This window comes from Propionivibrio dicarboxylicus, assembly GCF_900099695.1.
In the GTDB taxonomy this organism is placed as follows: Bacteria; Pseudomonadota; Gammaproteobacteria; order Burkholderiales; family Rhodocyclaceae; genus Propionivibrio; species Propionivibrio dicarboxylicus.
In genome coordinates, this window is the sequence record NZ_FNCY01000028.1 from 1 (window position 1) to 42,732 (window position 42,732).

37 protein-coding genes are annotated in these 42,732 nt (G+C 60.1%); 12 read left to right on the forward strand and 25 right to left on the reverse strand.

The features are described from left to right. Window positions 1–1,509, forward strand: a 1,509-nt coding sequence (locus BLR25_RS19940) for a tetratricopeptide repeat protein (protein ID WP_143009942.1), incomplete at its 5' end; no start/stop codon positions are given. Window positions 1,510–1,732: 223 nt separating this feature from the next. Here BLR25_RS19940 and BLR25_RS22015 read toward each other — a convergent pair. Further along, window positions 1,733–2,050: a DUF4062 domain-containing protein gene (locus tag BLR25_RS22015; protein ID WP_091940428.1), complete on the reverse strand. Its 318-nt coding sequence runs from the start codon at window positions 2,048–2,050 to the stop codon at window positions 1,733–1,735. Window positions 2,051–2,139: 89 nt separating this feature from the next. On the opposite strand from BLR25_RS22015, the gene BLR25_RS19950 reads away from it, so the two are divergent. Then, the gene (locus BLR25_RS19950; RefSeq protein ID WP_218122829.1) at window positions 2,140–4,146 is read left to right on the forward strand and encodes a PGDYG domain-containing protein; all 2,007 of its coding nucleotides are present in this window, start codon (window positions 2,140–2,142) and stop codon (window positions 4,144–4,146) included. A 22-nt stretch (window positions 4,147–4,168) separates the two neighbouring features. Here the strand turns inward: BLR25_RS19950 and BLR25_RS19955 are convergent, their stop codons facing one another. The 8 genes from BLR25_RS19955 to BLR25_RS19990 form a co-directional block, all read right to left on the reverse strand. Next, window positions 4,169–5,158: a hypothetical protein gene (locus BLR25_RS19955; protein WP_091940432.1), complete on the reverse strand. Its 990-nt coding sequence runs from the start codon at window positions 5,156–5,158 to the stop codon at window positions 4,169–4,171. Window positions 5,159–5,187: 29 nt separating this feature from the next. Beyond that, complete coding sequence (locus BLR25_RS19960) at window positions 5,188–5,703, reverse strand: hypothetical protein (RefSeq protein ID WP_143009943.1); 516 nt, start codon at window positions 5,701–5,703, stop codon at window positions 5,188–5,190. An 87-nt stretch (window positions 5,704–5,790) separates the two neighbouring features. Next, the gene (locus BLR25_RS19965; RefSeq protein ID WP_091940436.1) at window positions 5,791–6,495 is read right to left on the reverse strand and encodes a tetratricopeptide repeat protein; all 705 of its coding nucleotides are present in this window, start codon (window positions 6,493–6,495) and stop codon (window positions 5,791–5,793) included. A gap of 317 nt (window positions 6,496–6,812) precedes the next feature. Continuing rightward, window positions 6,813–7,652 (reverse strand): hypothetical protein, encoded by an 840-nt coding sequence (locus BLR25_RS19970; RefSeq protein ID WP_091940438.1) that lies wholly within the window; start codon window positions 7,650–7,652, stop codon window positions 6,813–6,815. Further along, window positions 7,631–8,683 (reverse strand): hypothetical protein, encoded by a 1,053-nt coding sequence (locus BLR25_RS19975; RefSeq protein ID WP_091940440.1) that lies wholly within the window; start codon window positions 8,681–8,683, stop codon window positions 7,631–7,633. The genes BLR25_RS19970 and BLR25_RS19975 overlap by 22 nt, the downstream gene beginning before the upstream one ends. Further along, complete coding sequence (locus tag BLR25_RS19980; RefSeq protein WP_091940442.1) at window positions 8,680–9,483, reverse strand: hypothetical protein; 804 nt, start codon at window positions 9,481–9,483, stop codon at window positions 8,680–8,682. The genes BLR25_RS19975 and BLR25_RS19980 overlap by 4 nt, the downstream gene beginning before the upstream one ends. Window positions 9,484–9,550: 67 nt before the next feature. Beyond that, entirely contained in the window at window positions 9,551–10,579 is a 1,029-nt protein-coding gene (locus tag BLR25_RS19985) for a hypothetical protein (RefSeq protein WP_091940444.1), read from the reverse strand. 81 nt (window positions 10,580–10,660) lie between these two features. Continuing rightward, on the reverse strand, window positions 10,661–11,743 hold the full coding sequence (locus BLR25_RS19990; RefSeq protein ID WP_176785995.1) for a Card1-like endonuclease domain-containing protein: 1,083 nt from the start codon (window positions 11,741–11,743) through the stop codon (window positions 10,661–10,663). A gap of 536 nt (window positions 11,744–12,279) precedes the next feature. Between BLR25_RS19990 and BLR25_RS21450 the strand changes: the two genes are divergently transcribed. Together BLR25_RS21450 and BLR25_RS20000 are read left to right on the forward strand one after the other, a co-directional pair. Next, complete coding sequence (locus BLR25_RS21450) at window positions 12,280–12,429, forward strand: hypothetical protein (RefSeq protein ID WP_176785996.1); 150 nt, start codon at window positions 12,280–12,282, stop codon at window positions 12,427–12,429. A gap of 1,512 nt (window positions 12,430–13,941) precedes the next feature. Further along, complete coding sequence (locus BLR25_RS20000) at window positions 13,942–15,093, forward strand: GGDEF domain-containing protein (protein ID WP_176785997.1); 1,152 nt, start codon at window positions 13,942–13,944, stop codon at window positions 15,091–15,093. A gap of 182 nt (window positions 15,094–15,275) precedes the next feature. Here BLR25_RS20000 and minE read toward each other — a convergent pair whose 3' ends face one another. From minE to ppc, 4 genes are all read right to left on the reverse strand, one after another. Beyond that, the gene (gene minE, locus BLR25_RS20005; RefSeq protein ID WP_091940452.1) at window positions 15,276–15,542 is read right to left on the reverse strand and encodes a cell division topological specificity factor MinE; all 267 of its coding nucleotides are present in this window, start codon (window positions 15,540–15,542) and stop codon (window positions 15,276–15,278) included. 2 nt (window positions 15,543–15,544) lie between these two features. After that, window positions 15,545–16,369 (reverse strand): septum site-determining protein MinD, encoded by an 825-nt coding sequence (gene minD, locus BLR25_RS20010; protein WP_091940454.1) that lies wholly within the window; start codon window positions 16,367–16,369, stop codon window positions 15,545–15,547. A gap of 79 nt (window positions 16,370–16,448) precedes the next feature. Beyond that, a complete protein-coding gene (gene minC, locus BLR25_RS20015) occupies window positions 16,449–17,252 on the reverse strand; it encodes a septum site-determining protein MinC (protein ID WP_091940456.1) in 804 nt (267 codons plus the stop codon). 160 nt (window positions 17,253–17,412) lie between these two features. Further along, on the reverse strand, window positions 17,413–20,184 hold the full coding sequence (ppc, locus tag BLR25_RS20020) for a phosphoenolpyruvate carboxylase (RefSeq protein ID WP_091940458.1): 2,772 nt from the start codon (window positions 20,182–20,184) through the stop codon (window positions 17,413–17,415). 383 nt (window positions 20,185–20,567) lie between these two features. On the opposite strand from ppc, the gene BLR25_RS20025 reads away from it, so the two are divergent. Together BLR25_RS20025 and BLR25_RS20030 are read left to right on the forward strand one after the other, a co-directional pair. Next, window positions 20,568–21,542, forward strand: a complete 975-nt coding sequence (locus BLR25_RS20025; RefSeq protein WP_091940460.1) for a TRAP transporter substrate-binding protein — start codon at window positions 20,568–20,570, stop codon at window positions 21,540–21,542. 191 nt (window positions 21,543–21,733) lie between these two features. Beyond that, the gene (locus BLR25_RS20030) at window positions 21,734–22,615 is read left to right on the forward strand and encodes a LysR family transcriptional regulator (protein WP_176785998.1); all 882 of its coding nucleotides are present in this window, start codon (window positions 21,734–21,736) and stop codon (window positions 22,613–22,615) included. Between the two features lie 32 nt (window positions 22,616–22,647). Here the strand turns inward: BLR25_RS20030 and BLR25_RS20035 are convergent, their stop codons facing one another. From BLR25_RS20035 to BLR25_RS20045, 3 genes are all read right to left on the reverse strand, one after another. Then, window positions 22,648–23,343: a ribulose-phosphate 3-epimerase gene (locus tag BLR25_RS20035; RefSeq protein ID WP_091940465.1), complete on the reverse strand. Its 696-nt coding sequence runs from the start codon at window positions 23,341–23,343 to the stop codon at window positions 22,648–22,650. Between the two features lie 3 nt (window positions 23,344–23,346). Beyond that, a complete protein-coding gene (locus BLR25_RS20040; protein WP_091940467.1) occupies window positions 23,347–24,099 on the reverse strand; it encodes a 5-deoxy-glucuronate isomerase in 753 nt (250 codons plus the stop codon). A 106-nt stretch (window positions 24,100–24,205) separates the two neighbouring features. Further along, window positions 24,206–24,541 (reverse strand): cupin domain-containing protein, encoded by a 336-nt coding sequence (locus BLR25_RS20045; RefSeq protein ID WP_176785999.1) that lies wholly within the window; start codon window positions 24,539–24,541, stop codon window positions 24,206–24,208. A gap of 199 nt (window positions 24,542–24,740) precedes the next feature. On the opposite strand from BLR25_RS20045, the gene BLR25_RS22020 reads away from it, so the two are divergent. After that, complete coding sequence (locus BLR25_RS22020) at window positions 24,741–24,929, forward strand: helix-turn-helix domain-containing protein (protein ID WP_425438702.1); 189 nt, start codon at window positions 24,741–24,743, stop codon at window positions 24,927–24,929. 69 nt (window positions 24,930–24,998) lie between these two features. On the opposite strand, the gene BLR25_RS20055 is transcribed toward BLR25_RS22020, so the two are convergent. The 3 genes from BLR25_RS20055 to BLR25_RS20065 all read right to left on the reverse strand — a co-directional run bounded on the left by BLR25_RS20055 (window position 24,999) and on the right by BLR25_RS20065 (window position 28,958). Beyond that, entirely contained in the window at window positions 24,999–26,003 is a 1,005-nt protein-coding gene (locus tag BLR25_RS20055; protein WP_176786000.1) for a substrate-binding domain-containing protein, read from the reverse strand. A gap of 496 nt (window positions 26,004–26,499) precedes the next feature. Next, the gene (locus BLR25_RS20060) at window positions 26,500–27,711 is read right to left on the reverse strand and encodes an alpha-hydroxy-acid oxidizing protein (RefSeq protein ID WP_091940475.1); all 1,212 of its coding nucleotides are present in this window, start codon (window positions 27,709–27,711) and stop codon (window positions 26,500–26,502) included. A gap of 584 nt (window positions 27,712–28,295) precedes the next feature. Beyond that, a complete protein-coding gene (locus BLR25_RS20065) occupies window positions 28,296–28,958 on the reverse strand; it encodes a GntR family transcriptional regulator (protein ID WP_218122831.1) in 663 nt (220 codons plus the stop codon). Between the two features lie 451 nt (window positions 28,959–29,409). Here BLR25_RS20065 and bioB point away from each other — a divergent pair, with 451 nt between their 5' ends. Continuing rightward, window positions 29,410–30,372, forward strand: coding sequence for a biotin synthase BioB (gene bioB / locus BLR25_RS20075; RefSeq protein WP_091940481.1), 963 nt, complete (start codon window positions 29,410–29,412; stop codon window positions 30,370–30,372). 480 nt (window positions 30,373–30,852) lie between these two features. Here bioB and BLR25_RS20080 read toward each other — a convergent pair whose 3' ends face one another. Both BLR25_RS20080 and BLR25_RS20085 read right to left on the reverse strand, forming a co-directional pair. Continuing rightward, window positions 30,853–31,452 (reverse strand): hypothetical protein, encoded by a 600-nt coding sequence (locus BLR25_RS20080; RefSeq protein ID WP_091940483.1) that lies wholly within the window; start codon window positions 31,450–31,452, stop codon window positions 30,853–30,855. Then, window positions 31,449–32,699, reverse strand: coding sequence for an MFS transporter (locus tag BLR25_RS20085; protein ID WP_091940484.1), 1,251 nt, complete (start codon window positions 32,697–32,699; stop codon window positions 31,449–31,451). The genes BLR25_RS20080 and BLR25_RS20085 overlap by 4 nt, the downstream gene beginning before the upstream one ends. Window positions 32,700–32,823: 124 nt before the next feature. On the opposite strand from BLR25_RS20085, the gene BLR25_RS20090 reads away from it, so the two are divergent. Beyond that, entirely contained in the window at window positions 32,824–33,342 is a 519-nt protein-coding gene (locus BLR25_RS20090) for an HD domain-containing protein (protein WP_091940486.1), read from the forward strand. A 69-nt stretch (window positions 33,343–33,411) separates the two neighbouring features. On the opposite strand, the gene BLR25_RS20095 is transcribed toward BLR25_RS20090, so the two are convergent. The 4 genes from BLR25_RS20095 to BLR25_RS20110 all read right to left on the reverse strand — a co-directional run bounded on the left by BLR25_RS20095 (window position 33,412) and on the right by BLR25_RS20110 (window position 39,630). Beyond that, window positions 33,412–34,878 (reverse strand): caspase family protein, encoded by a 1,467-nt coding sequence (locus tag BLR25_RS20095; RefSeq protein WP_091940488.1) that lies wholly within the window; start codon window positions 34,876–34,878, stop codon window positions 33,412–33,414. Then, window positions 34,875–37,577: a CHAT domain-containing protein gene (locus BLR25_RS20100; RefSeq protein ID WP_176786001.1), complete on the reverse strand. Its 2,703-nt coding sequence runs from the start codon at window positions 37,575–37,577 to the stop codon at window positions 34,875–34,877. The genes BLR25_RS20095 and BLR25_RS20100 overlap by 4 nt, the downstream gene beginning before the upstream one ends. A 4-nt stretch (window positions 37,578–37,581) precedes the next feature. After that, window positions 37,582–38,565 carry a hypothetical protein gene (locus BLR25_RS20105; RefSeq protein ID WP_091940492.1) on the reverse strand — a complete coding sequence of 328 codons (984 nt, stop codon included), beginning with the start codon at window positions 38,563–38,565 and terminating at the stop codon, window positions 37,582–37,584. Window positions 38,566–38,769: 204 nt separating this feature from the next. Further along, window positions 38,770–39,630: a DMT family transporter gene (locus tag BLR25_RS20110; protein ID WP_143009945.1), complete on the reverse strand. Its 861-nt coding sequence runs from the start codon at window positions 39,628–39,630 to the stop codon at window positions 38,770–38,772. A gap of 286 nt (window positions 39,631–39,916) precedes the next feature. On the opposite strand from BLR25_RS20110, the gene BLR25_RS20115 reads away from it, so the two are divergent. From BLR25_RS20115 to ttdB, 3 genes are all read left to right on the forward strand, one after another. Continuing rightward, entirely contained in the window at window positions 39,917–41,227 is a 1,311-nt protein-coding gene (locus tag BLR25_RS20115) for an MFS transporter (RefSeq protein WP_091940496.1), read from the forward strand. A 28-nt stretch (window positions 41,228–41,255) separates the two neighbouring features. Beyond that, entirely contained in the window at window positions 41,256–42,155 is a 900-nt protein-coding gene (gene ttdA / locus BLR25_RS20120) for a L(+)-tartrate dehydratase subunit alpha (RefSeq protein ID WP_091940500.1), read from the forward strand. Continuing rightward, window positions 42,152–42,732, forward strand: a 581-nt coding sequence (gene ttdB, locus BLR25_RS20125) for a L(+)-tartrate dehydratase subunit beta (RefSeq protein ID WP_091940498.1), incomplete at its 3' end; no start/stop codon positions are given. The genes ttdA and ttdB, both read left to right, overlap by 4 nt.

The following is a 42,732-nucleotide window of genomic DNA, read 5'->3' on the forward strand; positions in this document are numbered from 1 at the left end:
CTGGTCATGGCCAGCCGGCGGCCCTTGCCTGTGGCACTGGCCCGGCAAGCCTTCAAGGTTAGCCAGCCCGGCGCGGAAACCGAAGACTTCGTTAGTCAGGTACTGCTTCCATTGGGCAGCCTCTTCCCGAAAACAGGCACCGGCGAAGAACAAACGATTCGCCCCTTCCACAAGAGCCTGCGCGACTGGCTGACCAACCCGGACGCGGCCGGTCAATACTACATCGACCCCGTGGCCGGGCATGAAACGCTGGGACGGCTGCTGTGGCAAGAGTTCGTCGCGAAACAAGACGCGCCGGAGACGCTCACAGAGTACGCCGTCACCGAGTTGCCCTACCACCTATTGGCACTGTCTGAAGAGCAGGAACTCGCCTTGGGGATCGACCGCTTCGCGTGGGAGAGAATGCGTGAAGCGGCCGGTCACATCGCAGACAATCTGCAAGAAAAAGTATGCTGGCCAGCAGCAACGACTTGGTTGCGGTGGGGGCTTCGGAGCGACGAGCGCTGGTTTGGTGCCGAGCATCTCAAGACGGTGACGACCCTCAATAATTTGGCGATGCTGCTTAAGGATCAAGGAGAACTGTCTACTGCCCGGCCGTTCTTGGAACGTGCGCTGGCGATTTATGAAAAAGTGCTTGGAGCCGAGCATCCCGAGACAGCGCTGATCGTCAATAATCTAGCCTTGCTGCTTAAGGATCAAGGTGAACTGTCGGGCGCCCGGTCGTTCCTTGAACGTGCGCTGGCGATAAATGAAAGATACTATGGCGTCGAGCATCCTAATACGGCGAGGAGCTTAGCCAATTTGGCGGCGCTGCTTCACGGGCAAAGGGACTTCTCCGGGGCTCAGGCGCTCTGTGAGCGCGCGCTGGCGATCCGCGAAAAAGTGCTTGGCAGCGAGCATCCGGAGACGGCGATTAGCCTCAATAATCTGGCGATGCTGCTTCAGGATCAAGGTGACCTGTCGGGCGCTCGACGGCTTCATGAGCGTGCGCTGGCGATCCGTGAAAAAATGTTTGGCGCCGAGCATCCCGACATGGCGACGAGTCTGAACAATATGGCGATGTTGCTTCAGGCGCAAGGCGATCTGTCGGGCGCCCGGCCGTTCTATGAACGCGCCCTGGCAATCCGTGAAAAAGTGCTTGGCGCCGAGCATCCCGATACAGCGAAAAGCCTCAGCAATCTGGCCTGGCTGCTTCTGGCGCACGGTGATTTGTCTGGGGCGCGGCCGCTCCTGGATCGAGCGCTGGCTGTTCATGAAAAAAGTCTGGGCGCTGAGCATCCTGATACATTGACGAGCCTGGATAATCTGGCGGTTCTGCTTCAGAAACAAGGCGACCTATCAGGTGCCCGGCGGCTTATTGCCCGTGCTGAGAAAATTCGTGGAGTAGGGCTTGGTGCAGGGCTTCCGCTTACGTTGGCAAGCCTGAAACACCTGTTGAAGCAGAATAAACCGAAACTGAAGCGGCAACGAGGTGGTAAACCCTCTGGATCAAGGGGGCGCCATAAGTAGCGTTACGCTTCAGGGTAACTTTTTCGTGCAATAGGGATGCATGGCATTTGCCATGCATCCCTACTTTCTTTAAAACAGAATCGCGAAACTCTATCGGGCAGCTCGACAATAAATCGGACACGCCCCGTGGGAGAGAAGATTCTGCGCACCCACGCCGCGAATGCGTTCGGCCAATGCCATATACCATTGTCGTATGTTGTGATGGGCTGCCGCAGGATTTCGGTCAAACTGCTATCCGTGCCGGAATGGGTTGCCATCCAAACCGATCACCGAGCAACACGATGAAATTGGGCTTTGGGGGCAATCGCTGACAGCGTCGAATTTCTTCCAGACAAATATCGATCGTCCTGTGTTGACGTGCAGCCTCTTTACTGATGCCCCAACGTAAATCGACAGCCTGGAACTCAAAGCCGGCACTCTCGCAATGCTGCTTTAACCCGCGGAAAACCTCTCGATGGAGGGCTTCCCTCTCTGCGAGAAAATCGTTGAACGTCGATGAAACGAAGATACGTATCGTCCGGGTGAATTTCCTGCGACAGATGCCTCAGAAAACTTTGCTATAAATACTATCGTCATACACTGGACGGTTGATATCAAAAATATCCATTTTTGACCGCCCAAGAGGCTTTTTTGCAGAAAGTTGAGGCAGAATCCCATAACTTTTTCGTTACTGTTTTTGAGAGAGAAAAAATGAGCCGGGAGTATGTGGGGATTGATACGCTAGCGAGCAAGCGAGTGACATATCGTACGCGAGGGCTTGAAGTGAACGTGGAATTCGCTCGGCAAACACAAACCGTCGCTACGCTTGAGGGGCCTGTTCGGTGTGAGGTTGGGGACGCGATCGTGACAGGTGTGCAGGGAGAGCGTTGGCCGGTGCCGGCACTGAACTTTCAGGAAAAATACGTACCCGTTGAAGGACAAGCGTTGGGGAGCGACGGGAGATACCGGAAGAAAATATTGCGGGTCCAAGCCATTCAACTCGTGGCGCCTCTCGATATCGAACTTTCCGGGAATCGTGGGGTTTTGCACGGCGCCGAAGGTGATTGGTGTGTTTGGTATGGTTCCGATGACATGGCAATTGTGAACCGAGACGTTTTCCTCAAGTCCTATGAACTCGACTCGGTGCCGGTGTATGTGGCATTGGCCAAGGATCTCTCGCCGACGGAACGTGAAAAGGCTTCGGAAGCACTTAGGGTGCTATCCGACTCTTTCCCGAAAACCAGCATCGCTGTGCTTGACGAGCGCACCTCGTCGCAATCGGAGATTCCTGTGTGGTTTCGCATTGTGAGTAAGCCACATCAGAAACCGCTCGGGCTACTCAAGGTCATTGAACTTCCGGCTCAATGTTTCATGGAACCATCCGTTTTCAAAGACGCTCTGGCGCGGATTCAAAAAGCAAATGGGATGGGGGTCGGTAGCTATTTCTTTTCGCGGGTGCGTAACTTCTTCTCTGGGTTATGTAAAACGAATAGTGGGCACGACTCGCTGGTGGCAATTGTCGCGGAGCAACTTGTCGAGGTGGATCGTTTCAATTCCGATCTGGCAAGCGATTCAAAACCGACTATCAACGAGTACTTTCTTAACAAACGCGACGCCGAACTTGAACCGGTTGGGTTGGCCCGCATTCAAGGTATCGGGGCCGTGGCCGATTATTTCGCCACCGATTACCAAAGCAAATGGCAACGTCTGGTTTTGGCAACGACCAAAGAGATCGCTGATGTGGAAGCGAAGGGAGTGTGTTGTGCGATCATCGGTGTTGCGAAATATCTGTTTCTCCGCCGAACGTTGGTGTCCTTCGGAGTTTGGGCGGCCCTAAGCCTGGCAGCCTTTTCAGAATTCTCAGGAGGCTGTAAAGCGGATGACTACTTTGCATTTCTTGGTTGCGCCAGCAAACACTGGGAGCCCTGGTTTGAGTTGGTATCGGCTGCAATCTATTTTTCTTCCCTAGCCGTTGCTTGGAAAAAATACGCCGAAGCCAAGATCCAGAAATGGGAAGCGCGCCATCAGGATTATCGCTTGCTTGCTGAGTCGTTGCGTGTGCTCTACGTTCGTTCTCTTCTCGGCCAGACTGCTTGCGTCGCTCGTGATTTGCCCCGTGCGGAACCGACAGCATCCGGTTGGGTGAAATTGGCCTTGCGCTCGATATTTCATGCTCAGCCGACGATGAGTGTGTCAAACAACGAGGCAGCGCGTATCGCCGGCGCCAAGACATGCTTTATTGATGATCAGCTGGACTATCATCGGGTCAATCTCATCGACCGCAGAGAGTCGGCCATCGCACTCATTTCTTGCGTGGGGCGTTGGGCTTTTTTGTTGTTCGCGCTGGCTTTGATAGCACTTTTCTTCTCTGTTCTCTACAAGTTTTTCACCGATTCGCATTCCATGCCCATTCACTGGGTGCTGTTTCTCCAGTTAACAGGAATTGCTGTTTGGGGAGCAATGCGCAAGGTGATTGATACATTTGCCTGGGAACAGGAAGTTCAGCGTGGCGAACTGGTTCGTGATGTTCTGTTAGATGCCAGCCAGGGAAACGATCCGGTAATGATCCGCTCTGCTGCGGATTTTTTCCTGAAGGATCTGGCTGCCTGGCATGCGCTGCATCGTAGCCGACCGATTGAAGCCGCGATCGGAGGGTGATTCGCCGTCAATTTCACCGCTATCAAAGATATAGCCCGAATGCGTTCTCTGCTGCCTGCGTATTGTCGCCAATGATCCTGGTAAAGCGGCCTACTTGCCCCCCGATGGCGTAGTAAAGCCGCGAAGGGCGTGTCACGCAGGCGGCAGGGGCTTCACCGGTGACGACCTGAATTCCGTAACGTTCGTAGAGGTGTCTGGCATAACGACAGCTTTCGTCGGAATTCTCGTCTGCGCATGCCATGCGCAACAGATCCCGGATTGTTCGTCCCCCATAGTCCCGATGCTGCAAGATTAAATTATGAGCGCTGGCACGCGCCGCATTGAGGGCTGCCGGATCCATTTTCTCAGGGTCGTAGGGCCGAGCAGTCCGGATGTCACGCAGTCGCTGACGCTCGTTCGCCCGCAGCGGCTGGTAATCAGCGAGTACTCTGGCCAGACTGAGCTGATGCTCGGCGCCCGGCGCGTACAGCGGTAACTCGTTGTAGACGTCGGCATAATCGACCAAGGGCTTGAGCACCGGATCGGCGCAACGACCGTGACGCCCGGTCCATCGCATATAGGCCAAGGGATGGGAAGAAAGGCCAACGATACGGATACGCTGATTTCTCTCTGCCTGCTCGCACTCCTGTTGCGCCTGGGCTTCGGCAAGTTCATAAAGATCAATCCTCCAGTTCTCGTCCGCGCCGGCCGGTTTGGGATATTGCCCCATGATTTGGCGAATCAGCGTATAGCGATCCGGCATGAAGCGGATACCGAGGCAACGCAACCAGAAGGCATGCGGATACTTGGCGGATTCGTTTAGCATCGGGAACGCCAACAGCGCGTCTCGCACAGGCATGCCGAGACGCGGTACCTGGACGGCCATGATCGCATCGTGGGCAGCGCGCACAAAGTCAGCCTGCGCCTCGGGCGACAGGTTGGTAAGGACTGTAATCGTCGGGAGGCGTCGTGCAGAACGCCTGCCGATCTCCGACGCGGGAATGGATTGCTTAGGGGGAACGATCGTCAGCATGACTCGAAATAGTGAGATCAGATGTATCGCTACGGCACGGGCGCCCAGAACAACAGTGTCGGCGCGGCCAGCACGAGTGCAGCGAGGCAGTACGGTCGGATAGACCAGGCGGCAATGCGAAAATCGGAGGTCGATGGCAAACCGGAAAATATGCAGATCGCGCTCAGCCAACCGACCAGCGCCCAGCGCAGATACGCGCCGCCGGAAAACGCCGGCAGCATCAGATGCAGAAAACACCAGACGCCGGCGGCCATGAGCAGGAGCGGCGCAAGCGCCACCGGTGCAGCATTCCACTTGCTCAGACGGGCAAAACGCACATAACCCAGAATGTTCTGATGCGGCTGTATTCGCATTGATTCGGGCTGCGCACCGAGCACATAGCCGATACCGGCGTGCAAGGTCTCGTGCGCGACGGTACCGATCGCAGCGAACCACGCCAAACGGCTGTGCGAACGGCGCAGGCGACGGACCAGATATTCCCAGGCCAGTATCAGCGCGATGGACGAGAAGTGGTCGAGGCGATACGCAAGGTAGTCTATCAGCATGATATTCGTTGAGTTGATTGGCGTTTCCGGATCATCATGAGCGCGATAATTGTGGCCAGAGCGCATGGCGCCCTGGCCGCAGAAGTCTCAGCGATTTGGCCAGTTTTCGGCCAGCGCAAACATCTCGGCGTAGCCCAGGAGCATGTTCCGGAAAGCTTCCCGGTTGCCGCGATCACGAGCGATACGGAACCAGTGATCGGCTTCCGAAAGGTCCTTGCGAACGCCAAGCCCATCACGGAATATCAAGCCGAGATTGTTGGCCGCCGAAGCGCTGCCACGCTCCGCCGCCGCACGGAACCAGCGCATTGCTTCGGCATAGTCGCGGGCGACGCCCAGTCCGTCGCGATACATCACGCCGATATTTCCAGCGGCCAGCGCGCTGCCATGCTCGTTGGCGACACGGTATAAGCGCAACGCCTCGGTATAGTCACGGTCTACGCCCAATCCTTCCTGATAGCAGATGCCGAGATTGTTGGTGGCGAGCACATTGCCACGATCCGTCGCTGCCTTGTACCAGGCGAAGGCCTCGGAAAATCGCGCGCTGCTCCTTTCAATGTCGCTTGCCAATTCCTGCGGCAGGGCGTTCGGTATGCTGTTGTCACCGGTGACGATCATGGCGAGTCGCCGGATGTTTTCCGAGCCGCGGTTTTCCGGTGCTGAGATGCCGTATTCGCCGGGAATGATTCGGCAAGCCGATGCATGCACGATCGTCCAGATACCGATGGCGGCGCTAATGAACATGAAAATCGACAAAGACATGCACGTGCGGTTCTTCAGAAAGTCGACCAGCATTAATAGTTCTCCTCTGTTGTTGTGATGAAAATGCCCGGGTGGTGCTTCTTTGTTTTGTCGGGCAATAAGGACACAACGGGGAGAGCCGCGTCATTTTTCAACAGAATCGATAAATTTTTTCTGCGTGCGCTTGCAGCTCGCTGGCCTACGTATGGCAAGGGGCTCGGCGATCTTGCAGTTACGCGGATTCCGCTGGCACTTCCTTCGACGTGGGTACGGTATGGTTTTCTCCGATTCAGCCATGCCGAGCGGGACCCGACACTATAGGGCTGGCATCGGACGGCCGCGCCAGTCCATGGCAGCGCGATGACGAAATCTCAGACGGGAAAGACGCTCGGAACGCCGTCGCCCGGCAGACATCCGTGGATGACGAGCGCATCGGCGCAGCCGAGATGCGAATCCTGTTGCTGCTGGCCGAAAAGCCAATCCGCCAGCGAAGTCGGCGCCGCGCCGAGCCAGTGCGCCATCAGCGGCGCCATGTGGGCGGCAGACAGAGGGCCGCTGGCGGATACGACGCAGCACGCACCTCTCGAGAGACAGGCGTCGACCAATCCGTCGAGCCCCCCGGCCAGTGCCTCACAGGCCAGGAGCCAGACCAAGGCCGGCAATTTTTCCGGAGGCTCCCATCCCCATGGCGTCCCGGTTTCGGTGAGCAAGGTCGAGGGGGCGGCAGCACCGTGCGCGACAATAAACAATTCCCGGTAAGCGCTAAGATCGGGCGTGCCTGCGAGCCAGTCATCGACCGTATCGCCGCGGCGGGCATCGACACGCGATGCGGCTATCAACGGTTGCACCGAGGCGATGAAGCGGTTGTCTGGCCAGCGATCGAGCAGCAGGCTGCGTCCATGACGAAGCGATAACGGAGCGGCGACGTAGCGGCGAATGATTTGAGCATGTTTGCCGAGCTCGCTCCCGTTACAGGCCATGCGCTCCCAATTCAATTTTTGCCATTCGGGTGGCAGGCAATCGTCGAGAAGAATGCGCGCACCGACACCGCTACTGACGATTTCGAGCATCTCGTCGGCAAGCCACGCAGGCAGGACCCCATCGGGCAATTCGCTGACGGTAACGCGTCGCCCGTTCAGGCGCATCGCTTGCTCGCCGTCCCGATCGATGTGCAGTGTCCGCAAGGATTTCAGCGACGTCTGATGTGCCATATCAGCGGCGCGTGATAGCCGATAGCGATGGTCACTGCCATCGTTTCGTCATCCGTCAGGGTAAGCGCAGCCTCATCCTCCGGACCGGAGAGTTTCTCGGTTTCCAGCAAAAGATCCTGCTGATAGAGAGCAATCATGGCCGTGTCGTTGCGGAGAAGCCGCACACGCAATTCCACCGCCTTATCGGCGACCGGTAGCAATGCAACTTCGAAGAGTTCGTCAATGCGCCAGGCGCGCATTTCGCTCTCGTCGCCCATGGCGTCGGGCAACCAGCGGACCGGCTCCAGCGACTTCCCGAGTTCATGCACGAAGCGTTCGATTGAAGCGACCAAGCCGGCTAACAAGGGTTGCTGCCGCGCGCTTTGTGCTTCACGCGAGAGCGCCGTAATCATCTTGCGATACATCGCCCGATAGACAGTGCGCGGATCCTTCGCTGCGACCGGCGTCCCGGTCAGTGCCCAGCAGTGGTCTCCGACCGGGCGCAACGCGATGTGCCCAGGCCTCGGCGACGCGGTTGCCGGGCACCGCTCGACGGCATCGGCAGCGAGAAGACGTGCGGCGCTAAGGCTTTCGATCGACAAGCGCCCCATCGGGATGGCTTCGACGGGTATTCTGAGTTCGATCGCATTCCATGCTTGTATCATCGCCGCAGCGGGGTCGAGGCCCTCTTCGGCCGGCACGACGAGATCATGCCATCCGGCATAATCGGCTTCTCCCGCCACCACCCATGCATGCCATGTGCCGTGCCGGTAGTCTTCCCTGTCCAGTGCCAACAAGACGGGAACCGCCGGACGCCTGTCCGGTGGAAAAGCAGACGGCGGTACTGAAACGAGTTGCCCAGGCTGCAACGCATTGCCTTGGGGACGTTGTTGGCTGGCGACACGTTGCTCGATCAGTGCGGCAATATGCGGCGGAAGGTCGATGTCATCGAACGGGAGCAATTCGACGAAGGGCGTGTCGTCGATAACGTCGTCGCTGGCGTGCAGTTGCCGTGCTATCGACGCCAGGGAAGGCCACACGTTGCGCGTCATGCCGCGTTCTCCTCGGTAGCGACGGCCAGGCAGAGGACTTTCAGCGCTGCCGCGTACAGTGCAAGGTGCGCGGGATCGAAATGCCCTTCCGTCAGCGACGAGAGCCAGTTGCCCAGCATTGTCTCTGAATATGTCGCGGGCACATCCTTCTTTTTCCGCGTAATGCCAAGCTGCGCTGCCCGCGGATGATAGGAGGCGATGCGATGCCGTTTTGCCAGGTGACACAACGGTTCCGACTCTTCGTCGTCCGGGCAGAAATTATGCGTCAGGTACAGGTCAACCCATTGCTCCTGCCGTTTCAGGAAAGTCAGCGCTGAGGCAAACACATCCTCAATTGTCAGATGAAATTCGCGAAGGACCTTCTCCGGCGTATCGGCGCTGGCTTCGTCCAATTTATCCTTGTCCGCATACGCCTCGACAAATGCGTCGGGATCGATGTCTTCGTTGCCACCGGTCAGTTCGGATACCGGTATTTCGTGAAGGCGCGTCTTGCGCGCACGAAGTTCATCCGTGACGTAGTTGCGAAAGAAAGCGATCAATGCACCGGCATGATGACATGGCGCTGTGCTGCCATTGATTGCCCGCTGCATGACGACTTGGGTAAAGAAGCCCTGAATCAGATCGTCTTTCTCGTCGGCAAGCGGAATCAGTTCCTTGAAACTGGCCGAGCGAAGGATACATACCGTCAAGCGATACAACTCCTCCCATTCGGTGCGGGAGAGCGTTTGACGATGCCGCCAAAGCTCCGTCAGGCGTTCGTCGTATCGTCTGAGAGGTGGCTGCACTTCAATGGAGGTCATGTCTTTGTGCAAGATATTGAATCCGGATTGAGCCGGTTTCCCGGACGGCGTCGTCAGCGTCGCTCCATCAATAGTCCGACGTGCCGAAGGTATTGCCGGCGACATCGAAGCAGCTATTGTCGATCATCGGATAGCCGTTGGCCGGGTTGACACTGGGATGCGTGTCGAAATCATCAGAATCGTAGGACTGGGATGTTCCATAGGCATTTCCGCCAACGTCGATGTTCGTGTCGGCAATCATCGGGTAACCGTTGGCTGGATTGATTTGCGGTAGCGGTGCGGAATACTGGAAGGACGTGTCGTCGTCATCCTGAGACGCGCTGTACGCATGCGAGGCCACCGCAGTGCCGGTCACCGCAAGGGCGGCCGTCGCGGCGCCGTACGAAGGAGCACTGGCGATCGGACGCTTGAGCGGCGGCCGGTTTGTGTCATTGTCATCGCGAGTCGTGACGTTGTCCGATTCTTCATTCTTGCCGAAGAAAATCGCCAGCAGCGCGAGCATGACGAGCACACAGATGATCGCGGCGGCGGTGCCGATCAACTGGGAACGACTCCGCTCGGCCGCTTCCTTCTCGGCGCGCTGCTTCCTGGCGAGCGCGATGGCGTTGGCAAGCTCCTTGGTAATGTAGTGAAGCGTCAGCGTGGCGTCCTTGTCAGCACCGCCGATAATGCTCAGTTGGCCATTGCCCTTGTAATACACGCTGTTCGACACGGACTTCGGGTCGATGCCGCGAATCGCTGCGTCAAACACCTTGCGGACTGGCGCGGACGGACCTCTGACGGCGATCAGCACCAGGCGCTCATCTGCGCCGTAACCGAAAACAGCCGAGGCCGTTGACTTCTCGATGCGCAATTCCTCGACGCCGAGGAGCTTCGCACCGGACTCACTATCGGTGCCGGCGTCCTTCGGCTTCCCCCGCGCGGCCAGGCTTTTCTTCCCTTGGGCATAGGTCGAGACACCCAGTTCCTGTCCGGCGAAGACGAAGTTGGCAGGGGGCGCTTTCGCCTGTCGTGCCGGGGTCGCATGAGACGATGAAACGAGCATCAGCATGCACAGACAGAGCACGGCATAGAAGGTACGTATGCAGATGTTCATATTCTGATCGCCAATGCTTCCGAGGCAATTTTGTTTTACGAGTTATGGCTTCATCAGGGGACCTGCGAGATCGCCTGTCGTCTAGGTGGTGGCTCTGATCCAGTGACGGAGTCGCTCGCGAATATTATGGAGTTCCTTGCCGTTGATCAGCGCCAACCCCTGCAATGTCGCCCGGCTGACTTCATCGGCCGTCGCGACGCTGAGCGAAATAAGCATGGCGTGCGCATGCAATCCGCCCAATTGCGAGACGCTGTCGAGCTTGAACAGCACGTCCATGCCGACGCCGCCTCCCTGGCCTTTCTGCACGACGGTCTTGCACTCGACCAGGAACAGCTGGTTGTTAACCAGCATTGCGAGGTCATATTCGTTGCGGACGGTTTCGTTGGAGACGATCTTGACGCCGCTGGCAGCGTCGTGGATGTCGAACTCGTCCCGCAGTTGCGCGACCTGATACAGCAACCAGACTTCAAGCCAGCCGCCGCAGAGGAAGAAGCGCGTTTCGGCGTCGCCGAAATCGATCCGGTCGTCGCTGGTGCGGCAGGCAATCGCACAGCGACTGATGAAATCCTTGAGTTCCTTCTGTTCGACGGGGATGTGCAAACGGCTGACGAAGTTCTTGTCCATTCCGGCGCCCAGGCGATTGAGCGTATGGATTGCTTCCGGTTGACGGATGGCGATGTCCATCAGCTCGCAAGACAGTTTTTCGAGTTTGCTGTCGCGATTGCCAAGACGATATTTGCATTCGACCAGCTCGATGCCATAGAGGCCGAAGTAGCGCTCCAGGTCGAGCGTATCGGCAATGCTGGCGTCTTCGGCCGGTTGCGCCGATGGCGGCGGCGTGAGCCAGAGGAGTCGGTCTTCCTCCGGGTGGATGACGAACGAGGCAACATTGTGTCGGAGCGCAACTTGCTGCGCGATGGCTGCCTGTAGCGGTGTTGCTGCAGAGAGATTGATCAGGCAGGGGGCCGGCGACAAGGATATGACGCTGCTCAGGCGCTCGTGCACGGCCTGGACATCCCATTCGGGTCGAATTGGCAGCGTATTGACGGGAAGCTTCGCATGGCGGATTTCTTCGGCGACATGGGTTGCATCCCGACGCTTCTCATCTTCGCAGAACAGGGTGACCTGGCTGATCCTGAACTGCGGGTCGAGCGCCGGTGTCACGATCTCTGGGCGAATGTCGTCAACAAACGATATCAAGTGCATTGGGATATTGGAATGGCACAAAAATGGCGACAATTGTAGCGAATCCATTGCCCACAAAGCATCGTCCGGAATGACTTTTTGATGCGGTGTGACTGGCATGTGTGCTGTATTTCCAACAGTTTCTTTAGCTTCGAAAAATGGGGGCGTGACGTGGTCCCAAGGTCGGTTGGCATGATGTTGTCGGAAGGTGTCAATACAAAGCTACAGACAAAGATGGCGATTTGAACTGACACGGGGGTTGATCATGGCACACGAGAAAATTGAGGCCACCGATGCCATCAGGGCGTGTCTTGGGCTAAACGAAAACCGGAAGGTGCTGATTGAGGTTGTCGCGATGAAGGATGGCAAGTGCCGAATGACAGACGATTCAGTACAAACGCTCGACGTTTGCGAAATTATCTGCCAGATGCGCGCGCGGGCCTTGGGCGCCTCTGGAATCTCAGGTTGCGCTGCGTCGGGAACGGGTGGGTCTGCATCCGGAAACCGATAGGAGGGTGAAACTACAAGAAGGGCGGATAGGCTATGTAGTCGAGAATGGAAGTCCGGATACGGTGATTGTCGAATTTAAGGATGAGCAATCCGGTGAGGCATTCGCTATCGTGAGCGTGAATGTGCATGATTTGCTGTCGCTCAAGCGCGGGTAGCGTGTGGCCGTTCTCTGTAGGGGGGCTTCGTGTTTTTTCGGGGAGAAATATTGCATTTCTTGCGTTAGAACTTGAAGAAATTCCGTGTTCTTTCTGTAAACGTCGGGTTTGCCGATTCAATTACTCATCTCGAGTTGAGAATGGTCTCGAACCAATGACAGTGTTCGCGCCGATCTTGATATGACAAAAGTTGGCGATTAAAATCGGGGGCAATCAGGCAGGAGTGCGTCCTTCAATTCAAGGAGCGCATATAGTCAGCTCCTATCCCAGTGGGAGTTTGCCGAGTAGATTGGGAACAGCCGACACTTGGTCGGCTGTTTGTTTTTTTGATCACGTAGTTGTCGCTTCTGGTTCTGATCGTGAACGGGACCGTGTGTTTATGCCTTTCTCGTCAGGCGGTCCGTGACGATGACTAGCAAACGCCACACCGCAATCGCCGGCGCGAAAAACGCTTTCGGCGTTTCCCTGGCTCCTTTCATAAAGCCGCGCAAAAAATCTTTCACTATCTGTCTCCCAGTTAAATTCGAGGCATCTGTCTATGTTGTCGCGAGAGTCTGAACTCCGGCTGGAAACGACGGAATTTTCTCATGTCTTCGCGCGTGGCTGCGCGAAAACCATGCAGGCGCCACAACAATGGGCCGAGCCAGTCACGTGCCCGAAAATGACTGTTGGGGCCGGTATATGCGCTCTGTCTTGATGCCATCCTTCCGACTAAACAAAGAATACGAAGTTATCGCCAATTTCAGGTTGGGCTGTGGATCATTGTCTGCGCCGCCACAACCGGCATCCGATATTGGGTTGGACACCGGCGCTAAGGCCCAAATCTCGGGCGTAGCGGCCATCAAAGCAACTACTCATATGACAAGAATGAGATCCGTTTATGGCCGGTAGCTGCCTGACGAGCTAGTGCTCAATGGCTAATCGGCAGCGAGTCGCCAGCATAATCGGTGGCGGGATTCAAGCATAATGGCCGGTGGGAATGGAGCATACGCACTCACAACGGATCGGAAATGGCCCTGGCCGTCAGGGAAGTCGCGATGAACCAAAAAAAATCCCGCGCCAGTCTGGCACGGGACATAAATCTCATCGTTGCGATGAGTCAGGGAGGGTCAAACATTGTCAGCAGGGGATGCTGAAGCAACAGTTGAAGTGTACGACTCGCCGATTTTCTTGTCTGTGTTGCATTCGAGGCGGTTAAGTAACGATTTGTAGCGTCGTGCGATGTTCCCGCCGCCGCTTGCGTAACCCGGTATCCGCAAAGCAGGTGATTTTTTGCCTGGGCAACTGTTCGGCAAGATGTCGAATGCGTACAATCGGCCAACTTCGGACCTTGGCCGCCAGCCGGGCGCATTCAACGGGGCGCCTGCTTGACTCCTGAACGTGCCGGATTGCTCTCCCGTGCTTCCCGGTTACCGATTGAACTGCCTGGAGCGTGCGCGTTTCCGTCGGTCGAGTCGGCGGCTCAGCCCGGGGCAACAATACGCTGTCATGCCTATTCACTTGACCCCTCCTATGGAACTCTTCGATCCGCGGACTTACTTGTTGGTGACCAATCTGCTCGGCGTACTGTGCGCGCTGGTGCTCTGGGTCCAGGCGCGAAGCTTCCCCGAGGAAATCAAGGGTTTGAGGGATTGGGCCAAGGCTGTCGGGCTGATCGCGTTTGCGTCCGGATTCAGTGCGCTGCGTGGGATATTGCCGAGCCTGCTGACGGTGGTGGCGGCGAGTGCGTTGTTCCTGTTCGGGCAGCTGTGGGTGATCGTCGGCCTGCTGCGCTATTGCGGACGTCCGGTCGTCTGGCGCCCCGCCGTGGATATTATCGGCGCGCTGCTCATCGTCATCGTCGGGCTGACGTACGGTAGCGAGCATTATCAGGGGCGATTGTTCCTGATGGCCCTGGCGCATATCGTCTTTTCCGCTTTCGGCGCCTACCTGGCGTGGCAAGCGCAGCCCAGGGGCTTCGGCAGTCGTTTCTTGTGCAGCTTCTTCGTGCTCGGCCTTCTCGTCGCCGTCTACCGTATCGCCACGCTGCCTTCGGTGACCGACCGGATGGACGATCTATTCGACCAGGGCCTGATCCAGCAACTCTATCTGGGGTTTTTCTCGCTTGGCGTCCTGGGACTGTCGATCGGCTTTATCTTGCTCGCCAATGAACGGCTTCGGGTCGATCTCGAGTTCATGGCGACACGCGATCCGATGACCGGCGCGCTCAATCGGCGAGCATTTTCCGGTCGGGCGAAGGTGGAGTGGTCGCGTAGCCAGCGCACGCGTCAGCCGCTGGCCGCCGTTACGATGGATATCGATTTCTTCAAGAAAGTGAATGACACCCACGGCCATCATGTCGGAGATCAGGTCATCAAGGATTTTTGCCAGCGGACCGGGCAAATGTTGCGCGTCCCCGATGTGCTGGCTCGTTTCGGCGGCGAAGAGTTCGTCATCTTGTTGCCAGATACCGGATTGGCCGAAGCCAGGCAGGTCGCTGAACGGATTCGTAAGGAAATAGCGAAGCAGCGCGTGAAAAGTCTGCCGGCCTACACGATCAGTCTCGGGGTGGCGGTGGCTCAAGCCGGTTCGGGCAATCCGGAAAATATCGACGCCCTTCTGGCGCTGGCGGACGAGAGGCTTTATCAGGCGAAAGAGCGCGGGCGGAATCGGGTCGAGGCCTAGCGTCGACCGGAGGACGCGGATGTTCGCTCTTCCTTCTCGGCGGCAAAGGATCCGTTGAAGGGCCGGGGCGCGTTGCAGACGAACCCGCCAAACAAGAAAAAACAGACGCAATAAGCGTCTGTCCTATTAGTTCAGCATGCCGGATACCGGAAATTCTCCGGCAGGCCGCCGCTTTGCCGTGTTCAGTTCGGGCCGCCCGCTTCGGGCAGCACGATATTGACTTCCAGCACTTCAAAATTGCCCTGTTTTTCCAGGGCGACCTTGATGTCGTCCGGATTGACAGCGACATACTTGGAAATGACGGCAATCAATTCCTTCTGCAGCTCGGGCAGGAAATCCTGTTTGCTGGTCTGTCCGTTGCGTTCATGGGCAATGATCAGCTGCAGGCGTTCCTTGGCGACGCTCGCGGTCTTGGGTTTGTTGCCGAAGATGAGGGAAAGCAGTGACATGCTTATTTCCCTCCAAAGATTCTCTTGAGCAGGCCGGGTTTTTCATAGTCGACGAAGCGCAAGGGCTTGTCTTCCTTGCCGAGGAAGCGATCGACGATGTCGAAATAGGCATCGGAAACGTCGCTGCCTTTCAGGTGAATCGCCGGCGCCCCCTGGTTCGAGGACTGCAGCACCAATTCCGATTCGGGCACGACACCGATGATCTTGACCCGCAGGATCTCGTGGATGTCCTTGTACGAAAGCATTTCGCCATCCTCGACACGCTTGGGCGAGTAGCGGGTAATCAGCAGATGTTCCTTGACCGGTTCACCGCCCGCGATGGCGCGCCGCGATTTGGCCTGGATGATGCCGAGAATGCGATCGGAGTCACGCACGGACGAGACTTCCGGGTTGGTCACGATCAGGGCTTCGTCGGCGAAGGTCAGCGCCATGATTGCGCCATGCTCGATGCCGGCCGGGGAGTCGCAGACGATGTAGTCGAAGCCCATGTGCTCGAGCTCCTTGAGCACCTTTTCGACGCCTTCTTCGGTCAGCGCATCCTTGTCGCGTGTCTGCGAGGCCGGCAGCACATAAAGGTTGTCGTTGCCGCAATGCTTGTCCTTGATCAGGGCCTGCGACAGCGTCGCTTCGCCATTGATCACATTGATCAGGTCATAGACCACCCGCCGCTCGCAGCCCATGATCAGGTCGAGATTACGCAGGCCGACGTCGAAGTCGATCACCGCCGTCTTGAAGCCGCGCAAGGCGAGGCCGGACGAAAAGCTGGCGCTGGTGGTGGTTTTGCCGACGCCACCCTTGCCGGAAGTAACAACAACGATGCGAGTCAAGGATGTCTCTCCGTGAAAAAGGGCAGAATTTTACCTGTTGCCGGGAATTTCTCCGAATCGCCGCCCGACGGGGGCTCCGTCAATCGGTCGATAGCGCCTCGATAACCAGGCTGGAAGCGCCTTCCGCGCCACCGGCGAGGCGGATCTGCGTCGGCCGTCCGGCGAGCCGTTCGGGCACGCCGGCCTCGAAGGTGCGGTAGACGCCGGCGATCGATACCAGCTCGGGCTCGAAACGTGTGGTGAAGATGCGTGCCTCGGTCGAGCCGCTGGCGCCAGCCAGGGCACGTCCGCGCAGCGGCGCGTAGATGTGGATGCTGCCGTCGGCGATGACTTCGGCGCCGGCATTGACGGCGGCCAGCACGACCAGGTCGCCGCCGCGCGCGTAGGCCTGTTGTCCGGAACGAAGCGGACGGTCGATGACCAGCGTCGGCACGGACACGGTTTTGACGATCGGGGGCGGCGGTGCCGGCGTCGGCGCCGGTTCGGCCTGAACGGGGGGCGCTTGAACGGGCTCGGCATGAACAGGGGCCGGCGGCACCGCATCTTCGCTCGCGCGGGCGGCGCGCTTGAACGCGGCGAAACTCGGCAATCCCGCCGTGGCGGCGCTCGTGCGCAGGGTTTCGGGGCCGCCCCGCACACCGATGACAGTCAGTCCGTGCGTGCCGAACAGGGCGCGCAAGGCCGCCCAGTCGGCGTCGCCGTCCTCAATCGCGTCCAGTTCCAAGACAGCGGCATCACCGTCGAAAAATGCGTCATCACCGAACAGCTCGGTGGCTGCTTTGGTCAGCGCTGCCGGCTGCAACGAGTGCAGCGTGACGCTGACCACCGGGAGCGTCGTTCCCTTGAACTCGATCAAGGAGCGTTTCTTGTTTGCACGTGCCATAAGAGTGCTGCAGAAGCCAAAAGCTAGTCCGAAAGGGGGCGAAGTCTAGCGCAGACCGCAGACCGGCGCAAAAATGAGGCCGTCCCGGCGGCCGGCGCGTCGCCGCCGAAACCCGGCGAAGTCCAGCGAAGCCCAGCCGGTACCGGCCGGTGCCGCGCGCTTAGCCGCTATTGCGCAAGCCGGCGGCGATCCCGTTGATCGTCAGGTGGATGCCATGACGCAGGCGCTCGTCGCTCTCGCCGGCGCGGTGTCGGCGCAGCAACTCCACCTGCAGGTGGTTGAGCGGGTCCATGTACGGGAAGCGGTTGCGGATCGACCGTCGCAGCAGCGGATTGTCGGCAAGCAACTCCTCGCGCTCGGTGATCGCCAGGAGATGATGCCGCGTGCGTTCGAACTCGGCGCGGATGCGGCTGAAGATGTCGTTTCGCAGTACCGGGTCGCTGACCAGTTGCGCGTAGCGCGACGCAATCGTCATGTCGGCCTTGGCCATGACCATGTCCATGTTGGAGAGCAGGGTGCGGAAGAAGGGCCAGCGCGCGGCCATGCGGCGCAAGACGGCGAGTCCCTCGGGATGGTCCTTGAGCCAGCCCTCGACGGCGCTGCCGAATCCGTACCAGCCGGGCAGCATCAAGCGGCATTGCGCCCAGCCGAAAACCCAGGGGATGGCCCGCAAATCCTCGATGCGCTCGGTCGGCTTGCGCGATGTCGGCCGGCTGCCGATATTTAATCCGGATATTTCGGCGATCGGCGTCGATTCGCGGAAATAGCGCGTGAAGTCCTTGCTTTCATAGACCAGGCGGCGATAGGCCTGGAAGGCCCGCTGCGAGAGCGATTCGAGCACCTCGCGGAATACTTCGGGTTCGGTTTCGAGTTCGAGGTCGAGCAGGGTCGCTTCGAGCGTTGCGGCGATCATGATCTCCAGATTGCGGCGCCCGACTTCCGGATTGGAATACTTCGACGAGATGACTTCGCCTTGTTCGGTGATCCGGATCTGGCCGGAGACGGCGCCGGCGGGCTGCGCGAGGATCGCCTGGTAGCTGGGTCCGCCACCGCGTCCGACCGATCCGCCGCGGCCGTGGAAGAGCCGCAGTCGAATGCCCGCGGCATCGAACACCCGCGCCAGTTCGACCTCGACCTTGTACAACTCCCAGCCGGAGGTGAGGAAGCCGCCGTCCTTGTTGCTGTCCGAATAGCCGAGCATGACCTCCTGTTCGTCGGCGCGGGAGGCCAGCAAGGCACGATAGACCGGCAACGCGAACAGGCGCTGCATGATTGCCGGGCCGTTGCGCAGATCCTTGATCGTTTCGAATAGCGGAATGATGTTGAGCGCCAGTTGCGGCGAACCGCCGGCCGGAGACGCCGGCATCAGCAGCCCGGCTTCCTTGAGCAGCAAAGCCACTTCGAGGATGTCCGAGACGCCGTCGGTCTTCGAAATGATGACATTCGGCAAGGCGGTATTGCCGTAGCGGGCGCGTAGTGCCCGCGCCGCGAAGAAAATCGACAACTCGCCCTGGGTCTCGTCGGCGTAGTCGAGATGCGGCGAGTAGAGCGGGCGCGGGCTGGCGATCTCCTCGGCAAGCAAGGCGATGCGCTCGTCCTCGGCGAGCGCCAGATAATCCGGCACGCGGCCGGCGCGGGCGAGCAGTTCGGCAACCGTGCGTTCATGCACTTCGGAATTCTGGCGCAAATCGATCGGCGCCAGATGGAAACCGAACAGCTGAACCGCTCGCACCAGGCGCCGCAGCCTGCCGCCGGCGATCAGCGCCGCACCGTGTTGGCATAAGGAGTCGGAAAGCACGACGAGGTCGGCGTGCAATTCGGCGGCGTTGCCGTAGGGCGCCAGGGCGCCGACCGCATGGCGTAGCGCATCGTGGTGGCCGAATGCCTTGGCGGTCGCCTCCAGGCGCGCGTAGATGCCGGTCAGTGCACGCCGGTAAGGTTCGTCGGCGCGGTGCGGCGATTGGTCCGGGGACGCGTCGGCGAGCGCCTGAAGTTCAGGCGAAACCTCAAGCAGCCGGCGCGACAGCGGCAGTTCGGCGCCCAGCGCATGGACTTCCGTGAGATAGAAATCGAGCGCGGCCGTCGATTGCAGGTGCAGGGCCGTCTTCAGGATGTCTGCGGTGACGAAGGGATTGCCGTCGCGGTCGCCGCCGATCCAGCTGCCGACGCGGAAGAAGGATGGCAATTCCCAGTCGTCACCGGGAAAGGAGGCCTTGAGCATGTCCTGCAACTGGCCGTAGAGACGCGGCAATTCGGCGAAGAAGGTGTCGTCGTAATAACTGATCCCGTTCTTGATTTCGTCGACGACGGCCAGGCGGTTGGGCCGCACCATGCGGGTCCGCCAGAGTCTGAGGACGGCACGGCGCAAGGCGAGATCGTTGTCCTCCTGTTCCTCGGGCGTGAATTGCAGGCGGTCGCGTCGGTCGAGCAAGCCGGCGATCTCGTGCTGGCACTGCAGGATCGATTTGCGCGAGACCTCGGTCGGATGCGCCGTCAGCACGGGCGAGAGCAGGGCGACATCGAAGAACTGGCGCAGCGCCTTGACCGCCACGCCCGCCTCCTGCAAGCGGTCGAAGGCGTGCTTGAGGCTGCCCATCTGCGGTGCCGAGCCCATGCGGTCGTGCGCGCGCCGCCGACGGATGTGATGCTGGTCCTCGGCGATGTTGGCAAGATGCAGAAAGAAACTGAAAGCACGAACGACCTGGATCATCGTGTCGCGCGGCAATTCGTTCAGGAGCGTTTCGACGCCCGAGGCGACCAGCTGATCCAGCCCACGTACCGGCTCCTGGTTCAGTTGCACCGAGATCTGGCGAACACGTTCGATGATGGCATAGACATCCTCGCCCTCCTGGTCGCGAACGGTATCGCCGAGCAGTCGGCCGAGCAGACGGATGTCGTCACGGAGCGGGAGATCTTTGTCGTTGGGCGACATGGTTTTGACCGATAAAAGCCCTTGGAATCCGGGTCTGCCGCCAAAGTTCAACGCTGCGATCAGGAGATCGAATGCCGGACCGCCGCTGCCATTTTCATTGATACCTTTTCAGTATCAAAAGACCATCCAAATGGTATTTGTCTTGCCGGGGTGGGAAGACAACAATTAAAGCCACCGAGATTTCCGATTGGCTTGCCGGCCATTCTCCAAGGCCGGTGATGAGACAGACACGGGCGTTAAGACTTCCTTTCCTGGTTGGCCACTGAATCCCGATTCAGACGATCAGGCCGGGATGCCATTAACGAACCAGGAATAGGCATTCGTCGTACGTCGGCGCCGTTTTCTAGGTAACAAAATAACCATATCAACGTCTGGGAGTCGCAATGAAACAACACAAAATTTCATGCCTGTCGATGCTGGCCGCATTGCTTTTCAGCAGTAGCGCGATCATGGCGCGAGACTTTCGCGCAGCCGATAATCAGCCGCTGGATTATCCAACCGTGCTTGCCGTGAAGTTCATCGGCGAGCAGATTGCGGCGGCAACCCAGAACAAGTACAACATCAAGGTCTATGGCAACAGCTCCCTCGGCTCGGGCAAAGACGCCATCGAGCAGGTCAAGATCGGTGCAATCGACCTGACGCGGGTGTCGACGTCCGAATTCCACGGCATCATTCCCGAGTCGCTGGTGCCTTCCTTCCCTTTCCTTTTTCGTGACATAGACCACTTCAGAAAAGTCATGAACGGGCCGGTCGGCGACGAGATTCTTGCCTCCTTCGACAAGGCCGGTTACGTCGGTCTGTGCTTCTATGAGGCGGGGGCGCGCTCGATCTATGCGAAGCGACCGATCCGCAACCTGGCTGATTCGAAAGGCCTGAAAATCCGCGTTCAACCCTCCGAGCTTTGGGTGGCTATCGCCGGTGCGATGGGGGCGACGGCGACGCCGATTCCCTATGCTGAAGTCTACACGGCGCTGAAAACAGGCTTGGTCGACGCGGCCGAGAATAACTATCCGTCCTATGAAACATCGAAGCACAACGAGGCTGCACCGATTTTCAGCGAAACCCAGCATGTCATGGCCCCCGATGTGGTCGTTTTCTCGAAGAAGGTGTGGGATACGCTTTCCAAGGAAGACCAGGCCATCATTCGCAAGGCGGCGAAGGACTCCGTTCCGTATTTCACCAAGTTGTGGACGGCCAAGGAACTCGACTCCAAGACCATCGTCCAGAAGGCGGGAACGCAATTCGTTACCGACGTGAACAAGAATGAATTCGTCGGTGCCATGAAACCCGTATGGGATAAATTCACGCCGACGCCGGAACTGAAGGCTCTGGTGCAAAAGATCGTCGACACCAAATAGAAGACAGTTCCTCAAGATGCCCGCAGGTGTGATGCCACATCCGCGGGCTTTTTCTTGCAGAAACCCCTAGACTACGCCTTCGGCTGTCGTCTGCGAGTCGGTGCTGGCCGTGTCAGGCATGATTTCAAGCCTTCCGGCGAACGGCGCCTTGACTCGCGCGGATGGAATCATCATCGGTAGAGATCGGTGTCATGGACATTAGGCAATTGAAATACTTTATCGCCGTTGCCGAGGAGCAGCACATCGGACGTGCCGCCGACCGTTTGCACATCTCTCAGCCGCCGCTCACCCGTCAAATCCATGCGCTCGAGTCGGAACTCGGGGTCCTGCTGTTTACCCGGACGAAATGGGGCGTGAAGCTGACCCAGGTCGGCGAGTATCTGCTCGACCATGCGCGAGACATCAAGGCGCACGTCGAGCTGGTCAAGGAGCATGCGAAGCATGTGAGCAAGGGCCAGGTGGGACAGATCGATGCCGGCGTCTATGGGTCGGCCATGCTCAATGTCATTCCGCAGATTCTCGACTCGTTTTCGGCGAGCTATCCCGGCGTCAAAGTGGTGCTGCACACGCTCAACAAGGGACGCCAGATCGACGCCCTGCATCGCGGCCAGATCATGATTGCCTTCGAGCGCTATATTCCAAAGTCGAAAGGGCTGAAAATCGAACTGGTCTGCGCGGAACCGCTCTGCGTCGCCCTGAACGAACGGAATCCGCTGTCGAAGCTTCCTTCCATCCGGATGGACCAATTGCGCGGCGAGCCGATCATCGGCGAGGTTGTGCCGAGCGTTGCGGTCAAGCAGCTATTTGATCGGCATTGTTTCGAGCCGATCGTGGCGCAAAAGTCCGAGGACATGATTTCCGCCGCAGTCATGGTGGCGGGCGGCTTCGGAACGGCGGTCGTTCCCGCTTCGCTGCAGAATCTGCAATTGCCCAACGTGGTCTTCAGGCCGCTGGAAGAAGGCGCTGAAACGCTCATCGAACTTCATTGTGCGTATCGCTCCGATGAGAGTTCGCCGCTGTTGCATGCCTTGTTGAAAACGGTTCGGGAATACGACCGCATGACGGGTGCCTGAAATCTTCGGCGGCGCCGATGCAGTCTTGCCTCCTAGCCGCGAGCCGCGATGGCACTCGCCAGCGTTTGCCTGAAACGCACGCAGGCGTCGGCGATGCTGTCCGGCTGGCGAAAAACGGTGAATACGCCGGTGATGAAGACTTCAGCGCCTTTGCGTGCGCATTCGATGGCATTGGGATAGTCCACCCCGCCGTCGATGGAGACGAGAAAGTCGACGTCATGCGCCTTGCGCAGGGCGATGAGCGCGTCCAGGCGCTCCAGGCTGTCCGTCATGAATCGCTGTCCCGCGTAGCCGGGCTCGACGGTCATCAGGACGACATAATCGACAAAGCGAATGACCGGTTCGATGACCGAGATCGGCTGGCTCGGGTTGATGACGACGCCGGCTTTCATTCCCATGTCGCGAATCGTCGTCAGGATTCTGCGCGAGAAATGGGTGGCGTCCATGTGAAAGCTGACCCAGTCGGCTCCGTTGTCCTTCAATAGCGGCAGATAGCTCATCGGATCGGTCACCATGAGATGGACGTCGGTGACCATCTGCGGGTATTTCTCCTTCAGTTCGCGGACGATTCTTACCGGGAAGCACAGGTTCGGGACGTAGTGTCCGTCCATGATGTCGATGTGAAACCAGTCGGCGCCGCCCTGAACGAGTTCTTCGACTTGCGCACCGAGTTCGGTGAAGGCGCAGTTCGCCAGCGATGGCGCGTTGATGATTCGTTGGGCAGTCATTGGCTATTCCAGTCTGTTGCCATAGATTTCCTGCGTGTGCAGGTCCATGAAATTTCGATCTTCGGCGCTTGTGCTGACCATGCAATAGACGTAGCGAATGCCCGTTTTCGGGCAGCCGACATTGGGGTGATACCCGGACGGAATGCTAATGACATGGCCGTTCTGTACCAGGGCGACGTTGGCCTTACGCATGTCGTCATAGACGCATTGCAATCCGAAGCCATCGTCCATGTTGAAATAGACGTAAACTTCCTCGCGTTTTTCGCCGTGCTCGTGCGGCGGCCATGCCGTCCATCCGCCGGGCGCGCCGTAGCATATTCCCATCAGGAAACGGCTCGAATCGAACTTTTCGTCGATGCAATTCCAGACTTCGCGGCGTGTCCCGAGTTCGGTTTTGCCGTAGGTCTTGTGTCGGTCATCGGCATCGACATCCTTGAAGCGGATATGCGCGAAGGAGGTACGCCGTTGGCAAGGCGCGCCGTAGCGAATGAGGACCGCAGGGCCGCCTTGAAGCCTTATTTCACTATTGATCGGCAGGTACAGCATATCGCCGAGTTCGGCCGTTCCCGCGGTGTCCAGGCAGTGATAGGACAGGTTTCCGTCGATGACGACGAGGCAGAGTTCCTCTGCGCCGCTGTTGAGCACGACTGCGGAAGAGGAAATTTCGACACGCTGAAGACTGGTATGGACGAGTCCCATGTCGGCAGGTTTGAGAAGATCGAGCGTCTCGTCTGGCTTGAAATGATATTTGGGCATTTTCGTATCCGACCCTCTGTCTGTCTTTGGCGTGATCGATGTTGCTGGTCGCCGGGGGAATTGCTGTCTGGCGCTGCTTACGTGCAATGGCCTGCCGGGGCGCCGCCTATTTCGGGAAGTGGTAGATGAACACCCTCAGGTTATCCTTCCCGATCTTTCGAATGGCATGCGGCACGCCGGCGGGCGCATACATCGCACATCCCGGCGCCAGGTCGTATTCGGCATCGTCGACCTTCATTTTTCCGTAGCCGCTGATGACGTAGAAACCCTCGTGGTCGTCGTGCACTCCCGGCGTCGGGTACTCTTCCCCAAAAAACACGTTGAGCATCGCCGAGCATGCCGAGATCGGGGTGTTGAGGTCGTTGAAGATCGGGAAGCTCAGCGCGCCCGGATATTCCTTGCGATCACTCTCGTCGGGATGCGCAACGTAGGTTTCAGCCATTGTTTTTCCAGTACTCATCGCGGTTTGATCGGTCGCTTCGACTTGCGGTTCACGCGCTTCAGGTTATTACGCTGCCATCCGGGAGCGAATCCGTGGCTCGCCGTGAATCGTTCGTGCCGTGGTGAGTGGTATTTTTTATTTTCGTGGCATTCGAATCAAATACCATTTGGTCGCATCGCCGATACCCTCAAGGTATCAAGTGGGGCGGCATCAGTGGCGACCGCACGGGGAGGGCGGCCGGCGACGCCCAGCCCTTCTGGAACGCCTCCAGGCGCTTCAGAAGAACCGTTACAACATCAAGGAAACGGCACGTGCCATGGGCGTGTCGCGGCCGACGATTTATCGCTGGATGCGAAAAAACAATATCGTCATTACCAGGGTGTTGTGATGCGCATCCGCCCAGGGGGCGCACCTCGGCGTCGAGTCGGCCCCCGGCGTGGCCGGGGGGCTCAGACCATTACTTCTGCGATTCGGTACGATACGCGTCGATAACGCGTTGCATCTTCTTCGACGGCTCGCCGATGGTGATGAACCCCAGCGGGCGGAGCACCTTGTCGGATTGAATGATCTTCACTTTCTGTGCGTCGGCGAATCCACGACCGATTCCGCCGATGCCGCCGGGTGTACGCGCCACCGCATCATTCATCTCGCTGATGTTGCCGAGCGCGACCGCGTTTTGGGCATAGTCCTGGTTGGCCATGACCGCCTGCTTGATGAAACCGCGGGTGGCGCTGGTGAGCGAATCGGTAATCACCGTGATCGCCAGATCCTGCCCGCCGACCTCTTTCCAGTTTCCGATCTTTCCGGTGTGAATGTCCCTGATCTGCTCGGGCGAGAGGCTTGCCACGGAATTGGATGCGTTGACGATGAAGGCGATTTCATCGCTCTTGATCACATGCATTTTCAGCTGCCTGATGTCGACGTCCTTTCCGCCGGTCTTCGCTGCCTGTACCGTCGTTTCGAGCGATGCGGATGACATCGCCGCGTCGCACTTGCCGTCGACGAGATCGGTCAGTCCTTTTCCGGCGTTGCTCACCGCGATGCCGACTGTATAACCGCTTGTCTTTTCGACGGCATCTTTGAGCGGCGCGACCAGACGATCGGCGACGGTCGCGGCACCGCAGAGCGCGACCTTTTCCTTGGGCGGTGCCACTCTGTCGCCGATTCTGCGGTGACATTGCGTGCATTTGTAAAACGCCTTGTCGCCATCGTGGCAGGCGAAACATGCGCCGTCACCATCGTGATCTTCCTTGGTCATCAGGGCTTTCTTCTTCGTCTGGAAGATGTCCGAATGACAGTCGTTGCACCTCAACCCGGCCGCGGCGTGCGTTCGTCCGTCGAAGATGACCTTGCCTTCTCCGCCGCCACCGTAGGACAGGGTGCTGCGACCGTCGACGGAGAATGCGCTGCCGGCGAAAAAGAGCATGAGCACTATGCCCAGTCCCTGTAAAAGCTTCTTCATCTGCGACTCCTTCTTGAAATGGAAATGGTTTTGCCCGGCATGCCAGTCGAATGCACGTGAATTCCCGGTCGAGTCGGTCGCCTCGGTTGCTCGGCGAGAGGAGATCAATCGCCGCAGCGCGGGCATCGACGCGGCCGGAATGCACACAAGCGCGCAGGCAAGAGTGCAGGCAAGAGCAGGAAAGATAACCGGGGTGTCGCGTCAAGTGGCTGACGACGCCACCGGCCGCGACTTCGGGCGTCAATCCTGGTTCATGTCTCGCGCCGGGCAAAGGCACTGATTCGCATCGCCTGGAGAACGCCGACAACACCGCACCCTTCGTTGGTTCGAAGAAGGGGGTCAAGCGGCATTGGTGGCGAGGAGGGATATCCGTTCCGCATGCTGCCGGAACGGGTTCCCGCCTGGCGGTCGTCTCCGTTCGATGTCATGTCAAGATGCCTGAGCCGGTTCCTGAAATCCTGCCTTGAGCCGATGCTTTCCGGCCTGCGTCCGGCGTCTATACCAGGATCTTCCTCGTCGCTTTTTTCAGGTTTGGCACGCCGGTCAGCACCATCGCGTCAACAAGCTCGTTCTTCATCTTGTTGACCATCAGGGTGACCCCCTCGGGACCGCCGCCGACAGCGCCGCGGACGAACGGCCGGCCCACCAGCACCGCGTCGGCGCCGAGGGCGAGGCACTTCAAGGCGTCGGTTCCGTAACGGATGCCGCCATCGACGAAGATCGTGATCTTGCCCTTCAACTTGGCGGCGATCGGTGCCAGCACGTCAACGGTGGCCGGCGTGTGGTCGAGCACCCGGCCGCCGTGGTTCGAGACGACAATCGCCGCCGCGCCCGCCGCCTTGGCCATCTCGGCTTCATCCACGGTCATGACGCCTTTGACGATGAACGGCAGTTTCGATGAGGCAGCGATTTCCTTGAGTTGCGCCAGTGTTTTCGGTTCGACCGTCTGGCCCGGAAGCGCTCTCGCTGCGCGTCCGGCCGAATCGATATCGATTCCGAAGGCAATCGCGCCGGATGCCTCGACAAGCCGCACCCGCTTGATGATCTCTTCCTGCGTCCGGGGCTTGATGATGGCGATGGCCTTGGCCTGGCTTCTCGCGATGGCCTTCAATCGCGTTTCATAGACCGTCAGCGGGTCGCCGATGCCGTCGGCGACAAAGCAGACGGTGTTGGCCGCCTTGCATCCGAACAGCATGGCCTCGATGAACTCGTCTTCGCTCATCTTGCCCGTCAAGCCCATGTTGTAGGTGGTGCCGCCGGTGCATGCCGCGAAAATCGGGAGCGAGAGATCTTGGCCCCAGAGGGAGATCGTCGTGTCCGGTTTCTTCACATCGTGGAAGGTGCGCATCTTGAACTGGATTCTGGCCAGTCCGTCGTAATTGTTGCGGAAGGCTTTGCCCGAACCGATGCCGCCAAAGCCGGGGACTTCGCCGGCACACGCGTCGCCGTTGCATTCCGGACAGACACGGCAGCGCGGGTAGAGTTTTTCGCGCGCCACCTTCAGTACTTCTTCCAGTTTGAGCGGTTGGCCCTTCTTGGCCGTTGCTTCGGCCGCACCCGCTGCGGATGCCGCCGCTGCCGTGGTTTGGGCATTGGCTTCGTTCTTGACGAGGCTTGTCAGGGCGACAGCCCCGACGGCGGCTCCGGTGATGAAGCCGCGCCGGCTCAAACCTTCAACACGTTCTTCGTGGTGTTCTTGCTTCGACATCGCTTATGCCTCCTTTAAGTTGACTCGTCGCCCATGGGATGCGATCAGGTACCGGGTTTTTCCCGAATGTGGATCCAAGAAATGCTTTCCCGCAGCATGAAGGTCGAACGGTGTCGCCTTCTATCTAGTTGGTATTTTGTATGCAAAATACACATTATCAGAGAAGTCTGCGGCGAGCAAAGATTTTTTCGGCGTTGTGCCACTTGATCGGGGGCGTGAGTGGACGAGCGATTCATCCCTTGCCTGTCGGACACGGCTGTTCGGGTAAGCGCCCGGGCGCGTGTGCGGGAAGCCGGTTGGCCGGATGCCGCTCGGGTTGTTCCGGTGTATGTCGGGGTAATCCGGCCGGGCGGCTTCGGCCGGCGATTCAGGCGCGATTCAGGCGCGATTCAGGCGCGATTCAGGCGCGATTCAGGCGCAGCTTGGGCGGTAGCGGTGGCGACGATGGTCGCACCGGGCGATCTGCGCGCCTGCAGTGACGCAGGGATTGCCAGGAGGAGTGGGGCGTTATGACGACGGGTCGGGGGAAAAGACCGGCAACCTCGTGTCGGGAACGGTCGTCTGGTGTTTTAGACGCAGCTTCGTTACGACGCCTGGGGTTTGTCGGCCGTGCGCAATTCCGCCAGGATGATCTCTTTCTTCTGCACGATATGCTGCCGCAACATGGACGCCAGCAACTTGCCGTCCCGGGCTTCGAGGGCTTTGATCATTTCGCCGTGTTCCTGAACCGCGCGGTCCCATTTTGCCGCGTTGAGGTTCGAACGAAAGCGCAGGGCGTTGAGGCGCCGATTGAGACCGACATAGGTCTGGCGCAAGACCGAGTTGCGCGCGGCCTCGTTGATCCGGTCATGCAGGCGCTGATTGCAGCGGTAGTACGCGGGGAGATCGTTCCGCGCGTGCAGGGCCAGCATCTCGTAGTGGAGGGCCTTGATTGCGCTCAGCTCCTCGGGCGAGATCCGTTCGCACGCCAATTCGCCGGAAAATGCTTCGAGTGCGCTCATGAGTTCGAACACTTCGCCTATTTCCGTTTCGGACATGCTTGAGACACTGGCGCCCTTGTTCGGCGTGATATCGACCAGCCCTTCCGTGGCGAGGACCTTGATCGCTTCTCGCAGGGGCGTGCGGGAGACGCCCAGCGTTTCGCACAAGGCCCGTTCGTTGAGTTTGATGCCTGGAGGCAGGATGCCTTCGACGATCAGATCCCGGATGTGGCCGACGACGTTGTCATGGAGCGCCTGTCGTTCCATCTTTGGGAGCGCCAAAGAGGTCAAGGATTTTTTTGTATTTTGCATTCAATACTGCGCCGCAGGGTGGTTGCCGTCCGAGCCCGAACTATACCAAAGGATGTCGTTCAGGGCATGGCCGCCGGGTCGCCGTGGCCGCCGCTCGGGGCGCGGAGCGACGGCAGCGTCATCCAGGCGTTTCCCCTGTTGGGGTCGTTGGTGATCGGCGCAAACGCGCCTCGTGGTAAGAAAGTTCACTTGCAACTTGCATACAAGTTACTTTTGTATTATAGTAACTACAAATGTTTCAACCTCCTGTGACCCTCGATGTAGTACCTTTAGCCCCATTTTTGGGGCTTTTTCTTTTTCGGCTCAGGGATTTGCCTGCTGCTGCCGGACGCAAAACTGCGTATTGTCACAATTGACCAATCGCGTCCGGACGTCTAGCGTTGCGTTTTTTTCGCGCGTGACGACCATGAGTGCTGAATACATCGAGGTTTTGAAACAACGGATCATCGGCGGCGGCGAGATCACGCCGGCGGAGGCGCTGGCGCTGGCGGCGACTCCCGACACCGAGGCGCTGTATGCGGCTGCCGATCAGATCCGGGCGCATTTCATGGGCAACGCGGTCGATATGTGCTCGATCCTGAACGCCCGTTCGGGACGCTGTTCGGAAGACTGCAAATGGTGCTCGCAGTCGCGTCATTTCAAGACAGGCGTGCCCGAGTATCCCCTCGTCGCCGAAGCGGAGGGCGTCGAAGCCGCCCTCGGCAACCATGCCCACGGCGTCGGTCGTTTCTCGCTGGTGACCAGCGGTCGGTTAATGAAGCCGAAACAGGTCGACCAGGCCTGCACCATTTACCGGGCAATTCGCCAGCAGTGTTCCATCCGTCTCTGCGCTTCGATGGGATTGGTCAAACGGGCCGAGTTGCAGAAGCTCTGGGATGCCGGCGTCGAACGGTATCACTGCAATATCGAGACGGCGCCGTCGCATTTCGCCAGCCTGTGTTCGACACATAGCTTCGAGGACAAGGTGCGCACGATCCGCGATGCCCAGGCGGTGGGCATGGCCGTCTGCAGCGGCGGTATCTTCGGCATGGGCGAAAGCATGGAACAACGGATCGAGATGGCGTTCTCGCTGCGGGAACTCGGGGTCGATTCGATTCCGATCAATATCCTGAATCCGATCGAGGGCACGCCGCTCCAGGATCAGCCGCGGCTTTCCGACGTCGAGATCCTCGTGACCATCGCTGTCTTCCGCTTCGTCAATCCGCGCGTGCACCTGCGTTTCGCCGGTGGCCGCAGCCTGATTGCCTCGATCCAGGAAAAAGCCCTGGCTGCCGGGGTGAATGCGGCCATCGTCGGCGATTACCTGACCACGCTTGGGGCCGGTGTCGAACAGGACAAGGCGATGTTCGCGCGTCTCGGCCGTTTGTAGCTCCTTGCCGGACGCTACGCCGGGCGGCTGCTTTCCCCGGCGTTCCGGCGAGCTTCGGCGACGGGGATGGCAAAGGTTATCAACAGCGGTGTTTTGGCCTTCCCCGGCTGTTCCCGAGGGCGGGTTTTTCCACTGTTTTTTTTCGATCACCCTGATTTGATTGGGGTTTGTGATGATCGGGAATGGTTTTTACTGACGGATGAGTCAGTCACTGCGCTCGGCGGAAATCCCCGTGGTTCAAGGTTTTCAGACAATTGCCCCGGGCGATCCCGGGCGCCCTGGGCCGGCATTATCGAGGGGCGGCGAAAGTTTCCGGCGGTTTTTTCGTCCGGCTGCCTAAAAAATAGGCGAACGACTTCATGGCATGGCCGTTGGTGAGATTTGGACCGTATTCCACAGAGTTATCCACAGAAAAAGTGGATGGTCGAAAAGTCAAGAGGGCGTGCGAAAAAAAGTCGAAAACCTGGGCTTTTGGCGGGCTCAGTGTTGCGTATCGTAGCGCTGTGTGAGGTGCAGAATTTCGCCCGTGGCGGCGAAGGTGCGCACGAGTTCTGCCATCTCCGCCGTTTCGTGGCGGGTCAATTCCCCGCCGCCCAGTCGTTCGCCACGATAGCCGTTCACAATGAGTGTCGTCCGCCGTTTGAAGTCGGCGGCGTCGATCAGGCTGGCGGCGCACCGTGTCTGCAGGAAAAGCGTGACGTCGTTGATGAAGAGAATGTCGCGTTCCGGGCGCAAGGCGGCGATCAGTGCGTCGATGATCCCGGCATTGCGCGTGGCCTTGTCCAGTGCTTCGGCGTCCGAACTCGAGCTGAGTCGCGGCGGTACAAGGTGGGCGCGCAGGTCGAGCACGCCGCTGTCGGGTGGCGGGCGGAGTTCGCCGCCGACGCCGCGCAGGCCGCGGGCCTTGGCCAGGTCCGGCGGAATCGTCGGCGCCATGTCGATCAGCGCAATCCGCTGCCCCAGGCCTTGATGGCAGAGTTCTTCAAGCCAGCGCCTGCATTGGGTGGTCTTGCCGGTATTGACCTCGCCGATGACGAGGATGCGCCGGCCGAGTGGCGTGGCGCCCGCCGCCTCCGTCATTGCTTCGTCTCGCGTGCTGCGGTGCCGGCATAGGTTTCGGGCAGCAGCAGGAGCATGACGGTGCCGGCCAGGTAGATGCCGCTGGTGACGAGCAGGCCGGTCTGCAGGCCGTAGACCTTGCCGATCGTGCCGATCGTGAAGGGCGCCAGGATGGCGCCGATGCGGCCCATGTTCCAGCAGAAGCCACCGGCATAGGCGCGTACCTGTTCGGGGAAGAGCTCGGCATAGTAGGCGCCGAGAATGCCGCCGGAGCCGCACAGGCCGAAGCCGACGACGGCACCCCACCAGAACAGGAAGTTCGGATTGTCGACGACGATATAGAGCGTGATCGCGACAGCGCACAGCAGGAATGCGACCATCATGGCGCGACGGCGGCCGATCTTGTCGGCGAGCAGACCGAAGAACTGGAAGCCGAAGAACATGCCGACATACATGACAACGGAAAAGCCGAGCATGGTGGCGACGTCGAGCCCGCGTTCGCGGGTGAGGAAGGTCGGGATCCAGAAGGCGGCGCCCCAATAGCCGGCGAGGTTGACGATGCTTACCAGCGAGGCCGGCAGGGTGATGCGCGCGAGTCCCTTGGCGAAGATTGTCGTCAGTCCGACTTTTTCCGACGGCGCGACGTGCTCGGGACGGGTTTCCTTGGTGCTGGCCGGAATCAGCCGGTACACGACGAGGGCAAGTGGAATCGAAACGGCGCCGAAGGCGAACAGCAAGCGCCAGTCGAAAGCGATGACCGAGCGGCCGACAGCGGAGGCGACGACGGCGCCGATGGCGAAGCTGCTGAAGACGAAGGAAGCGGCGCGGCCGCGATAGCCGGGCGACCAGTGTTCGGCGATCAGCGCCGAGCAGGGGCCCCAGACGCCGCCGATGGCGAGTCCGGTGAAGAAGCGCAGGACCATCCATGACGACCAGGTGTCGACGAAATAGACGCCACCCATGCCGACGCCGAGCCAGACCAGCGCGAGCACGAGCGAGAAGCGGCGGCCACGGTTTTCGGCGATCAGCCCAAAGACGATGCTGCCGAGCATGGCGCCGAGCGCGGTGGCCGAACCGAGCAGTCCGCCGTCCGGCAGCGAGATGGCGAGGACCTTGAGCAGCACCGGCATGGCGATGGCTAGCACCATGAGGTCGTAGCTGTCGAAAAGGTAAGCGATGAAGCCGGCCCAGAGGACCTTCCAGCGATGCGTGGAGCCTCGGGCAATATCGTTTTGCGGCGCGCTGATCGACAGGGTGTGCGTAGTCATTCGGAGGCAGTAAGGGCGGGTTGTCGGAAGGAACGGTATTTTTCCACAAAATACGATGGCGTTTCATCCATTATGGCGCCAAGGTTTTTGTCCGCGACGGCGCCGCTTTTGTTAGACTGAATGCATGAACATGATCATCAGCGCCATTTCCTTTGCTGCCGAGAAGCACCGCAGCCAGCGGCGAAAGGATATCGAGGCCTCACCTTACATCAACCATCCGATCGCGCTGGCGAACATTCTCGCCAACGAGGCCGGCATTGAGGACGAGAAGGTGCTGGTGGCCGCGATCCTGCACGACACGATCGAGGATACCGAAACGAGCGCCGAGGAACTGGCCGCGCTGTTCGGCGACGAGGTGACGGCGATCGTGCTTGAGGTCAGTGATGACAAATCGCTACCCAAGGCCGAGCGCAAGCGGCTCCAGATCGAGCACGCACCGACGATCAGTCGTCGCGCCAAACTCGTGAAATTGGCCGACAAGACCGCCAATCTCCGCGATATCACGGCGAGCCCGCCGGCCGGTTGGTCGTTGCAGCGGCAGCGCGAATATTTCGACTGGGCCAAGGCCGTCGTCGATGGTTTGCGCGGGATTCACCAGACGCTCGAACGTCTCTTCGACGAGGCCTGGAAACACCGGCCCTGAGGCGCTAGCTGCAGTGTTGTCGCGAGTGATGCACGATTAGGTGTGATGCCTGCTCGTCATGACTTTTGACTAACGCTCGATCAGTTCGATCCTGGCGGCGCCATAACTGTCTGCCTGCCCGTCTGCCGGCGCGATGCGCTTGAGGTTGCGGCTGTTGCCGGTCGCGGCGGCTTCACCGGGAAGGCAATCGCGTCGTTTCAGGTTGCGGTTCGCGCAGCTGATGTCCTGTATTGCGGCAGCATTGGCAAGGGTTGCCGCAGCGCTGCCGCTGCCGAGCACTTTGCCGAAATCGCGCGGCGAAGCGGCGACGAGTGCCAACAGGTGGTTGGTTCCCGCCGGACCTTGGGCGGCAAATTCACCGGGAATCCGGAATGGTTGGTTCGCTTCGATCAGATTCGCTTCCTGCGGGCTGGGGAATAGCTGGAGGAATTCCTTGCGATCGGAACCGACATAAATCAGATAGAGATAGCCGCGCTGGTTGCTGGTGACGGTGAGCGCGAACGCGTCCTGACCGATCCTCGCTTCGGCGGGCGTGGCCGATATGTCGACCTGCCAGCGGCCGTCGGCGCCGTGCTGAAGGTCGGTCAGCGTTGCCACCGGATCCGCCTTCGTCGACGCCGGTATTGTTGTTTGCGCGGGCGGTGCCAGCGGCAGGTCGGCATTGCCGGCCAGGGTCAGATGCTGGGGCAGCAGTTGCGGGTCATTGACGAAGTTTGCGTCGATTTTCGCCTGTGCGCACTGGACGAGTTCACGTAAGGAAACACCGCCGCTGCGGTCGGTGTCGGGAATCGATGTGCGCAGGCAGTCGAGCAGCGAAGTCGTCGCCATGCCGCCCCTGCCTTCCTCGTCGAAGGCGACCTCATCGTGGCGTGCAGCGGCCAGGAACAGGTAGTTTTTCGTCATCGGGCCGCTTCGCGTGGCGCCGGCCTCTTTCACGACGGCCTGTTCGAGCACGTTAACCGGCTTGTCGCATGACAATCGCGTCGCCAGGTAGCGTGGCCGGAGCTTCCTTTGACTTGTCTGCGCTGACGGGCCGCCGCGCGTTCCGGCAGTCTCGACGATGCCGCCGGAATGACAGGCATCGACCACCACCATCACCTTGCTGGCCTTGTCGCGCAGTCGCTGCAGCGCTTCGGCGAGCGTACCGCTCGGCACCAGTTCGAGATCGTGGCCGACCAGCGACTGCTGGCAGCTGTCGCCAACGGCCTGGCTGGTTCCGTGTCCGGAGAAGTGAACGAAGACGCGGTCGCCGTTCTGCGTGTCAACGACGAGCTGCTCAAGTGCCGCACGTATGCCTTGCGCGGTCAGCGCCTTGTCCTTGAGCGAGCGTATCCGGTCGGTGCCGATACCCATGCGTGTCAGGATCTGGCGGAAGTTCGCATCGTCCAGTGACGCACCGGGCAGCGGGTTTTGCGGGTAGTTGCTGATTGTCATGATCAGCGCGCGGTCGGCTGCGGCCGTCGGAGCGGAACAGCCGAGCGACGCGGCGACGAGAAGCGCGGCGATGACGCACGATGATGATTGCATCGTCATCATGACTGGCTGGCCGATCCGGCGCCGGCTTCGATCAGGATGAAGGGCGCCCAGAAGAAGGGATTCTTCCGGCCTTTGAATTCGCCGGATTGCGCGACCGGCGTCGTGATGCGTTGCAGGTTGCGCGCATCGCCGGCAGTGCCGGTTTTGTCGCGCATGATGTTTTGCCGGGCGAGTGCCAGCGCCTGGCGGGCGTCGCCGCTCTTCTCGAGTTCGCGGTAGAAGTCGATCATCAGGTCGCGGGTGGTCAGGCTGTCCACCGGCCAGAGGGAAACAACCACAGCCCTGGCGCCGGCAAGGATGAAGGCGCGTCCCAGCCCCATCAGCCCTTCGCCGTTGAAGTACTCGCCGTTGCCGGTGTTGCAGGCGGAGAGGACGACGAGGTCGGCTCGCACATTCATTCGCGCGATTTCCGAGGCGGTGAGGAAGCCCGGGTCGCCGGCTTCGGGCGTCAGCACCAGCGCCGGTTCGTTGATGCGTGGGATCTCGCCGCCGACGACGCCGTGCGTGGCGAAGTGCAGATAGCGGTAGGGGGTTTTCTCGGCTTCACGCCGGAAGCCGGATTTTGTGGCGTCGACGCCGAGGATCGCGGTGCCGCCCTCGCGCACGTTTCGGAGGATGGCGTTTACTTCGTCACGGGTTTCGGGCAACGGCGCAAAGCCGAGGTTGTCGCGAGTGCCTCGGTTCTTCAGTTCGCGCTGTGCGTCGATGGCGTCGATCTGCCGGGCTGCATCGAAACGGGCATCGCCGAGCGCGAGCACGCCCTTGCCGGTGCTGCTGGGGCGGGCGGTGTCTGCCATGGCCAGCGTGGGCAGATAGGAGAGCGCCGTTTGCGCGCCGAGCGCCTGCATCTTCGCGTCCAGCCAGAGTTCGACCGGCAGAAAGCTCAGGGCGCCGTCGACTTCGGCGATGAGTCGGCGCGTGCCAAAGACACGGGACTCGAAATCGCCCAGCGCCAGCGTGGCGATGTTGCGTGCTGCTCGGGCGTCGAATAGCTGCCGCTCGGCCAGTCCGTTGCGCAGGCTTAGCACGTTGGCATCGAACCCGGCCGGTTTGCGGGCGAGCCGGATCGACTTGCCTTTCGCATCGGCGAGATAGGTGATGAGCGTGTCGCCAGTGTCGGCAACGGCCAGATAGCTGCTGCCTCGCGCGACGAGCGTGTCGACGGTGGTCGTCGCCGAGACCGTCGGCGCCTCGTTGTGCTTCTCGCCGCTCTTGCCGCTGGCATCGAGCGCGTCCTTGAGATGACGGGCCTTGAGCTGGCCGAGCGCGTGCAGGGCGGCGTCGAAGGCGGCGTTGTCCGGCTGCTGCGCATACAGCGCGGCGCGGGCGAGCATGGCGTCCTGATAGGCGCCTTGCGCGGTGCCGCGGAAGTACGGCAGCCGTTCCTCGAGTGAGAGCGAGTTGCGGAAGTTTTCCGACCAGGCGAGGTAGGGCTCGAGTAGCGCGAGAGCGTCCGCCCAGCGCTTGTGACGCAGGTGCAGCTTTGCCATGACGCGTTGCCATTCGCGGGTGCGTTCTTCGGGTTTGAGTCCGAGGAGGCCGCGCTGGCCGAGTTCGTCCGAATACATCCTCAGCTGGCCGAGCGCCTGTTGCGCTTTGGCCAGCAGGGTTTCCGCCTGGCCGAGGTCGTCGTAGCGCAAGGCGAGCTCCGCGCCGATGATGGCGTAATCGACCTCGACCTCGATGCCAAAGACGGAATCACTCGCTTTCAATACCCGGAGTTCATACGGCGTGTTGTGAAAATTGCGGAGGTAACTGTCAAGCGCCTCTGATGGTTTCACGCCCCGCATCTGCGGGTTCCGGCTCGCCGCCGCGTTGGCCGAGGCCATCATCCGCGTCGCCGCGCTTCGTGCCAGCGCCGGGTCGCCAGCGGCCAGCGCGCCGCTGGCGATGGAGCGCCAGACATCCTGGTCCTTGCGGTAGAGATCGTCATCGTTGGCATAGGCACGAACGGTCTGGAAGTTCATTACCGACATCGATGGATCGCAATACCGAATTCGCGGGGCCGTGGTGCTGGCTTCTTCGTAATAAGCGGAAAAATTGGCGAGTTGCGCCCGGGTGAAGGATTTGCCCGCTCGGATTTGAGCCGCCCAGATGGCGCCCTGGTTGCAGATCTGTGTCGGGTCGTCCTGGGCGGAAACCTTTGCCGGCAGCGGGCCGTGAATCTTGTCCTGGATCGACTGTGCTTCGGTCAATGTGGCTTGCGCCCGCTCCAGTTGGCCAATCGCGCGTAGCGTTTCGGCGAGCTGGATGCGGTAGGCGATGGCTGGCTGGTACTCGCGTTTGGCATCGGCTTCGGTGGCTGCAGTCTGGAGGACTTGCGCGGCGACGGCCGGTTGGCTGGTGCCGAGCAGATAGCTGATATAGGCGTCAACGAGTTTGCCCAAGCCGTTCTGGAAGGCATTGAGATCAGCGGTGCTGGTCCAGCGCGGCGAGGAGCGCCAGGCTGCCAGTCCGGCATCATAAGCGGCTCTTGCCGTCTGATCGTTACGGATGCGCTGGTTCGGAGCGGCGGGGCCGATCAGTTGCCGGATTTCAGTGGCGCCCTGGAGCGTGCCTTGCCGCCACGTGATGCCTTCGGCCATCTGAACATCATTCCTGGCAGCACAGCCCGCCAGTGACAGCGCCAGGCAGAGCACGGCGATTGGGCCGAGCGCGAAGCGCGCGGGCCGGAGGAGCCTTCGTGTGTTGGCAGGCATGATCTCAGGCATCTCGGGCGGCGAGCGTCGGCAGCGGTGCCTTGTATGGCTGAACGAGATGCAGTGCGATTTGAACGAAGAGCTCGAATTGTCCCTGGTTTGGCTCAAGGTTCGGGGTGATCGAAATGGTGACAAGATTTTGCGCCGGGAGTCCCGCGAGGCCGAGGCCAAGGCCTCGATGCGTGTAATAGCCGCTTTGCCAGCTATATGACATCATCACCAGCCCGTGCTCGTAGAGACGGTGGGAGAACGCGGCGGAGGCGCTTTCGGCCTCTTCGCGGGCCGCCCGGCGCTCCTTGCTCTCGCTGCTGGTCTTTGCATTCTTGTCATTGAGGGCGCGCATTTGCCGTTCCGTTTCGGTGACTTGCGCGAGATCGGAGATATTCCAGCCGGGTTGTCCGGCAATCAGGATGCGCAATTTCCTGTCGAGCGACTGCGCTTTGGCCTTCATTTCGTCGGCGGAGGAGAATCGATACATCATCTCGGCACTGGTGAGCGCGTGCCGGACTTCGTCGGTTCCGCTGATTTCCTTGGTCTTGACGCTGGCCATGGATCGATCCGGCATGGCGCCGGGGGGTGGTGCGGCGAGATAGACCGGCGGCGGCGAGGCGCGTTCGTTGTCGAGTTCGCGCTCGATCACGGCGAGCATCATCGCACGCGGGACGGCGGTGTTGTTCCGCGCCATGGCGATCGAGCGTGCTTCCCGGTCTTCCATGAACCGGCTGCGTTCGGCCGGCGACATCGTACGCCCGAGCACGCCGGCAAAGCCTTTGTCCAGGGAGCCGATCAGGCGTTGATAGGCCCGGGTTTCGGGATCGTCGGCCGGGCGCGACGCCGCAGCGGCGAGATCGGGTGGTCCGGCATTCACGGCGCCCGTGTGGGTAAGCATCGTGTCGGTGGCCAGTTGGCAGCCGCCAAGTGCCGCGGACACAAGAACGATGAGCGCGGCGCGAAACGCCTGCCCCGACAGCACGTGCGTGGGCTTCATGATGTCTTGTATTCCTTATTCGTCAAACCTTGCCGGAAGCGGCTGCGACGATGTCGGAACATCGCCGTCGTTCTCTGCCGCGATATGCTGTTTCGGGAAATCGCGGCTGTCGTCATTTTATGACAAGAGGAAGCTAGAGGGGGCCTTGGTTCAGGTCAATCCGGTGAGCGGTAAATGCCGGTAAAGTATCGTCTGTCGATCCCGTCAGGCCTTCTGTCGTTTCGAGAAGACGACGAGCAAGCCGCCGGTGGCGACGGTGGCGATGCCGATCAGCGTCGCCATGTCGGGAAAGTCACCGAACATCAGCGCGCCGAGGATGGCCACCCAGACCAGTTGGACGTAGGCGAACGGCGCCAGCAGCGAGGCGGGGGCATATTCGAGCGCCTTGATCGTCGAAAAATGACCGCAGCCCGAAACGATGCCGATGACCGTCAGCATGGCAAGCGCCTGGATGGACTGCGGCGTCCAGGCGAAGGGGAGCACGATCGACATGCTTGCGGTGCCGACCGCCAGTACCCAGAAGAGCGAGTTGATCGATTTTTCCTTGCCGGCGACGATCCGCGTGAGGATCTGGTAGGTCGAGAAGGTCAGCGCCAGCCCCAGGGGCAGGAGCGCTGCCGGGCGGAAGAGCCCGCCACCGGGGCGGACGATGATCAGCACGCCGGCAAATCCGATGACGACGGCAAGCCAGCCGCGCGATGACACCTTCTCGCCGAGAAACAGCACGGCGAGCAGCGTCAGCAGGACGGGGTGGATGAAGAAGATCGCCTGGGCCTCGGCGATCGGCATGACGCGGTAGGCGAGCACGATCAGCAGCGTGCCGCCGGTGAGGAGCAGTCCTCGTGCAGTCTGCAGCCAGGGGTGCCCGGTGCGCAGCATGGCGACGCCCTGCCGCGGCAGGAAAAATGCCAGCAGCAGAACGAGCGGGACGCCGTACCGGGCCCAGACGATCAATTCGACCGGGGATGTCCTGGCCTGGTATTTCGACAGTGCATCGACGATGGCATAAAAAATCGTGGCCATGATCGCCAGGGTGATTCCGCGTCTCTTGTCGGAGGAAGGCATGGCGTTGTGCGTCTTCGAGGGCGTGAAGCGAAGGAGTCGGACCGGCAACGCCGGATGAATATGCGAAGGCGATGGTACAGCAGGCGACCGGTCGCGGAAAGGCTGCGATGCGGCAACCGGCGGGAATCTTCATATTTTCCTGTATGGAAATAAAGGTTTTCCGTGGCGTTGAATGATTCTCTTTGGGAAAACATTACAGTGATTCCGGTTTTTCCGGCGTGCTTCTGCCGGGGAGAGTCGCGCAGGTCGCGATTGGCCGAGCAATCAATAATTCAAGGAGGGTCAAATGGAAGAGTCGGAAGTCCAGAAACGTACCTTGCGCCGGATCAGCTGGCGCATCATCCCGTTCATCATGCTGTTGTATTTCATCGCCTATATCGACCGGGTCAATATCGGTTTCGCCTCGCTGACGATGAACAAGGATCTCGGCTTTACCGCTTCGATGCTTGGATTCGGCGCCGGCATCTTCTTCTGGGGCTATTTCCTGTTCGAAGTGCCGTCGAACCTGGTCCTGCACAAGGTCGGGGCGCGGCTCTGGATTGCCCGGGTCATGGTTACCTGGGGGATCATCTCGGGCGCCATGGCCTTCGTCCAGGGGCCGACGAGTTTCTACGTGCTGCGCTTCCTGCTCGGCGCGTCCGAGGCCGGGTTCTTCCCCGGCATCATTCTTTATCTCAGCTACTGGTTCCCGGCCCGGCATCGCGCCGGCGTCACCGCCCTGTTCATGGGTGCGGCGCCGATCTCGACCGCGCTCGGCTCGCCGATTTCGGCGGCCCTGCTCGAGATGAACGGCGTCCTCGGCCTCGCCGGCTGGCAATGGCTGTTCATCATCGAAGCGATTCCCGCACTGATTCTTGGTGTCGTCGTCTTCTTCTACATGACCGACAAGCCCGAGCAGGCGACCTGGCTCAAGGATGACGAACGCAACTGGCTGGTCAGCGCGATGAATGCTGAAGTGGCCTCGAAGGCTGCCGAAGCCGAGCACAGTTTTATCCGCGGCATGGCAGACAAGCGCGTGATCGCGCTCGCGCTCATCTATTTCGGCACCTCGGCCGGGCTCTATACGCTTGGCATCTGGGCGCCGCAGATCATCAAGCAACTCGGCATGTCGTCGATGATGGTGGGATTCCTCAACGCGATTCCGCCAACGGTTTCGGTCGTTGCCATGTTCTTCTGGTCGCGCCATTCGGATCGCACCGGCGAGCGTACCTGGCACGTCATTCTCGCTTGCCTGCTGGCCTCGGCCGGACTGGTCATCGCCGGTAATGCCAGCGGCGTGGTCGGCCTGATCGCGGCGCTGACGCTCGTCAATGTCGGTATCAGTTGCGCCAAGCCGCCGCTGTGGAGCATGCCGACGATGTTCCTGTCGGGCGCGGCCGCGGCGACGGGGATCGCGACGATCAATTCGATCGGCAATCTCGGCGGCTTTGCCGGGCCGGCAATGATCGGCTGGATAAAGGACAAGACCGGCAGCTTTACCGGGGGGCTGTATTTTGTCGCGGCGCTGTTGGTGTTTTCGGCGGTGCTGACGCTGCTGCTGGCGCGCTCGCAGAACCGGAAGGACGCCGTTGCCTGTGCGCAAGCGGCCGGCGATTGAGAAGCTTTTTACCAAGGAAGACAGCATCATGAACAAGGAAACATCCATTCAGTCACTGACTGAGACGATGGCGAAATTCACGGCGTATATCGGGAAGCACTTGCCGACGGACGTGGAGAAGAAGCTGTCGGAATTGAGGGCGCGGGAGACGAAGCCGTTGGCGAAGGCGATCTATCTGTCGATGGCGGAGAACCAGGAAGTGGCGGCGAAGCTGGACCGGCCGAGCTGCCAGGACACTGGGGTGATCCAGTACTTCGTGACGGCGGGGGCGAAGTTTCCGCTGCTGGGCGAACTGGGTGACATTCTGGCCGAGGCGACGCGGCAGGCGACGGATGCATCGCCCTTGCGTCACAACGCGGTCGAGACCTTCGTCGAGAAGAATACCGGGACGAACACGGGGACGAAAGCGCCATGGCTGGACTGGGAGATCGTCGGTGATGACGACGGCGTGACGATCGACGTGTATATGGCCGGCGGTGGCTGCACGCTACCGGGCTCGGCGACGGTGCTGATGCCGGGTCAGGGCTACGAAGGGGTGACCGATTTCGTTTTCGAGGTGATTTCGTCGCGCGGCGTGAATGCCTGTCCGCCGCTGCTGGTGGGGGTCGGGGTGTCGACGGCGGTGGAGACGGCAGCGCGCCTGTCGAAGAAGGCGCTGATGCGGCCGATCGGCTCGCACCACGAGAACGAACGGGCGGCGCTGATGGAGAAGCTGCTGGAAGACGGTCTGAACGAGATGGGCATCGGCCCGCAGGGGCTGACCGGGACGGACAGCGTCATGGGGGTGAACATCGAGTCCTCGGCGCGACATCCCTCGACGATCGGGGTGGCGGTGTCGACGGGGTGCTGGGCGCACCGTCGCGGGCGGATCCGGATCAACGCGGACCTGAGCTATCAAATCATCTCGCATGAAGGAGCGACGCTGTGAGCAAGAAGATTCTGAGAACGCCGATCAAGGACGAAGACCTCGAAGATTTGCGTGCGGGCGACGTCGTCTATCTGACCGGTCACATCGTCACCTGCCGTGACGTGGCGCATCGCCGGTTGATCGAGCAGAAACGGGAGTTGCCGGTGGATCTGGCGGGTGGCGCGATCTTTCATGCGGGTCCGATCGTGCGCAAGCTGGCGGAGGGCAAGTACGAGATGGTGTCGATCGGGCCGACGACGAGCACGCGGATGGAGAAGTTCGAGAAGGAATTCATCGCGCAGACCGGGGTGAAACTGATCGTCGGCAAGGGCGGCATGGGTCCGCTGACCGAGGCAGGATGCCGGGAGCACAAGGCGGTGCACGCGATCTTTCCGGGCGGCTGCGCGGTGGTGGCGGCGACGCAGGTGGAAGAGATCGAGCGGGCCGAGTGGCTGGATCTCGGGATGCCGGAGACGCTGTGGGTGAACCGGGTGAAAGAGTTCGGACCGCTGATCATCTCGATCGACACACAGGGCAACAACCTGATCGAGAAGAACAAGGCCGAGTTCAACGCCAAGAAGGCGTCGATCGTCGCCAG

Excerpts from the sequence above, each read along its gene's own strand:
- BLR25_RS19955 (WP_091940432.1), bottom strand. The coding sequence starts at position 5,158 with ATGCTGACGATCGTTCCCCCTAAGCAATCCATTCCCGCGTCGGAGATC.
- BLR25_RS19960 (WP_143009943.1), bottom strand. The coding sequence starts at position 5,703 with ATGCTGATAGACTACCTTGCGTATCGCCTCGACCACTTCTCGTCCATC.
- BLR25_RS19965 (WP_091940436.1), bottom strand. The coding sequence starts at position 6,495 with ATGCTGGTCGACTTTCTGAAGAACCGCACGTGCATGTCTTTGTCGATT.
- BLR25_RS19970 (WP_091940438.1), bottom strand. The coding sequence starts at position 7,652 with ATGGCACATCAGACGTCGCTGAAATCCTTGCGGACACTGCACATCGAT.
- BLR25_RS19975 (WP_091940440.1), bottom strand. The coding sequence starts at position 8,683 with ATGACGCGCAACGTGTGGCCTTCCCTGGCGTCGATAGCACGGCAACTG.
- BLR25_RS19980 (WP_091940442.1), bottom strand. The coding sequence starts at position 9,483 with ATGACCTCCATTGAAGTGCAGCCACCTCTCAGACGATACGACGAACGC.
- BLR25_RS19985 (WP_091940444.1), bottom strand. The coding sequence starts at position 10,579 with ATGAACATCTGCATACGTACCTTCTATGCCGTGCTCTGTCTGTGCATG.
- BLR25_RS20000 (WP_176785997.1), top strand. The coding sequence starts at position 13,942 with ATGGAACTCTTCGATCCGCGGACTTACTTGTTGGTGACCAATCTGCTC.
- minE (WP_091940452.1), bottom strand. The coding sequence starts at position 15,542 with ATGTCACTGCTTTCCCTCATCTTCGGCAACAAACCCAAGACCGCGAGC.
- minC (WP_091940456.1), bottom strand. The coding sequence starts at position 17,252 with ATGGCACGTGCAAACAAGAAACGCTCCTTGATCGAGTTCAAGGGAACG.
- ppc (WP_091940458.1), bottom strand. The coding sequence starts at position 20,184 with ATGTCGCCCAACGACAAAGATCTCCCGCTCCGTGACGACATCCGTCTG.
- BLR25_RS20025 (WP_091940460.1), top strand. The coding sequence starts at position 20,568 with ATGAAACAACACAAAATTTCATGCCTGTCGATGCTGGCCGCATTGCTT.
- BLR25_RS20030 (WP_176785998.1), top strand. The coding sequence starts at position 21,734 with ATGGACATTAGGCAATTGAAATACTTTATCGCCGTTGCCGAGGAGCAG.
- BLR25_RS20035 (WP_091940465.1), bottom strand. The coding sequence starts at position 23,343 with ATGACTGCCCAACGAATCATCAACGCGCCATCGCTGGCGAACTGCGCC.
- BLR25_RS20040 (WP_091940467.1), bottom strand. The coding sequence starts at position 24,099 with ATGCCCAAATATCATTTCAAGCCAGACGAGACGCTCGATCTTCTCAAA.
- BLR25_RS20045 (WP_176785999.1), bottom strand. The coding sequence starts at position 24,541 with ATGGCTGAAACCTACGTTGCGCATCCCGACGAGAGTGATCGCAAGGAA.
- BLR25_RS20055 (WP_176786000.1), bottom strand. The coding sequence starts at position 26,003 with ATGAAGAAGCTTTTACAGGGACTGGGCATAGTGCTCATGCTCTTTTTC.
- BLR25_RS20060 (WP_091940475.1), bottom strand. The coding sequence starts at position 27,711 with ATGTCGAAGCAAGAACACCACGAAGAACGTGTTGAAGGTTTGAGCCGG.
- BLR25_RS20065 (WP_218122831.1), bottom strand. The coding sequence starts at position 28,958 with ATGGAACGACAGGCGCTCCATGACAACGTCGTCGGCCACATCCGGGAT.
- bioB (WP_091940481.1), top strand. The coding sequence starts at position 29,410 with ATGAGTGCTGAATACATCGAGGTTTTGAAACAACGGATCATCGGCGGC.
- BLR25_RS20080 (WP_091940483.1), bottom strand. The coding sequence starts at position 31,452 with ATGACGGAGGCGGCGGGCGCCACGCCACTCGGCCGGCGCATCCTCGTC.
- BLR25_RS20085 (WP_091940484.1), bottom strand. The coding sequence starts at position 32,699 with ATGACTACGCACACCCTGTCGATCAGCGCGCCGCAAAACGATATTGCC.
- BLR25_RS20090 (WP_091940486.1), top strand. The coding sequence starts at position 32,824 with ATGAACATGATCATCAGCGCCATTTCCTTTGCTGCCGAGAAGCACCGC.
- BLR25_RS20095 (WP_091940488.1), bottom strand. The coding sequence starts at position 34,878 with ATGATGACGATGCAATCATCATCGTGCGTCATCGCCGCGCTTCTCGTC.
- BLR25_RS20100 (WP_176786001.1), bottom strand. The coding sequence starts at position 37,577 with ATGCCTGCCAACACACGAAGGCTCCTCCGGCCCGCGCGCTTCGCGCTC.
- BLR25_RS20105 (WP_091940492.1), bottom strand. The coding sequence starts at position 38,565 with ATGAAGCCCACGCACGTGCTGTCGGGGCAGGCGTTTCGCGCCGCGCTC.
- BLR25_RS20110 (WP_143009945.1), bottom strand. The coding sequence starts at position 39,630 with ATGCCTTCCTCCGACAAGAGACGCGGAATCACCCTGGCGATCATGGCC.
- BLR25_RS20115 (WP_091940496.1), top strand. The coding sequence starts at position 39,917 with ATGGAAGAGTCGGAAGTCCAGAAACGTACCTTGCGCCGGATCAGCTGG.
- ttdA (WP_091940500.1), top strand. The coding sequence starts at position 41,256 with ATGAACAAGGAAACATCCATTCAGTCACTGACTGAGACGATGGCGAAA.